The sequence below is a fragment of the Parachlamydia acanthamoebae genome, assembly GCF_000875975.1.
GTDB classification, from domain to species: Bacteria; Chlamydiota; Chlamydiia; order Chlamydiales; family Parachlamydiaceae; genus Parachlamydia; species Parachlamydia acanthamoebae.
Genome location: NZ_BAWW01000008.1, coordinates 346,029 through 386,714, shown reverse-complemented (window position 1 = coordinate 386,714; position 40,686 = coordinate 346,029). Strand labels below are relative to the sequence as shown.

Annotated in this window: 30 protein-coding genes and 1 tRNA gene (1 of these 31 cut by a window edge); 15 read left to right on the top strand and 16 right to left on the bottom strand. The window is 39.9% G+C overall.

The window, feature by feature from the left end; translation table 11 throughout:
* On the bottom strand, window positions 1-213 hold a 213-nt coding region (locus tag AOM43_RS05705; RefSeq protein WP_152618839.1), incomplete at its 3' end, for a hypothetical protein.
* Between the two features lie 239 nt (window positions 214-452).
* Between AOM43_RS05705 and AOM43_RS05700 the strand changes: the two genes are divergently transcribed.
* Window positions 453-2,111 carry an ABC transporter substrate-binding protein gene (locus tag AOM43_RS05700; protein WP_059359374.1) on the top strand — a complete coding sequence of 553 codons (1,659 nt, stop codon included), beginning with the start codon at window positions 453-455 and terminating at the stop codon, window positions 2,109-2,111.
* Between the two features lie 70 nt (window positions 2,112-2,181).
* On the top strand, window positions 2,182-3,099 hold the full coding sequence (locus AOM43_RS05695; protein WP_013925330.1) for an enoyl-[acyl-carrier-protein] reductase: 918 nt from the start codon (window positions 2,182-2,184) through the stop codon (window positions 3,097-3,099).
* On the opposite strand, the gene AOM43_RS05690 is transcribed toward AOM43_RS05695, so the two are convergent.
* The 7 genes from AOM43_RS05690 to AOM43_RS05660 form a co-directional block, all read right to left on the bottom strand.
* Window positions 3,096-3,986, bottom strand: coding sequence for a hypothetical protein (locus tag AOM43_RS05690; protein ID WP_006339973.1), 891 nt, complete (start codon window positions 3,984-3,986; stop codon window positions 3,096-3,098). The two genes, AOM43_RS05695 and AOM43_RS05690, sit on opposite strands and share 4 nt — an antisense overlap.
* A gap of 5 nt (window positions 3,987-3,991) precedes the next feature.
* The gene (locus AOM43_RS05685) at window positions 3,992-5,470 is read right to left on the bottom strand and encodes a hypothetical protein (protein ID WP_059359371.1); all 1,479 of its coding nucleotides are present in this window, start codon (window positions 5,468-5,470) and stop codon (window positions 3,992-3,994) included.
* A complete protein-coding gene (locus AOM43_RS05680) occupies window positions 5,463-6,173 on the bottom strand; it encodes an SDR family oxidoreductase (protein ID WP_006339975.1) in 711 nt (236 codons plus the stop codon). The genes AOM43_RS05685 and AOM43_RS05680 overlap by 8 nt, the downstream gene beginning before the upstream one ends.
* Before the next feature lies 1 nt (window position 6,174).
* A complete protein-coding gene (locus AOM43_RS05675) occupies window positions 6,175-6,975 on the bottom strand; it encodes a dihydroneopterin aldolase (RefSeq protein WP_006339982.1) in 801 nt (266 codons plus the stop codon).
* Window positions 6,976-6,997: 22 nt separating this feature from the next.
* Entirely contained in the window at window positions 6,998-7,834 is an 837-nt protein-coding gene (locus AOM43_RS05670; protein ID WP_013925328.1) for an HAD family hydrolase, read from the bottom strand.
* A 21-nt stretch (window positions 7,835-7,855) separates the two neighbouring features.
* Entirely contained in the window at window positions 7,856-10,405 is a 2,550-nt protein-coding gene (gene mutS / locus AOM43_RS05665; protein ID WP_013925327.1) for a DNA mismatch repair protein MutS, read from the bottom strand.
* A gap of 495 nt (window positions 10,406-10,900) precedes the next feature.
* A complete protein-coding gene (locus tag AOM43_RS05660; protein ID WP_013925326.1) occupies window positions 10,901-11,932 on the bottom strand; it encodes a Rossmann-fold NAD(P)-binding domain-containing protein in 1,032 nt (343 codons plus the stop codon).
* A 158-nt stretch (window positions 11,933-12,090) separates the two neighbouring features.
* Here AOM43_RS05660 and AOM43_RS05655 point away from each other — a divergent pair, with 158 nt between their 5' ends.
* A complete protein-coding gene (locus AOM43_RS05655) occupies window positions 12,091-13,059 on the top strand; it encodes a hypothetical protein (RefSeq protein WP_006339992.1) in 969 nt (322 codons plus the stop codon).
* Here AOM43_RS05655 and pseB read toward each other — a convergent pair.
* The gene (pseB, locus tag AOM43_RS05650; RefSeq protein WP_013925325.1) at window positions 13,049-14,071 is read right to left on the bottom strand and encodes a UDP-N-acetylglucosamine 4,6-dehydratase (inverting); all 1,023 of its coding nucleotides are present in this window, start codon (window positions 14,069-14,071) and stop codon (window positions 13,049-13,051) included. The genes AOM43_RS05655 and pseB overlap by 11 nt on opposite strands.
* A 96-nt stretch (window positions 14,072-14,167) precedes the next feature.
* Between pseB and AOM43_RS05645 the strand changes: the two genes are divergently transcribed.
* From AOM43_RS05645 to AOM43_RS05635, 3 genes are read left to right on the top strand one after another with little or no spacing between them, the layout of a single operon-like run.
* On the top strand, window positions 14,168-16,006 hold the full coding sequence (locus AOM43_RS05645) for a DNA topoisomerase IV subunit B (RefSeq protein ID WP_059359369.1): 1,839 nt from the start codon (window positions 14,168-14,170) through the stop codon (window positions 16,004-16,006).
* Window positions 16,007-16,009: 3 nt separating this feature from the next.
* Window positions 16,010-17,926, top strand: a complete 1,917-nt coding sequence (locus AOM43_RS05640) for a DNA topoisomerase IV subunit A (protein WP_013925323.1) — start codon at window positions 16,010-16,012, stop codon at window positions 17,924-17,926.
* A gap of 2 nt (window positions 17,927-17,928) precedes the next feature.
* Window positions 17,929-18,558: a regulatory protein RecX gene (locus AOM43_RS05635; protein ID WP_013925322.1), complete on the top strand. Its 630-nt coding sequence runs from the start codon at window positions 17,929-17,931 to the stop codon at window positions 18,556-18,558.
* 12 nt (window positions 18,559-18,570) lie between these two features.
* Here the strand turns inward: AOM43_RS05635 and AOM43_RS05630 are convergent, their stop codons facing one another.
* Together AOM43_RS05630 and uvrA are read right to left on the bottom strand one after the other, a co-directional pair.
* Window positions 18,571-20,112 carry a hypothetical protein gene (locus AOM43_RS05630; RefSeq protein ID WP_226987414.1) on the bottom strand — a complete coding sequence of 514 codons (1,542 nt, stop codon included), beginning with the start codon at window positions 20,110-20,112 and terminating at the stop codon, window positions 18,571-18,573.
* A 165-nt stretch (window positions 20,113-20,277) separates the two neighbouring features.
* The gene (gene uvrA, locus AOM43_RS05625) at window positions 20,278-25,986 is read right to left on the bottom strand and encodes an excinuclease ABC subunit UvrA (RefSeq protein ID WP_226987413.1); all 5,709 of its coding nucleotides are present in this window, start codon (window positions 25,984-25,986) and stop codon (window positions 20,278-20,280) included.
* 295 nt (window positions 25,987-26,281) lie between these two features.
* Between uvrA and AOM43_RS05620 the strand changes: the two genes are divergently transcribed.
* Window positions 26,282-28,162 carry a formylglycine-generating enzyme family protein gene (locus tag AOM43_RS05620; protein ID WP_006340000.1) on the top strand — a complete coding sequence of 627 codons (1,881 nt, stop codon included), beginning with the start codon at window positions 26,282-26,284 and terminating at the stop codon, window positions 28,160-28,162.
* On the opposite strand, the gene AOM43_RS05615 is transcribed toward AOM43_RS05620, so the two are convergent.
* Complete coding sequence (locus AOM43_RS05615; protein ID WP_059359365.1) at window positions 28,159-29,052, bottom strand: BPL-N domain-containing protein; 894 nt, start codon at window positions 29,050-29,052, stop codon at window positions 28,159-28,161. The two genes, AOM43_RS05620 and AOM43_RS05615, sit on opposite strands and share 4 nt — an antisense overlap.
* A 105-nt stretch (window positions 29,053-29,157) precedes the next feature.
* Here AOM43_RS05615 and AOM43_RS05610 point away from each other — a divergent pair, with 105 nt between their 5' ends.
* Window positions 29,158-29,535 carry a hypothetical protein gene (locus tag AOM43_RS05610; RefSeq protein ID WP_006340002.1) on the top strand — a complete coding sequence of 126 codons (378 nt, stop codon included), beginning with the start codon at window positions 29,158-29,160 and terminating at the stop codon, window positions 29,533-29,535.
* Here AOM43_RS05610 and AOM43_RS05605 read toward each other — a convergent pair.
* Window positions 29,532-29,984 (bottom strand): PqqD family protein, encoded by a 453-nt coding sequence (locus AOM43_RS05605; RefSeq protein WP_006340003.1) that lies wholly within the window; start codon window positions 29,982-29,984, stop codon window positions 29,532-29,534. The two genes, AOM43_RS05610 and AOM43_RS05605, sit on opposite strands and share 4 nt — an antisense overlap.
* A gap of 246 nt (window positions 29,985-30,230) precedes the next feature.
* Here AOM43_RS05605 and AOM43_RS05600 point away from each other — a divergent pair, with 246 nt between their 5' ends.
* Together AOM43_RS05600 and AOM43_RS05595 are read left to right on the top strand one after the other, a co-directional pair.
* Window positions 30,231-30,914 carry a hemerythrin domain-containing protein gene (locus AOM43_RS05600; protein WP_059359363.1) on the top strand — a complete coding sequence of 228 codons (684 nt, stop codon included), beginning with the start codon at window positions 30,231-30,233 and terminating at the stop codon, window positions 30,912-30,914.
* Window positions 30,915-30,987: 73 nt separating this feature from the next.
* The gene (locus AOM43_RS05595; RefSeq protein ID WP_013925317.1) at window positions 30,988-31,632 is read left to right on the top strand and encodes a class I SAM-dependent methyltransferase; all 645 of its coding nucleotides are present in this window, start codon (window positions 30,988-30,990) and stop codon (window positions 31,630-31,632) included.
* A 19-nt stretch (window positions 31,633-31,651) separates the two neighbouring features.
* On the opposite strand, the gene AOM43_RS05590 is transcribed toward AOM43_RS05595, so the two are convergent.
* Window positions 31,652-31,738, bottom strand: a tRNA-Ser gene (locus tag AOM43_RS05590).
* A gap of 103 nt (window positions 31,739-31,841) precedes the next feature.
* Window positions 31,842-33,293 carry a hypothetical protein gene (locus AOM43_RS05585; protein WP_226987412.1) on the bottom strand — a complete coding sequence of 484 codons (1,452 nt, stop codon included), beginning with the start codon at window positions 33,291-33,293 and terminating at the stop codon, window positions 31,842-31,844.
* Window positions 33,294-33,381: 88 nt separating this feature from the next.
* Here AOM43_RS05585 and AOM43_RS05580 point away from each other — a divergent pair, with 88 nt between their 5' ends.
* Window positions 33,382-34,572 (top strand): acetate/propionate family kinase, encoded by a 1,191-nt coding sequence (locus AOM43_RS05580; RefSeq protein ID WP_059359359.1) that lies wholly within the window; start codon window positions 33,382-33,384, stop codon window positions 34,570-34,572.
* On the opposite strand, the gene rlmD is transcribed toward AOM43_RS05580, so the two are convergent.
* Complete coding sequence (gene rlmD / locus AOM43_RS05575; RefSeq protein ID WP_059359357.1) at window positions 34,555-35,904, bottom strand: 23S rRNA (uracil(1939)-C(5))-methyltransferase RlmD; 1,350 nt, start codon at window positions 35,902-35,904, stop codon at window positions 34,555-34,557. The genes AOM43_RS05580 and rlmD overlap by 18 nt on opposite strands.
* Before the next feature lie 124 nt (window positions 35,905-36,028).
* Between rlmD and AOM43_RS05570 the strand changes: the two genes are divergently transcribed.
* The 4 genes in view from AOM43_RS05570 to AOM43_RS05555 are tightly spaced (at most 25 nt apart) and all read left to right on the top strand, a layout consistent with a single transcriptional unit that may run on beyond the window.
* Window positions 36,029-37,726 carry a glycosyltransferase family protein gene (locus AOM43_RS05570; protein ID WP_226987411.1) on the top strand — a complete coding sequence of 566 codons (1,698 nt, stop codon included), beginning with the start codon at window positions 36,029-36,031 and terminating at the stop codon, window positions 37,724-37,726.
* A 25-nt stretch (window positions 37,727-37,751) separates the two neighbouring features.
* Window positions 37,752-38,795: a chorismate-binding protein gene (locus tag AOM43_RS05565; RefSeq protein WP_006340018.1), complete on the top strand. Its 1,044-nt coding sequence runs from the start codon at window positions 37,752-37,754 to the stop codon at window positions 38,793-38,795.
* Entirely contained in the window at window positions 38,792-40,375 is a 1,584-nt protein-coding gene (gene menD / locus AOM43_RS05560; RefSeq protein ID WP_059359354.1) for a 2-succinyl-5-enolpyruvyl-6-hydroxy-3-cyclohexene-1-carboxylic-acid synthase, read from the top strand. Before AOM43_RS05565 ends, menD begins: the two co-directional genes overlap by 4 nt.
* A 6-nt stretch (window positions 40,376-40,381) precedes the next feature.
* Window positions 40,382-40,686: the 5' end (the start) of an alpha/beta fold hydrolase gene (locus AOM43_RS05555; protein WP_013925312.1), read on the top strand. Its footprint extends 421 nt past the window's final position; 305 of the gene's 726 nt are visible here — the first part of the coding sequence; it begins with the start codon at window positions 40,382-40,384; its stop codon lies beyond the right edge, outside the window.

Here is a 40,686-nt window from a genome sequence, read left to right as displayed (position 1 = left end):
AAAATCGCCTGTGACCACATTCACCATCCCCGCAACGATTCCACTCGGCAGGCCTAAAAGGTTGGCAAAAGAAATGCGGCCATCACTGTCATCCCTCGTTGAGCGGGGAATTTTAACCACTTCGTTTGAGGGTTCAGGCGTGAGATCTTCTTCTGCCATCAAGGGGTTAAGGAGCAAAATTAGGCTGGCTAGTAGATTTAGAAAAGATCTCATGTCACCCTCTTCAAAATAAAAATGAATAAAACAGAGGGTTTATATTAAATTTTAAAATTGGTGTCAATAAAAAATATTGTTTTGTAAATGCAACGTGAAAATGTCACCGCATTGTTGAAGCGCAAAAATCATGCGAGAGAGCGTATTCTCTTATTGCAAAGAAGTAGTCGATCGGCAATAATTTCACGCAAAATAAATCTTTCTTTTACATCTTTAGTAATTATTTGAGGGGGTGACTTATGGTCAAAAAAACATGGGTTCCATTCATTGCGATTTGTTTCTTGCTTGGATCATGGGAATTTTGCTGTCGCTTCTTTTCAGATCTTCTTTTTGTTCTTCCTCCTCCATCACGCATTTTGCTTTGCATCTGGCAAAAATCAGATCGCTTGCTTTTTCATACAGGCATCACTTTAAAAGAAATGGCCGGTGGATTTATTCTCGCCTTGCTCGTTGCATTTCCTTTGGCTTGGATGATGGCATTTTGGGAATCCATGCGCATGATTTTGCAACCTCTTTTCATTGTGATTCAATGTATTCCAATGTTTGCTCTTGCACCTTTGATGGTTATGTGGTTTGGCTGGTCCTATACAGCTATTGTATTACCCACAGCTCTGATGATTTTTTTCCCTTTAACCATGAACATTTATCAGGGACTATTGTCGACTCCACAACATTTAACCGATTATTTTAAAACGTTAAACGCTACTCCATGGCAATTTTTCTTTAAGCTGCAACTTCCTGCATCGCTGCCACATATCTTTGCTGGTTTTCGCATTTCAGCTGCGATTGCAGGGATAGCTGCAATTGCAGGGGAGTGGGCAGGGGGACAAAATGGTTTAGGCATGTTGATGCTTCAAAGTAGAAGAGAAACAGACTTAGAAATTACTTTTGGAGCCTTATTTTGCCTAACGTTCATTAGTTCAATTCTTTATCTAGGAATGGCAGCATTAGAGAAAGCTGTGAAAAATCGAAAGTCTTGGCGGTTACCCTTTAATAGCTTGGCAGCGACAGCTCTAGTTACAATTGTATTTGGATGTCAGCCTTCGCCAAAAATAAAAGAGACGAGACTTTTATTAGATTGGGTGCCTAATCCCAATCACGTCGCTCTTTATGTGGGCATTGAAAAAAACTTTTTCAAGCAAAGAGGAATCGATCTTCAAATTTTGAAGCTACATGATCCGAGCGATAGCGTGAGCTATTTGATGTCAGGACAAGCTGATCTCGCGGTCTATTACATGGTGGAGACTCTACAGGCTATCCAAAAGGGGGCTAAAATCGCGATGATTGGGGTGCTGATAGAAGAACCTCTGAATTCGTTGTTGTATCGCAAAGATGATGGAATCCGCACAATTGAAGATTTGAATGATAAAATTATCGGTTATAGCATGGATGGAAAAAGTTTTAAATCTTTGCAGACCTTGTTAAAGCAAAAAAAATTGACCCCTAAAGCTATGCATAACGTGAGTTTTGACTTGGTCAGTACGCTCGCAATCAAACGGGTCGATGCTGTGTATGATGCTTATTGGAACATCGAAGTGCCCCATCTGCGCTCATTGGGCATTGAAACGGAGTTTTTTAAAATGAGCGATTTGGGAATTCCACCTCACCAAGAACTCGTGATGATTGCGAAAGAGGATTCTATTCAGGCTTCCTCCGAATTTGTAAAGAAATTTCAAGCTGCTATGCAAGAGGCAATCACCTATTGTCAACAAAATCCAAAAGAAGCATTTGAAATGTATCTTAAAGCGAATCCAGATAAGGGCGATAAAGCGCGAGAGTGGGAACGAGAGGCATGGGAACTGACCTATCCGATCTTGGCTAAGTCTCAGCAGATTGATCAAGCAGCAGTAAATAACTACAGAGATTGGTTGCTTGAGCACGCTATCTTGCAGCGCTGATTGTGAGAGGATTAAATCCCTACCTTTGATATAATGGCTTTTTTAGTTTTTCAAACTTGAAGGAGAATTTATGCTTAAAATAGACCTCAAAGGAAAAAAAGCTTTTATAGCAGGAATTGGCGATGACCAAGGTTTTGGTTGGTCCATTGCAAAAACATTGGCGGAAGCCGGAGCAGAGATTATTGTCGGAACATGGACGCCCCTCATGAAGATTTTTCAAACGGGTTTAGAGAGTGGCAAATTTGATAAATCTCGCGTTTTGTCAGATGGCTCTTTGATGCAATTTGCAAAAATTTATCCTTTAGATGCTGCTTTTGACAAGATGGAAGATGTGCCTGAAGAGATAAAAGAAAATAAGCGTTATAAATCATGCGATGCTTTTACCATTCAAGATGTTGTTTTGCAAATCGGCCAAGATTTTGGAAAGATCGATTATTTTGTTCATTCCCTAGCGAATGGTCCTGAAGTACAAAAACCCCTTTTGGAAACATCCAGACAAGGATATCTCGCTTCTTTAAGTGCTTCAACATACTCCTTTATTAGCCTTTTAGCTCATTTAGGACCTATCATGAATGCAGGGGGGAGTACTCTTTCTCTGACATATATTGCTTCTGAAAAGGCTATTCCAGGATATGGTGGAGGAATGAGCTCAGCTAAAGCGGCTCTTGAAAGCGATACGCGTACATTAGCATGGGAAGCGGGACGCAAATGGAATATCCGCGTAAATACGATCTCTGCTGGGCCTTTGCGTAGTCGTGCTGCAAAAGCAATTGGTTTCGTCGAAAAAATGATCGAATATTCAGAAGCCAATGCACCTCTACAAAAAGATCTAACGCCGATTGAAGTGGGGAATGTGGCTGCATTTTTATTGTCTCCTTTGGCTTCTGCTATTACGGGAGAGACCATTCATGTAGACAATGGGATGCATGCAATGGGGATTGCCGTGGATAGTGTGGCATTGAACCAAACCTCCGAAGCCACTGTTTAACGAAATAAAAGTAGCCGTTGGACTCTTTGCGGAGCTAATTGAATGCTTTCGATGAGTTGAGAAAAGTAAGCTTGAGAGCTTTGAGGATGGGTGCATAAGTACCACTTTCGAGCATCTTGAGCTTGCTTTGTTGCCACCGCTTTCATCAAACTCTTTTCAACCATATCAGGGCTTGAAATGGTGAGATATGCATAGCGAGGATCGGTCCATAGGGGAATCAAATCAGGACCAATCTGAAGGTGAGGATCGATTGAAAGTGTGACTTCACAAGGAATTTCCCAATCCGCTAAAGCTGCCACTTGAGCGACAAAAGAAGAGCACTGATTTTTGGTAATGGCATAGTCCTGGTAGGGATATGTCTCGATAAAAGTGAGAATGGTGTGAAATTGTTCTTCCGTAAGATCTATTTTGGCTGCAAAAGTGGGTTGATGCCCTCCTGAGCCATTTTGGAAGAAACCATCATGCTGCATTTCCCACAAATAACGAACAGGATTTGGAGATCCTTTTTCTACAAGATCCATCATTCCATCAAAATATCTCGCTTGGGTTAAGCCCGTTTCACCGGTATGCCCTCCTTCGATTTCCACATATTCCCCGTCAATGATTCCTCGTAGACAAATCCACGCATGGCCGACGTCGCTATTTTTGCTTCCATCACTTGGATGCTTCGCCAAAGTTCGCAAAAAAGATCTATTATCGGTGTAATCTAAGTGGCGCGCATTGACAAGAATGACTAAGAAATAAGGGGACTCTCTAAAAAAGAGATCAGGTTTTGTAAACGTATTTAAATGGCTATAAAAATAGCCATATTCCTCAGAAACTGGTTTACAGCATGATGTTGTAAATATCACAAGAATGGAGAAAATCAGCAGATAAGATCTAGGCATGGCTCTTATTTCAGGATGTCAATCAGCACTTTAATACGGCATTTTTCGGATCTTTTAATCGTTCGGATAGCAATCTGTGAATCATAAGCCTCATAACGTTGAGCCCCTTTATTTAAAATTTGCGCTGGGCGATTACCCCTTAACAGGTGGCCAAAGAACGAGCCTTCGCCTTCCATCAATTGAAATTGGATGGAGAGGGAGAGGAGAGGACTTTTGAGCTGTAACGTATTCTCTATCTGAAAAGTTGTTGCCGGAACATTATCGACAAGAACCTTAAGGCCTTCATGCAAGTCGACAAAGAAGTTAATCTCTCCTTCAAGATCCCCGTTGTCTTCAGGAGGAGGGCCTTCAAGAATCAAGTCAAGTTCAACATGTTCTTTTTGTGCAATGCAGACAATATCAGCTAAAGATTTAGTTTCTTGGAAAACAAAACTATGCACATGTGAAGGGGCTCCCCATAGTAAGCGGAAGAGGTGATAGCCTTTATGTTGAGATGGATCCAAGGCTTTATCTTTTTCAAGAAAACAATAAGTGTAGTTTTCTTCTTTGACCATCATCCAATGCTGTTGATGAAATAACCCATTTTTTGTTAGGTGGGAAGTCGGAATAAAAACGTCTTCTGAAGGTTGAATAAGAGAGGCAAGTAGCTCGTAAGGATAACCGTCCGTTTGTCTTTGCGAAAAGTGCGTTTCAAAGTATCCCAAATAGAGATCGTATAAGCTACCTTGAGGTTGAAATCCCGCTTGGTAGACCCTTCTTGCAGGTCCTGTATAGCATGCAGTTGAAGAATGCCAAGTTTCTAAGATGTAATGCCAGAGAAAATCCCAAGGAGAGGATGCAATTTCTGGATAGACCATTTGCAGGCTAGCTAAGATTTCGCCGAGATAATGGGGGTCTCCCCATGCTTGCGTTATTCCTTTAAGTCTCAATGTTTCTAAAAGTTGATTACCGGCATCTTCTAAATGCGGTAAGTTAAGCCATTCACCCAGTGCAATCCAGGCTGCAGCACATTTTAAGGATAGGTGATAAGGGCCAGGCTTCTCTTCATGTGCAACTAAAGTGTAAAGAGCTAACGCCGTCGTGCTTTCAATTAATCGATTTTTTAAGTCTTGTCCGAGAATGGTGTGAAAGTCTTTTAAAATCCAATAGAAAATAGGTAGAAGATGAGCTCCGAGGTAGCGATCTTTACAGTTTGGGAATTCATGCAAGTAGATAGGGAAATTACCCGATTGATTTTGAAAGATGAGAATTCGATCGAGCAGTTCTTTTGCTTCTTTAATGTTTTCAATTGTTTTAGTACGCATCAAGGCCAAAATAAAGTAGCCGTTTTCCACAATGGGAATGGTTTGATGCATTGCTTCTTGAGCATGATAAAAATAATGCACGAATCCTGTTTGTGGACTCTGCAAGCTTCTTCCTTTTGCGACGGCTTGTTCGATTAAGTATCGCAGAGATTCTTCTTTTGTTTGAAATTGCTTAAACATGCAAACCGCCTGTAACTTCAATATTTTGACCCGTGATATAAGAATTTTCTTTTTTCATTAAGAAGGAGACAACCTCAGCAACTTCAGAAGGGAATCCATAGCGCTTCATCGGCAATTTTGAGTAATGTAAAGGATCGATAGAATTATCCAACTGCCCTGGTGAAACCATGTTTACTCTTACCAAATCTGGAGCGAGTTCTTTGGCTAAATTTTTTGTCAGCATCCAGAGGGATGTTTTAGTTAAATGATAAATAGAAGAGTAACTATTACTTGAAAAAGAAAGCGTGCCAGCAGTTCCAATATTGATAATGGCACCTTGGTGCTTTTTAATGCTTGGCATAAGTTCACGTGTGATTAAAAAAGGCACAGTTAAATTAGTGAGAAAGAGAGCATTCCATTCTTGTAGGGAGGTATCTAGAGCAGACTTAATCAAATAATTGCCGACATTATTGACCAAACCTTCCGTATCGAGAAAGCGCTGTTGATAGTTGGAAATAAACTCTTGAAGAGATTCAGTGGAAGAAAAATCACCCTGAATCACTTCAGCTTGTCCTCCGAGTCGCCTGCAGGTTTCGGCCGTTTGCAACGCTTCTTCATGGCTGGTCTTGTAATGAATGACAACAGCTCGTTTTTGTTGCGCTAATTTGCGACAAATCTCTGCACCTAACCTTTTGGCAGCTCCCGTGACAAGAATCCAGCCCATGTTATAACTCTGTTCGGCACAGTTTGAGTTCAACAGTCGTAAAATCTGCTGATCCTAGGGCTTCAGGCTTTTTGACCTTAATCCACGCCCAATTGATTGGATAATCTCGCAATAGCTTTTGAAGCACATCATGCGCATACTTTTCAATCAGCATGTACCCTTTTTCTTGAGCAAATTCGGAACAAATGTTGGCCAAGGCAACATAATCAACCGTATCTGTAATATCATCAGAATTGGAACATTTATTAAAATCAGCTTCCACTTTCAGATCTACATAGATAGATTGTGTATTGACGCGCTCGTGTGGAAGAATACCAATGATGCAAGGGATTTGATGATTTTCAAAGCCAATCAATCCATAGTGCGGCTTAGATTGCAAAGATCGCTCATATTGATTGAGTAGGAAATAAGCTTCTCGATTGAGAGGAAGTTTTTTGGCTTCTTCTAGAGAAACCCAGAGGTAATTTTCAGCTTCATAATTTAAAACAACATCGTCTTTTGAATAGCCTGGTGCTAAATCTGCTACGAAATCGTTCATGATGAAGTGTTTTTTTTCTTTAAACTCGGGGGAGTAGATCGATTCTTGCGTCGAAATAAAGCGAATATTCGTTACATCAAGCCCTGTTTCTTCTTTGACTTCTCGAATGAATGCGGCTTCTCTAGATTCACCTAATTCAACTTTCCCTCCAGGGGTTGTGTAGCAATCATTCCATTTGGAGGAATAAAGTAGTAAAACGTCTCCGTCGGAGGCGACGACAAGTCCACCGACAGTTGTAATGGGGTATGTCCATGTATCAAGCATGATGAGGCCCTCTTGTTTAAAGTTAAATCAAATTTAAAGCTTTTTGAAGTCCTTGAATAATTCCTTTTTCACGAGCAGGCGGAGCGATGATGGTGGCAGTTTGTAGTAAATGGTCGGGTGCAGTAACCATGATGATGCGAATGTCGGCTTCCTCTAGCATACTTATATCGTTGTTGTCATCTCCCGCTGCAATGACAGGTGTTTGAACTCGAAGTCTTTGTTTAAGGTCCCGCAAGGCGGATCCTTTGTTCACAGAAGCATGTGTGGCTTGCACAACATAATACCCATTTTGAAAAGGATCCTTAATTAAAGGCGCATGCAATCCAATTTCATTTTCGATCCGATAAGAAATTCTAGAGGCAGATTCAACCTGTCCAAAACATTTTAGCGATGGAAAGTTGGCAAGTGTGAGGTTGTCAAAGGATTCGACATCATACCAAATGGAATTGAAGGCATCCGATCGTGCTTTCAAGTATTCAAGTAATTCCTTAGAGAAACAGTGAGAGCGGTAATAACAACAATCTTGGTGTTCAAATCCCGCAAAAATGACAAAATCGCTCGGTTCATCCTTACAGATATTTTCCATCGCGGGGAAAACGTCTGTGCCGAGCGTATGTTTTGCAACAACTTCTTGTTGAGGCATTCTGAGGGTGATCGCCCCATTTTGTACCGCAAAATAATAGGGAAAGGAAAGCGGTTGCAAAATTTTGAACCCATCTGTAAAAGTTCTTCCCGTAATGAAAACCACATTCCAGCCATCCGAGACTAATTCAGATAGATAGGCAACCACTTCTGGAGGAATGACACCCCCAAAATCTGTCACTGTTCCATCAATATCTAATGCGATAAGTCCCGGCACTGTTATTCCTTCTGATTTAGATTATCCAAAAAAAGTCAGTTGAAAGGCATTGGAAATCGGTTTTTTCTTTGCTGGCTGTCTTTTTGGCTTAGACGGTTCAAAAACGCTTTTTTGGTTGGCATTTTCTTCGAGATGCACCAAAATTTCCTTTGCTCGCGTAATCACAGAGGGAGGGAGTCCCGCTAACCTGCCAACGTGAATGCCATAACTTTTGTCCGTACCACCTTTTATGATTTTGCGTAAAAAGATTATGTTATCTGCATTTTCTTGTACAGCCACATTGTAGTTGACAGCCCCAGGAATTTTCTCTTCTAGTTTTGTCAATTCCCAATAGTGGGTGGCAAATAATGTTTTAGCCATTTTCCCTTCCGTAATAAGAAGGTGTTCTGCTACGGACCAAGCGATTGAAATACCATCATAAGTGCTTGTCCCACGTCCAATTTCGTCTAAGATAACGAGAGAGCGTGAGGTCGCATTGTGTAGAATATTGGCTGTTTCTACCATTTCCACCATGAACGTGGATTGCCCTCTGGAAAGATCATCGCTGGCTCCAATACGAGTGAAAACCTTGTCAATTAGCCCAACATGTGCTTCTTTAGCAGGAATAAAAGATCCCATTTGAGCCATGATGGTGATCAAAGCCACCTGCCGAATATAAGTAGACTTTCCCGCCATGTTAGGGCCCGTAATGAGCAAGAGACGATTATCTGAACCATCGAGCAATGTGTCATTCGGAATAAATTTTTCTCCCGCATGTGCAGCTTCAATTACAGGGTGACGTCCATCCACAATTTTCAAATGGGCCGAATCATCGACTAGAGGGCGGATGTATTGGTTTGTACGTGCAGCTTCTCCTAGAGAACGCAAGCAATCGATTCGTGCTAAAGCCTGAGCCGTTGTGAGGACTTGCTTAGAAAATTGTCCAATTTGTTGTCGAAGCGTTTGGAAAAGCTCATTTTCAATCGCGCTGATCCGTTCTTCTGCATTCAAAACTTTGGCTTCATAATTTTTCAGTTCCGGAGTGATGAATCGTTCGGCATTGACCAATGTTTGTCGTCTTTGGAATGAGTCAGGCATTTTTTCTGCTTGCCCTTTGCTGACTTCGATATAATAGCCAAACATCCGATTAAAGCCGACTTTAAGGCTTTTTAATCCTGTTTCATCTCGAATCTGCGTTTGATAACGTGCGATCCAGGACTTACTGTCTCGGCTGATTTCCCGAAGTTCGTCAAGTTCTGGGTGGTAGCCATCCCGGAAGATTTTCCCTTCTGTGATTTTTACTGGAGGGTCATCTACCAAGGCATTAGCAATTAAGCGTGTCATTTCTGGTAGGAAATCGATCCGCTGAGCTTCTGTGGCTAATAACGCCGATTGGCTTGCTAAGGTGAGCAGAAGAGTTTTAATTTCGGGCAGAGGTTCCATAGAAAAACGTAAAGCAACCAGATCTCTCGGCGTTGCGTAACCCGAACTAATGCGCATCATTAAACGCTCTAAATCTCTGACCTGTTCAAGGACTGCACCAATTCGTTGCATGAGAGACGGTGTATCATAAAAAGCTTGCACGGCTTCTTGTCGCTGGTGAATCTCAGGGATAGAGAGAAGTGGTTGTTTAATCCACTGGCGCAAAAGACGAGCTCCCATGGGGGTATTGCTGTGATCTAACACGCCTAAAAGCGTATTTTTTCGACTTCCATGGTTTAATGGATCAATCAATTCAAGGTGGCGCAGCGTCATGCGATCTAAAGAAAGATATTGAGAAGTCGTGTAAGGTTGAATATCTGTGATATGTTCAATGGGTAAACTGAGTTCGCTTTGTAAATATTGAAGCAGGGCTCCAGCCGCATGCACACCCGGTACCATCCCTTTAAGACCAAATCCATCCAGAGAATGCACTTTGAAATGTTGAATCAAGAAATTATAAGTGACTTGGTGTTCGAAATGCCAATCGTCGTGTGTATTGACAAGGACTTGGTTGTTTTTGCGGATCTCCTCAAAAAAGAGGGGATGTTTATTGGCAAATTTTTGAGAAGTTAGGAATTCGGCAGGGTTAAGGCGGCAGACTTCATTGAGCAATTCTTGTTCGTGTTCAAATTCAATTACTCTGAATTCTGAAGTTGTCAAATCGAGAAAAGCTAAACCATATAAGGCGCCAACTTGGATAATGGATGCAAAGAAATTGTTTGTGTTTTCCGCTAAAAGAGAAGAGGTAATCACTGTGCCAGGTGTTACCACTCTGACAATTTCTCTCTTCACTAATCCTTTTGTTTCTTTAGCGGATTCCACCTGTTCGGCAATCGCGACTCGATATCCTTTGGAAACGAGTTTGTCGATATAAGCTTCGCTCGAGTGATGGGGGACACCACTCATAGGGATGCCTTGCCGACGAGTCAAGGTAAGATCCGCTTCTTTTGCTAAAAGGGCTGCGTCTTCGTAAAATGCTTCGTAGAAATCTCCCATTCGAAACAGCAAAATGGCTGAACCGGCTTGTTCTTTGCAGGTTTGCCATTGCACCATCATGGGTGAAACTTTTTGATCTTGAGTGTTTTGCGAAGATGTAACTGCTAAATCCATATCTAATAACCAGAGCTAATAAAATTCTTGTTTTGGGTATGCAGTATGGCTGAATGAAAAGGGAATGGCAAGAAAAAAGGTCGTGAATATTTTTTTTGATGTAAGTCGCTTTAATCCTTCTTCGCCGAAGAACTGTCGAGCTTCGAGAGAGAATTAAACTAAAATAATGATGCCAAATTTTAGTTTAATAAATATAGATGATGTTATGCAATTCGGCTTTTTTTAAATGTCATGATAGATCTGATAAGACTTTAAATTATTTTTGATGTTTTTTATGAAATTCCTGTAAGTATTTATAAGATTATGTTACTTACCGCTTGGTCATAATTTTCTTTTAATGTGTTAGTTGAGAAAGAGGAGATTGCAGCAGCGATTAAATTTGGGGAATGCTAGTCGATATTTATTTTTAAATATAATTGATTTCTAAGCAAATATTTCACTTCAGCATAAGTCTTACCGTGTGTTTTTGATTGAGTTCAAGATTTTATCAATGCTTCATGAGTTTACTGCTACAAGTCTGAGGCGATGCTGTTCCTTTTCCTGAAAAAGAGCAATTTGGCGTAAAGCCGTTGTTTCTAAAAATTGTTCTGCCGAAGCGAGAAGATGATGTATTTGCTTTTTTCGTCCTTTCAATATGCGGTTGATATGATCGATATTCAAAAGAGTAATACGGGGATCCCTAGCGAGTTTTGGTTCCACATTTCGAGGCACCGAAAGATCTATCACAAGCTTATGACTGATATTTTTTTTGTAGAGATCCTGCTGCGTTAATAAATGTTCAGGACATTTTGTGCCCAAGATAATCCAATCAAAATTGGACCATTTGGTAATTTCTTCCCAATTTAGAATATCAATTTGATGTTCTTTTGCGAGTGTTTGAGCGACGTCTAGTGAGCGATTGCATAAAGAAATATTTTGCACGTTTTTGTGCTTCAAATATTTTAAAATCTTTTGATTGATCTCGGAGGCTCCAATAAATAAAACTTTGGCTTGTTCGGGTTGTTGTAGTTTGGATTGGCCGATGTTAAACACCGCATGCTCTAAATCAGGAATTCCTCTTCCCAATGAATAGAGCGAACGAAAATCTTTTCCGATTTTAAGGGCTTTTTGAAAAAGATAATGGAGTTCAAAAGGGAGGTTTTCTATAGCACAGGCAGATTCATAAGCTTGTTTGACTTGGCCTTGAATTTCTGTTTCAGCCAAAATGGCGCTATCCAATCCTGTTGTTACTCTGACAAGATGTAAAAAACAATCTGCGTTAAAATAAGAATATAATTTCTGATCAAAATTTTCTTCCGTTTCTTCTAATTCTCCTTTCAGGACATTTAGGAGATATGAGTGTGTGGCAGCTAAATCTTCGGCAAAAAAATACACCTCAGTACGGTTGCAGGTGGAAAGAAGAACGAAAGAACCAAGGTCATATGAGGAGGGCAAAAAACCAAAGCGGCGATGGCATACTTTTGCTAATGATTCCCTTAATTTTAGGTCACCTAATTTATGATTAATTCCAACAACCCCGACACGCATATGAGAACCCCCGATCAATATCATTTATGTGCGATCTTCCAAAAGTAAAGTTTATAGATAAAACATCTTATTCTTGCTACTTCTTTGATCAAAATTGGCAATTTTTGAGGGAATGTGTACTGTGGAGTCAATGAAAATGGGGGCTAGATGCAGACATTATGGCAAAATCTAAGAAAAAAAAAGTTTCAAAACCACACATTATTGCTTTGAGAAAGATTTGGGATCAAAGCCTTCATAATGCTCTTACAGATCTGATTGATTTTCAAGGACGTTTTTTTTGTGTTTTTAGAGAATCTGATAGTCATGCGGCGGGAGTGGATGGAACGATTCGGATTCTGACAAGTGCAAATGGAGAACAGTGGATAACGGCTAGCATTTTGCAATTGAAAGGGATCGATCTACGTGACCCGCATTTTGGCTTAATGCCAGATGGACGTTTGTATCTAATTATGGGAGGATCCATTTACCAAGGGGAAAAATTAATTGCCTATCGTTCTTATGCAACTTTTTCTAAAGATGGCGTTCATTGGGATCCCATTCAGTCCACTGGAATAGAAGAGGAATGGATCTGGAGAGTGACCTGGCATAAAGGAATTGGTTATGGCATTTCTTATCACTTAACCGATTTAGAAGATTTAGATCAACCTTGGGAAGTCAAACTTTTCAAAACTCAGGATGGAATCCATTTTCAGTTAGTTTCTCAGTTAGATGTTTCAAGTTTTCCTTCAGAATCCACTTTACGCTTTCTTTCGAATGACACGATGGTCGCTTTGATGCGGCGAGATGGTAATGGATGGATCGGACACGCGTTACCTCCGTATAAGAAATGGAAATGGAAGGAAAGCGATTATCGCATTGGTGGGCCTAATTTTTTAGTCTTTCCAAATGATCAAATGTGGTCTGCAGCTAGATTAGTTAAAGAGATTGATAAAGAGACTAAAGAAAGAACGACAGTTCTAGCTAGCATGACTTTAAAAGACTTTCAGCCTATGTTGGTTTTCCCGAGCGGGGGAGACAATAGCTACCCCGGCATGGTTTTTCGAGAGGGAAAACTTTATGTGAGTTATTACTCATCCCACGAAGAAAAGTCTGCAATCTATTTTGCAGAAGTGAGCTTTACAAAATAGTTTTTAGTAAATCCTGGAGCTTATCTTTCGAAAGCCACTGTGTGTTCGTATTAGAAGCATAACAAAATTCATCCGGTAAGGCTTCATTTAGGCTGCCTTGCTGATATTTTGCAACGAGTGCAGGGTAATTTCGATAAATTTCAGGGATGATCGCATAGTGATTTTCAAACTCAAAAGTATGGCGGGCATCTTCTGTGCTGATCATCAGCTCATGCAATTTTTCACCCTCTCGAATCCCCGTGTGGGTAAGGGCTAATCCTGGAGCCATAGCTTCTGCTAATTCAATGATCTTCATGCTGGGGATTTTAGGGACGAAAATTTCCCCGCCATGCATTTTGGTAAAGCAGAATCGCACAAAAGAAACTGTTTCATCTAAAGTGATCCAAAAGCGGGTCATTCGAGGATCTGTCAAAGGGAGGGAGGTGCAACCCTCTTCGATCAGTTTTCTCCAGAAAGGAATCAAGCTTCCCCGACTTCCTAGTACATTGCCATAACGAACGACCGAAAATCTTGGTGCTCCTTTTGCACCCACATAGCTATTGCCTGCGACAAAAAGTTTGTCCGAGCATAACTTAGTGGCGCCATAAAGGTTAACGGGATTCACAGCTTTATCTGTGGATAGCGCAATCACTTTTTCAACATTGCAATCAATCGCCGCATCAATCACATTCATTGCCCCCAATACATTCGTATTGATAAACTCAGAAGGATTATATTCTGCCGCTGGGACCTGTTTTAGTGCAGCCGCATGAATCACAAAATGGACTTCGTTAAACGCCCTGCGCAAACGTTCCTTATCGCGGATATCGCCTAAAAAATAACGCATTTTAGGATGGGCAAAGAGGGGGCTCGATTGTTTCATCTCCCATTGTTTCCACTCATCTCGACTAAAAATGATCACTTTATTGCATAAATTTTCTTCTATAAGGTTTTTGGCAAAGGTGCGTCCAAAGCTACCTGTACCACCGGTGATGAGAACATTTTTATTCGCAAATAGAGAGCTTTGGCTCATGGATTCTCCTCGATAAATGAATCATATCTGGATTCTGAATTCCGTTTATTATATTCTGCACGTTTCTTTATTTTATATAGCAGTAGAGTTTGAATCATGGCAAAAAAATATGATGAAAGCAGTGTAAAAACTCTCGGAGCCTTAGAACATATCCGTTTGCGTTCCGGGATGTATATTGGACGTCTAGGTGACGGATCTCATCCGGACGATGGAATTTACATTATGGTAAAAGAAGTCATCGATAACAGCGTCGATGAATTCATTATGAAGCATGGGAATCGGATCATTATTGGTGTAGATCCTGAGCAAGGGTTAATTTCTGTACGGGACTTTGGGCGGGGAATTCCCCTTGGAAAAGTGATTGATTGCGTCAGTCAAATCAATACAGGCGCCAAGTATAATGACGATGTTTTCCAATTTTCCGTTGGTCTTAATGGTGTGGGAACAAAAGCTGTCAACGCTTTATCCAGTCACTTTTTAGTTCGAAGCCACCGAGAAGGCAAGTCTATGGAAGCCGTATTTTCTCAAGGGAAGCTTATCAGAGAGAAATCTCAAAAAACAAGCGAGCCCGATGGGACATATGTCGAATTTATCCCCGATAAAGAAATTTTCAAGAAATACCGATTTGAGCCCGAATATATTCAGAAACGGCTATGGCATTATGCCTATTTAAATACAGGGCTCATTTTAGAATATAATGGGCAGGATATTTATTCTGAAAACGGTCTACTCGATTTATTAAACGAAGAAGTCACCGAAGATCGTTTATACGAACCTCTATATTATCGTGGAAAGCTTCTGGAATTTGCTTTTTTACACACACAAAGCTATGGGGAAAGCTATTTCTCTTTCGTAAACGGGCAGTATACTTCCGATGGAGGAACCCACTTATCTGCTTTTAGAGAAGGGATTTTGAAAGGGGTGAATGAATACTCTAAAAAGAACTTCCAAGGTGTGGATTTACGAGAAGGGATTGTGGGAACGGTTGCAGTCAGGATCAAAGACCCTGTTTTTGAATCTCAGACAAAAAACAAGCTCGGCAACACAGAATTGAGAGGGCCACTTGTCCAAGAAGTCAAAGATGCTGTTGTCAACATGCTTTATAAAAATCCCTCGACGGCCAATAGCATCATTGAGCGGATCGTTTTTAACGAAAAATTGCGCAAAGAACTTGCAGCGGTAAAAAAAGAAGCCAAAGAAAAGCAAAAGAAAATTTCTTTTAAAATCCCAAAGCTGCGCGATTGCAAATACCATGCGCAGGATAAAGCGGACGTTGGGGAAAAAACGATGATTTTCTTGACAGAAGGGGACTCTGCAAGTGCTTCGATTGTGGCATCAAGAGATCCGCTAACGCAAGCTGTTTTTTCTTTACGAGGAAAGCCTTTAAATGTTCACGGAATGAAGATTGATCAGCTCTACAAAAATGAAGAAATGTTCAATCTAATGAGTGCTTTGAATATCGAGGATGATATTGAAAATCTCCGTTATCAAAAAGTGATTCTAGCTACAGATGCTGACGTGGATGGAATGCACATTCGCAATTTATTGATCACCTTTTTCTTGACCTATTTTGAAGGGCTTGTTTTAAATGGACATCTTTTTATTCTCGAAACGCCCTTGTTTAAGGTGCGTAATCGGGAAAAAACGCTTTATTGCTATTCTGAAGAAGAACGGGACAAGGCGATTAAACAGTTGAAAAAAGGGATTGAAGTCACACGTTTCAAAGGTCTTGGAGAGATTTCTCCAAACGAATTTAAGCAATTTATAGGAAAAGATATTCGTTTGATTCCAGTCACCATCAGTTTGTTTTCTGACATCAAGACAACCCTTGATTTTTATATGGGTAAAAATACACCTAAACGAAAACAGTTCATCATGGAAAATCTGATCAACGAATTAGAACCGACTCTGGAGGCTGCTCGCACAGCAGGATAATGTATGGAAGATGTTAAGCAATTAATGCAGATTCACTATCTTAAGTACGCATCTTACGTCATCTTAGATAGAGCAATCCCGCATGTTATCGATGGATTAAAACCTGTACAAAGACGTATCCTGCATACTCTATGGTCTATGGATGATGGGAAGCTACATAAAGTCGCCAATGTTGCTGGTCAGACGATGGCTTATCACCCCCACGGTGATGCTCCCATTACAGAAGCTCTTGTCAATATGGCCAACCGGGGTTATCTTCTAGACCAGCAAGGAAACTTTGGGAATATTTTTACAGGCGACCCAGCAGCCGCAGCGCGTTACATTGAAACACGCCTTGCTGCGCTTGCCAAGGAAACACTGTTTAATCCAGATCTGACCGCTTATGCACCATCTTACGATGGAAGGCACCAAGAGCCCATCGTTCTGCCCGCAAAAATCCCTCTTTTGCTTATGCAAGGCGCGACAGGAATTGCCGTGGGAATGTCCACCTCAATTCTCCCACATAATTTTGAGGAGCTCTTAGAAGCCGAAATCGCCATTTTAGAGGATCGTGAGTTTTCTGTTTTCCCAGATTTCCCCACCGGAGGAATCATGGATGCCTCTGATTATAATCAAGGGCGTGGCAAGGTTAAATTACGTGCAAAGATTGAAGTTCGTGATCCAAAAACATTAGTGATCACGGAAATCTGTTATGGCACGACCACTGAATCCTTGATCCGTTCCATCGATGAAGCGGCTAAGCGGGGAAAAATCAAAATCGATGCGATCAATGATTACACAGCAGAAAAAGTGGAAATTGAAATCAAGCTTCCGCGTGGACAATATGCCGAAGAATTGATTCAAGCGCTCTATGCCTATACCGAATGTGAAGTGGCCATTCATTCCCAAATTGTGGTGATCAAAGATGATCTGCCATGGGAGACAGATGTTGACTCTATTTTGAAATTACATGCTGAAAAATTACAAGAATATCTTCGTATTGAGTTAGAGCTTGAACGAGATAGATTTAAAGAAAAAATCTTTGCTAAAACACTCGAGCAAATTTTCATTGAGAATCGTCTTTATAAGAATATCGAGAATGCCACTTCCTATGAAAAAGTGCATGAAATCATCGAAAAAGGACTCATGCCCTTTCATGATCAGCTAACGCGCATTCCACATTATGATGATAGAGAAGGCTTGCTAAGCATTCCAATCAGAAGAATTTCTAAATTTGATTTAGAAAAAAATCTATCAGAAATTCATGCCATTGACAAACAATTGATTGAAGTTGAAAAGCATTTAAAGAACGTCAAGAAGTTTACAATCCATTACTTAAGGGGGCTTTTGACAAAATATGCAAAAGATTACCCGCGTCGCACGGAAATCACGTCGATTGAAGAAATTAATATGCGAGCAATTGCAACGCGGAAAATGACAGTGGGTTTTGATCCAAGTACTGGGTTTTTAGGGACTAAAGTAACAGGGAAGCTTTCATTTGAATGCACCAATTTTGATAAGGTGTTAATTCTTTTTGATGACGGAACATATACAGTCATTAATATTCCGGAAAAGCAATACCTTCAAACAGACCATAAAAAGGTTGTGTATGTGGGATGTGCAGATAAAAAAACGGTGATTAGTGTATTGGTTAAAGATCCGAAATCGCATTTTTGTTTTGCAAAACGTTTTATCATTTCCCAATTTATCTTAGATAAAATTTACCGCTATTTTGATGAAGACTTAGAATTGCAATTTATTTCGACACAACCTAATGTGAAGTTAGAGATACAATTTATTCCTAAATTGAAACAAAAAGTTTCTAAAATGGATTTTGATTTTAATGAAACTTTAGTGAAAGGCGTTAGTTCAAAAGGAATAAGAGTCGCAAATCGGGGAGTTAAAAAAATACTGGTGGGTAAAAATGAAGGGACAGCCTAGCCATGATGAAAATAACATGTTTTCCAAGTGCCAAAAAAAGCCATTTAATTGTTTCGATAGATGAAGAAGAATGGAAGTCTATTCATACCTCCATTTGGGGGCACAAACCCTCTCTTCCGCAAGAGTGTTTAGCGGCTTCCCTTTTTGAAGAACAATTTTATGAAATGGAATACCAGGCAACTAAACAGTATGTTTTGCGAAAATTGGCTGTCAGAAGTTACTTTACTCAAGAATTGCGACAATCTTTACTGAAAGTTCTAGTCAGTGATCACACCATTACACGCCTAATTGATGAGATGACTCAAAAAGGGTATCTAGATGATCAATCCCATGGCGAGCGTTGGATCAAGTCGCAAGCGGCTAAGAAATGGGGGCCCCACATCATTGCGCAGAAGCTGAAGGCTAAGGGGGTTGTAATTGAAGGCTTGCCTGATCTATTTGAATCTCTTTACGGTGCAGATGACCGTAAAAAACAAATTCAACTTTTATTAGATCGACAAGCCATTAAACGAAACCTTTCCGACTATTCTCAACGACAAAAGGCCATTGCATCATTAATTCGTAAAGGATTCAGTACAAGTGAAATCCTAAACGTGATGCAATCGGAATTTGTCGAACAATTTATGGAGTAATCCCCCTCTATCCTACGGAATTTGATCGGAACGTTGAGTATTTACACCAGTCAAAGGACTTACAATAATAGGTCGAAAAGCTGGATCTGCTCCCTTCTCAAGTAAGGTTTTAACGACAATTGATTTCCCATCTTTATTTAATTTTTTGTTAGCTTCAACTAATAATGTTGTTATGAGGATGTTTTTTTCATCTTGGATTTGAACAGGCAAATTAATGAGATTATAGTTTTTTAAATCTTGGATCATGCTTAAAATCTGAGCCGTGGGAATATTGTCAATTTCAGAAACAAGATCTTTCAAAACTAAATGGCCAATTTTTTCCTTAGAATCCTCAGGTCCGATTTCTCTATTTAAATCTACATTTCTATCAAACAGGCGAGAAATGATATCCCATTTCCTATCTCCTTGATCATGAATGGCTTTTTCAAGAAGCTCAAATTTTAAACCAGCTTCGCCATCCGCATGGTATTCACCAAATATGTCCACATTATTTGAGATTTGAGTGGGGGAAAAAGAAGCAAATTCATCAATAAAATCTCGGCAAAGTAAAGCTCCGATTGATTCTTTTGGTTCACCAATTTTCATATTTAAATCCGCACCTTTTTCGATTAAATAAGAAACGTATTTCCATTTCTTTTCATCATCATCCAAAGTCGTATAAATTGCTGTTAACAAAGTGTGGTTTTCAACAGAGCCATCTTTGGTTGTTAAGCTGAAAACATTATTGAGTTTGCCTTCTTCAGTGAGGTCATTTATATCTTTAAATATTCTTTCTTCTTCAGCTTCTGTTTTTGCATCATTTAATCTATCCAACATCAAATTGATTCTCTGTAATTCGGCATCGGTAGAAACATTTGCATTGGGTGGAAATCCCAATTCTGCGGCGATGAATTCTGCAACCTCTCGATAGTTTTTTCTAAGTGCTAATTCGTAAAGGGTAGATGCTTCACCATGTTCTACAGCTTTGCTATTGAGCTCGATACCTCGAGCGTGTAATTCTTGTACAATAGACAATGCTTTTGCTGGATCTGAAATATCCATAATCGCAGTTGAGATAAGGGGGAGCGCATCTTTATTATCGGGATTGAGAGAATCTTCTTTAAGCAATACCTCATTTAATTCTCTATCTGTAAGCAAATCAATAAGCTCTTTAATCTCATCAAACGAACGTCTATCAAGAGCCCCAAATCCTTTTTCCAATAGATCGTGTTTTAGAGATTCCTTTGGAAATACTTCAAAGAAAATTTGTTGGACACGATCCTTGTTTTCAGGCTTGATTTTTTTTAACCCAAGAATTTCTTTAAATTTATCTTGGACAATTTTCTTTCCTACCTCATCACTAGGGTGCTCGTCTACCATGTTTTTCATTGTAGAAGCAATTTTTGTAATTTTGCAGTCTTCGTAGGAATTTTTTCCTATCATTTTCTTCAATCTTCTAATAAATCTTCCGAGAAAACCAACTGATTTTAAAGTATTGCCATCTTTTTCTATGGCAATAAGATCTTTACCAAAGGATTTTGCTTGCAATACATTGATATTATTATTGTAAGTCATAAAATGCCTTATTTTATTAAATTAATAATTGCCTTACTCTTCATTATAAAAATTTCCTTAATAAAATGGAACGATGTCTATTTCGATAAATAGATTTTTATTTTGAGGTGTTTATTCTATATGCTAATAATGAACTGTAATTGTAAAGATCAAATGAAGGGGATATTAATTTAATGTATCTCGTAAATAAAAGCCCGTCCAAGAAGTTGGATGTGTGGCAATTTTTTCAGGAGTACCAACTCCCACAATTTCGCCACCTTTTTCTCCTGCTTCAGGCCCAAGATCGATGATGTAGTCACTATTCTTGATAAAATCCAAGTGGTGCTCGATAACAACCAAAGTATTACCTTTGTCGACAAGTTTGTGTAAGACTTTAAGTAATTTATCGATATCGTCACTATGAAGTCCCGTAGTGGGCTCATCTAGCAAATATAAAGTTTTGCCAGTGGAGCGTTTGGCGAGCTCGCGGCTTAATTTAATGCGCTGAGCCTCTCCGCCGGATAACGTGACCATTTCTTGCCCTAATTGCAGGTAGCCTAACCCCACAGAGATAAGGGTGTCTAAAATGCGGACAATTCGAGGGTGGTTTTCAAAGGCAACACGGGCTTCGTCTACTGTCATTTGTAGATATTGGCCCAAATTTTTCCCATTATAAGCAATTTCTAAGCTTATCGGGTTTAATCTAAGTCCTTTACATTCATCGCATATGACCTGAACTGCTGGAAGAAAATGCATTTCGACGCGTCGGTAGCCTAGACCCCAGCAAGCTGTGCACATTCCTTTGCGATGATTGTAGCTGAAGTGCTTAGGCTGCAATCCTTTAGATCTAGCCAAAGGAATCGAAGCAAAAAATTCCCGAATGCGCGTTAATACATCTACATACGTACAGACATCTGAGCGTACTGTATGACCAATGGGATTTTGATCGATCGAAATCATTTTATCAAAATTTTCGATTCCCGATACTTTAGCCCCTGGAAGTTCGACAGTGTCTGTTTTTAAAAGTCCTTTTTCGAAAGCTGGAACGAGAATTTGTCCTAATAAGGTGGACTTTCCTGATCCAGAAACTCCAGTTAAACAGGTAAACACGCCTTTAGGGATTTTCAATGAAAGATTTTTTAAATTATGTAGCGTCGCTTTTTCGATTGCAATACCGTCTTTCAAGACAGCTTTTCTCCGCTTTTTAGGAATCGGAATACTTTTAGCTCCTGATAAATAAGCGCCTGTCAAAGATTGCGGGTTATGTAGAATTTCCTGATAAGTTCCACGTGCAGTGATATGGCCGCCGTGCTCTCCAGATTGAGGTCCAAAATCGAGAATGTAGTCCGCTTTTTGGATAGAGCGAGGATCATGTTCCACCATCAGCATGGTATTTCCTAAATTTTTGAGATCTTGCAATGCCTGATTCAGGCGATCGCTGTCTCGAGGGTGTAAACCGATTGTTGGCTCATCCAACACGTACAAGACGCCCGTTAAGCCGCTACCTAGCTGTCGAGCTAGACGAATCCTTTGAGCTTCTCCACCGCTAAGTGTGGGTGCGCGTCTTTCTAATGCGAGATAATGTAAACCGACTTGGCAGAGAAAACGTAAGCGATTTAACAGCTGGGTTTTAACTTCGTCCAAAAGCTTAAATTCTTCTTGTTTAAGAACAAGTTTATCGATGAATTGGAATGTTTGTTCGATTGGTTGTTGGCAAACTTGGTGAATATTCAGGTTGTTGATGGTGACATGCCGTGCGAGAGGATTAACGCGAGACCCTCCGCAGGAAGGACATTCATATTCATCAAGGAGAGGAAGTACGCCACTCTTAAGCTCACCTTTTCCGTGTTTCCCAATTTTTGAAAGCACGTGATCAATCCCTGCCCAGCGGAAAGTCAATGGGGGAGTTCCTTTACGCATCAATGTATAAAGCTTTTCGGATCCATTCATTAAAAGTTGTAATTGTTCAGCTGGAAGTTGATTAAGGGGGCAATAGGGATCAATCTGTTCTTCAGATAAAAATTTATCTAGAAAGTTCAAGGTAGAATGGGTGGTGTTCTCACCCCATAACCAATACATGAGTCCTTCAATAGAACGATCCATCACTTCATTTTTTTGAGCTAAATTCGCTCCATATTGATAGCCTAAGCCCTGGCAATCTAAACACATTCCCTCAGGTGTGTTAAAAGCAAATGTATGGGGTGTAATTTCAGGATAAGATTTGCCCGTTTTTTCAACAGCAAAAGACAGGTTGAAAAGTTCATCGCCCTTTTCATGCATGACGACTAATTTTCCACTGCCTTTTTCGGAGGCATTTTCAATGGCTTCTAAAAGGCGTTGTCGAATCGTTGGTGAAACTTTGAGACGGTCAATGACAAGAAAAAGCTCGTTTTTGCGCTTTCGATCAAAGGGAATGGATTCAGGTTCAGCGTCTAATTCATAAAACTCCCCATTCAAACGAATGCGGACAAATCCCTGCCTATTTAAGCGTGTGATCACTTCCGCAAATTTTTCATTTTTACGGATTTCAATGGGAGCCAAAATTTGAATTTTTTCATCCAAAGGGTAATTCAAAATTCGATCAGCCACATGATCTTTACTAATCGCTTTGATGACTTCACCAGTTTCTGGACAATGAGGAATCCCTAGACGGGCAAAGAGGACGCGGAGATAGTCATAAATTTCAGTCATGGTTCCGACTGTACTACGAGGATTTCCAGCGTGCGATTTTTGTTCGATCGCAATCGCAGGAGAAAGGCCTTCGACATGTTGTACTTTAGGCTTAGGCATTTGCTTGACAAATTGGCGTGCATAAGGAGAAAGAGATTCAATGTACCTTCTTTGTCCTTCCGCGTAAATGGTATCAAAAGCCAGTGAGCTTTTTCCGGAGCCTGAAGGGCCTGTGCAAACGGTAAGTTTTTCCCTTGGAATAGTGACATTCACCAACTTTAAGTTGTTTTGTTCCGCTCCTTCTACTGTGATGGATTGGATAGCCTGTTTTGAAGGAGTCAGCTTCTTTTGCTTTTTCTTTTTTTGCTTGTTTGCTAAGACTTCCTGGGCCTTTTTTTCAAAGCAATGCTCAAGGGCTGTGCGAATGGCTGTTCCTGTGGGTGTTTCTTGCTTCGCAATTTTTTCAGGCGCTCCTGTCGCAACAACGCGACCTCCTTCTTCACCACCTTCGGGGCCGATATCGATGATCCAATCTGCCGTCTTAATCACATCTGTATTATGTTCAATCACTAAAACAGTATTTTCACGTTCGACAAGCTCATGTAAAACTTCGAGTAAGTGTTTGATATCATGAAAATGAAGCCCTGTTGTAGGTTCGTCGAAGATATAAAGTGTTTTTCCGGTAGATGGACGTACAAGTTCTTTGGCCAATTTAATGCGCTGAGCTTCACCGCCCGATAAGGTTGTAGAGGATTGGCCAAGTTTAATGTATTCCATTCCCACTTTTTGCAGCATTTCTAGCTTGTGTTTGATCGAAGGAATGTTTGTAAAAAAAGCGAGAGCTTGAGACACGTCCATCTCTAGGATGTCGTAGATGTTTTTTCCCTTGTAGAAAACAGATAATGTTTCGTGGTCAAATCGCTTTCCTTTGCATTGTTCACACTCGACCCAGGCATCATCAAGGAAATCCATGTCCACTTTGAGAAGGCCCATTCCACCACAGTTCAAACAGGAGCCTTCTCGCACATTAAAGCTAAAACGACCCGGTTTATATCCGCGCGCCTGACTTTCAGGCAGCATGCTAAAAAGATCCCGAATTTCATCGAACACTTTAATATAGGTCGCAGGATTTGAGCGTGGATTACGTCCAATAGGGGATTGATCAATTGCGATGACTTTATCAATTGCCTCTATGCCTTGAATCCCTTTGTGCGCACCGACACGATGGTCGCCTCCGTGCAAATGATTCGAGAGGGCTGGATAAAGAATGTCTGTAATGAGAGAGGATTTTCCAGATCCAGAAACACCGGTGACTGCGATGAAAACGCCCAGAGGAATTTTGACATCGATATTTTTTAAATTGTGGTGTGTTGCTCCTTGAATTTCAAGTGACTCTTTTTGTGGTTTACGCCTTTTTTTAGGAATGAAAATTTGTTTACGACCAGAAAGATAGGCGCCTGTTAAGGAAACGGGATTCGTTAAAAGGTCGGTTAAATCGCCATCGACAACTATTTCGCCCCCTAATACGCCAGGGCCAGGTCCAAAATCTAGAATATGATCAGCTTCCCAAATGGTTTCTTCGTCATGCTCCACAACGATCACCGTGTTACCCATATCTCGCAGATGTTTGAGGGTCGCAATTAATTTTTTATTGTCGCGGGGATGCAATCCAATCGAAGGTTCATCTAAAATGTAGGTAATTCCAAGTAATCCACATCCAATTTGAGAAGCAAGTCTAACACGTTGAGCCTCTCCTCCGGAAAGGGTGGGGGCCGTTCGATCTAAAGCCAAATAATGTAGACCGACTTCCATTAAAAAATGGAGTCTCTCTTGGATCTCTTTAAGCAATTCACTCGCAATTAAGTTTTCTTGTTTGGAAAGCTTGAGATTAGCAAAAAATTGGACGCATTGTGCAATTGTCATAGCAGAGAGCGCAGAGATTCTTTTACCATTGAGTTCAGTCGCTGCAGGATAAGGCTTTAAGCGTTCTCCGTGACACTCCGGACAAACTTGTTGATGCATGAGTTTTTGCATCTTCTTTTGATAGGTATCACTTTTTGCTTCTGTATAGCGAGTATGGGCTTCGTGTAGAACGCCTCTCCATTGGACACGGTCAATCCAAGTATAGCCAGTGACAGGGTGGACAAATTGCATTTTAGTCCACTTTTTTTCAGTCCCGTATAAAAAAACTTTTTTGGCACGTTCGCTTAATTTATTCCAAGGCGTATGCACGCTGAATCCAAACTGATCAGCCAGATTGTCATAAATATTGCCATACTTGACGGTCTGATAGGAGCTTCCGATCGAACAGCAGTCCTCGGCGATGCTTAAAGTTGGATCAATAATCAAATCTAAATCGTATTCAACGACCGTGCCGAGTCCACTGCATCTTGGGCACATCCCTGCGGGACTATTGAAAGAGAAATCGTGAGGTTCAAGTGAATGATAGGAAAGGCCTGATTTTGGAGAGAAGGCGTGCATTGAAAAAAATTGCTCATCTTCACCATTTGCTGTTAGGGCAATACATTCCCCTTGACTCAGGTTAAGAGCATGCGTCACAGATTCTGCAATACGAGAGTGATTATCGGGCTTAACTTCAATACGATCGACGACGATATCGATGTCGTGGGCGACGGAACCATCTAGGGTAATGGAGTCTTCCAAACTCACGATTTGTCCATCTACTCTCACGCGCATAAAGCCTTTGCGTAATAAATCTTGGAAATCTTCTTTAAATTCCGCTTTTTTCCCACGAGCAAAAGGGGCGAGAATAAGCAACTTAGACCCTTCGGGCATGGTTTGAATGGTTTTGATGATTCGCTCTTTACTCTGAGGGGAAACAATTTCTCCACTGACAGGGCAATGAGGAACGCCAATGCGGGCATAAAGGACTCTTAAGTAATCATAGACCTCGGTCATAGTGCCAACGGTAGAACGGGGATTGCGTCCGGCTGTTTTTTGCTCAATGGAGATTGTTGGAGAAATTCCTGACGCATGTTCCAGATCTGGCTTTGCCATATCGCCAAGCTGTCGTCTCGCGAAGGTGGAAAGCGATTCGATGTAGCGGCGTTGTCCTTCCACATACAAAGTGTCAAAAGCTAAAGATGACTTACCTGATCCAGAAACTCCGGTTAAGACAACCAGTTGGTTTGGATTGATGGTCAGATCGATAGATTTAAGGTTATGGACCTTAACTTTTTTTAAAATGATTTGGCGATTATTCACTTTATTTTTTATACGTGGGAATAGATTGATAATTTTATTTAATTTAAAGATTTTGGTAAAAACCCAAAATTCCACTATCGATTTTAATCGAGATGAGATAAATCAGCAAGTACTGTGAAAAAATTTCAACCTATTTTATGGATATAGAGAATATTTTACTCGCAAAAAAGCAAAAATTTTGTTTTTTTTGATTTTTTGGATTGCACTTTGCGAGCAGTTCTTGTAAAAGAATTTTTGAAACATTTTTTGATGGATAACCCAGCTCAATAACTAGACGTGATAGAAGGAACATAATATGCAAAAAATGATGATAACCGCTTGTTTGGTTGCCAGCGTCGCCATGAATTTAGATGGAGGGATGCCTTTGCAAACAAACGCCCATTTTTCTGCAAAAGAATGGACCGATATTCAAAAGCTCACGTCAGATGTCGATCAGATTGTTTTGCTGGATGGTACACACGTATCCGGGACCATTGAAAAAATCCCCAAATTGAGCTATCCCTTTGGAACCATTAGCTTTGCTCCTTCAGATGTTGTGGCGCTCGTCTTTTTGCAAGATCAAGGGCAAACCAAAATGGAACTTGTGACACAAGAAGGCTTACACTTTAAGGGAGAGGTTTCTAAAGATTATTTTATTTTATCTCCCGATCACGAGCCACAAAAAGTGATTTTTCCTTACAAAGTGCATTGGGTTGTCTTCAAAGATCAAAAACGAGATCCAAAAAAACCCAAAGAAAAGCTTTATTGTCTGAAGCTACAAAATGGGGATGTGTTAACAGTCGCGTTAGGGAATCATCCGATCTCTGTCACAAACGAGCAGGGAGAAATGACTCTAAAATCGGATGTCATTGAAAGTCTCTATTTCGACGGCAAATTGCACGGAACACTGTCAGATGCAACAGGAGAACAAAAAGAGCTACCCTATTCCTCTGTCAAGGAGCCTGTATTCGTCGCAAAATTAGGAAACACCTCGCGGCTTATCCGACTTCCTTGGAATGAAATTGATTCATTAAAGGTCAGTCAACCTATCGGAGAAAACAAAGAGGCTGATTTTGATCTTTTAACAAATCGGCTTCCAGGCGTTCAAATCAATGTACAGCCTTCCTTGCAAAAAGTGCAACACGCGGAAGAAAAAGTCGCTAAAACAGAACCTGAAAAGAATGAGCCTCCTGAAATTGCTTTTATTTTTCTAGGTGATGACTCCAAAAGTAAGCAACGAGACGATATGCTTTTGGAAGAAGATAACGGAATAGGTGTTAATATCACTGCAGAAGCCTTTGATATTGATGAATCTAAATTAGAAGCTGGCGAAGCGGCAGATTCTGACATTGAATTTGTGTCTAAATCAAATCAATCCACTTGGAAAGTTTCGTTCCCCGAAAATTATCAGCCCATAGCATTTAATCCTGTTAAAAGTACAACTCACACTTCATTTGGAGATCCCCTTGTGAGAAATTTAGAGATCAATCCCGATATTCAACAACCTAACTACTTTGAGAATAATGATCTCGAAGAGTTAGCAGCTGATCCTGATATTTTTGATACCTTTTTATCTGCTGAAGAATTTGAAGAGGCGTTAACTCATACAGCGGAATTTTCTGAATTCAAATCTCCAGCAACAGGCAAGCAAGTGCATAGCGGGGTAAATGTTCACGTTGAAAAAGCTCGTCCCGTAGAAAAAGAAGCGATGGTCTTTGTTTCTGCACGGATTCATCAAGCCCCCGACTATTACATTGATCGGGATCGCGTGACGAATAAAGAATATAAAAAGTTTATGGAGGCGACAAATTACCCCGCTCCTTCTCACTGGGAGGATGGTGAAATCCCTGTAGGGAAAGAGCATGAGCCTGTTGTGAATGTGTCTTACAAAGACGCATTAGTTTATGCGGTTTGGGTAGGAAAACGATTGCCTTCGGAAGCAGAGTGGATGCGCGCTGCACGCAATCACATGCTAAATCTTTCCGAGGATGATTCAATCAAGGAATGGACGTCAACGGCCTATACGCGGGGATTCGAAAATCAAGAAAAAAAGCTTGCCGTTGTCCATGCAAAACATCATTCTGCGAGAAAATATGACATTGTGCGTGTGTGTGCAGGAAGCCCAGCTGCGCCGTTATCAGCAGATACTTGCTGTCCCTCTACAGGATTTCGTTGTGCCTCGCATGTGCATGATTAGTCACGTACCTGAACATGGAGCTCTCTCAAAAGCGATTTAAAAACAAATTTTTGCTCATTCTCATGCGCTTTAAATATTTCTATGGTTTTTTCCATTTCTTCGGATTCCCAATCATCTAGTTTTTTTTGCATGTCTGCAGGCAAGTGCTCATTCAGAAGGATTTGATCAGTTTCTTGCTTAAATTTCTTATACTCTTCTTCGACATGTTCTCCTCGAATTTCTGGATGATTTCCGATAAGCGCCACATTCCATCTTTCACCAAATTTACAGACAAGTGCTGCTGGGACTTTGTGCTCATACTCAAGCATGACTTTTGCATGTTGAGTGTTAAAAGGCATTTGAAAACCGATGGCGTGATTGGAAAAAATAGAAAAAGGATTTTTTATGTGTGAATTTTCTGATCCGATCCATCTAACTAAAGCCGCGCGGTATTGAAGAGGGGAGGCAGGATCGTGGTTCGGTTGATTAAAGAGAGGGCCAAAACAGTTTCCTTCAAAAAAACCGAAGAGTTTATTCGAAGGGATTTCAAAGTCAATATGAAGAGGCATTTTTAATTCAGTGTGCAGAAAAAATTTTGTCCCCGCTATTCCAGCGCCAGCGCATGATCCAAAGTATTTTCCATCCGTGACAAATTGTTGGATGCGTCGAACATTTTCCGGTGTTAAACCCTGTTGAATTTTAGTTAGTGTTCCCCCCGGAAACACAAGGGTGCTATGATTGCGGTTTGACCAAGGCAAATGTGTTATATGTTCCAGAGTTTTTACTTGATATTGAGACTCAACAACAGATTCAAACTCATCGTATAGATTTTGAGAGCAATCTCTATCTATTCCTGGTCCTGTGTAAATGAAAATTTCTGAAGAGTCGAGCGGTCGATTTGGAATACTCATGGAATTTATCCTGTTGGCCTAATTTTTCTAATATTTCTTTAAAAAAACGTTCATTTTATAATAAAACAGATAGGAAGTATTTCTTACTGAAGAAAGGAGGGCTACATGTCTCATTTCTCCTCAAATTTTTTGTCATTTTTATGCTTTTTTAGTCTTTTTATCATTTATTTCCCATTAGACTCTGATTCTAAAAGCTATCTCCCCGATTACTCCACGTGCATACGCAGCTATGACGCTGGACAGCAACTCAATAGTCAACAATCGATCCGTTTCTTTAATGGCTGTGGGGAAGATTTATATATCAATGTATGCATTTTAGATGAATCAGGAGAAACTAAACTTTATAGCAGCGGCAGAACAGTTCCTAGTTATGGAAATTACACCATCTCAACATTCCCTTTTTCCTCTCCCAAAAAGGTTGTTTTAAGTGCGGCTCCTTTTTCACCCGCTGTTCCAAGTTTATGCCAACCAAAAGCGACTTAAAAAGATGAAAATGCCAAATTCAGCATTGTTTGAGCTTCGCTTTCAAAAAGAGGGTCGAGAAGCAAAAGTTCTTGCATTTCTGTGTATTTGTTCAGGCATGGTGATACAAATGGGCTTTTGATAGATAGTGGTTGAGAGTAGGGGTGGTAGAAGTTAAATGTGAGTTCAATTTCTTTTTGCTGAACAATGAGTTTTTCCTCCTGAAGTTGCAGGACGAATGCAATAATTTCTTTCTCAGTCGTCTCGGGAACCTCTTCGTAATGGGTATAGATATCTTCCAGAATCTGTTGGGTAGGATATCCGTTCATGAGTCCATTCCATATAAAAGTTCCCACATAATCGAGACTATAATATGTACCTGTTTCAAGATGAACGATCACAATTTCTTCAGCTAAAATTTGATAAGTCACAAATGGTTTATTTAGCTTAAATCGCCGAGATAAATGCATAAAGAAATCCTCTTCATTCTTCCGATCACAAGTTTCACTATCATAAATTTCAAAAATAACAATAAATTCATTTGTCTTGTGCTAGGGTTGTAAATGTTACAGATTTTTTTTTCAATCCTTTTAAATTGGATTGAGAGAGCAGAAAATTTTATGCGATGAGAAAAGAGATAAAAAACTATTTATAACCTTATTGACACCTTATTCTTGGTTCTTTAGATAATTATTCTAAATAATCAGAGGTGTGAGATGAAAATTTTATCAGCGTTCATAGGCATTTTAGTGTTTAGTTCAACCCTTCTTTTTGCTGACTCAATTGGTGAACAAAAAGAAACATTGACCAGTGAAGAGATCTCTCCAAATGAAGATTTAATGAGAGAACATGGTGTTTTGAACCGACTTTTATTAATCTACCAAGAAATCGCGCGGCGCATCGATAATCATGAGGCCTTCCCTGTACAAATTCTGGCAAAAACTGCAAAAATCGTGAGGGATTTTTTAGAGGATTACCATGAGAAGCTGGAAGAAGAGTATGTTTTTCCTCAATTTGTAAAAGCAAATCAACACATAGAATTAGTCAGGGTTCTAAAAGATCAGCATCAAGTTGGAAGACAGCTGACCGATTACATTCTTTCACATACTTCAGAAGCTGATTTAAAGGATGAAATCCAAAAAATGATCTTAGCCGATTATCTACGTTTATATGTGAGAATGTTTCGCCCTCACGAAGCACGTGAAGATACTATTTTATTTCCTGCTTTTCAGAAGCTCTTATCAAAAGAAGAATACATGAAACTAGGAGATAAATTTGAAGATAAAGAGCATGAGCTATTCGGATCCGAGGGCTTTGAAGGCATCGTAGATCAGGTCGCGAAGATTGAACAACAATTGGGGGTATATAATCTTGCTGAATTTACCCCTCAGCTAAAATAAAAATGTTGATGAATATTTTTTGATCACGAATTCTAACTCCTATATGATTATGACAACTCTCTAGAAGGACCTTATGAATAACGTGTGGAAAGAATTGCATTCTAATTACCAAGAACAAGATTGGATTGAAAAGCCCTCCCTATTTGCAGAAACAGCCATTCAATACTTTCCGAAAGAAGGACGTCTACTTGAATTGGGTGCGGGGCATGGACAAGATAGCTTTTATTTTGCTAACGAAGGCTATGAAGTAACCAGTACGGATATTGAAATAACTTCTCTCTCTATCAATTTAGCGAATCTATTCGCAGAAATAAGAAAAAAAATCAAGATTATGCAGCTCGATTTGAAAGAGAAATTACCGTTTCAATCCAGCTCTTACGATGTGGTTTATGCCCATTTGTCTTTACACTACTTTGATCTAAAAACGACTTTAGCTATTCTAAGCGAGATAGAGCGCATATTAAAGCCCGGGGGAGTTTTTGCTTTTTTAACCAATTCGGTTAATGATCCAGAATACAAAACGGGTAAGCTTTTGGAAGAAGACTTCTTTCAGATGGATAAGGTCACGAAAAGGTATTTGAGTATTGAATCGGCAAGACAATTAACTCGAAATTTCCAAATCGGTCTTTTAGACAACCTTGGGCAAACATACAAAGACCAAGCAAAAGGTGTTAATCATTTGATTCGATTTGTTGGAAATAAATTGGAAGCGTTATGAGCTTTAAATGGCAACGGATCGGAAGAGGAGGGATTTGAACCCCCGGTACTATCGCTAGTACATCTGTTTTCGAAACAGACGCAATCGGCCACTCTGCCACTCTTCCAAGAAACAACAAGTTTGCCATAACTTGATGAGAGAAATCAAGATGTTTCCTATGAGCGCTCTACATGCCACCCATTCGCCTAAAATGATATGACAAGATTTTTTTATTTAAGTTCATTTGCCTTGTCTTCAACTATTTTTTTTACTTGTTCCTGCGCCTCATCGAGAGTCATCTCTTCCCGAACAAATTGGTTGCGAATCTCATCGATTCTTGCAGCAAAATGAGGATACTGCAAACGATATAAATGATAATTAGCAATTCCTTGAATGGTGGAATTAAATGAACGATTTTCTCGAATATAACAACCTAATTCTTTTGCTTCTTCAATGATTTTAGAAGAAAATTCAGGGAATTGTGCAAATGCATTAAACGCATTAAATTTGGTTGAAAGGTATTCATAAAGTTCGGAATCCTCGCCCAGTTTTTCTTCTACGAGCCGAAGTAAATTAGCGGCTAAACGCGCTTTGTGGGGATTTGTCTCATAAAACGGAATTTTTCCATAAGAAAGAGCGGTTGCTAGAGAATTATCTCCGGTGCAACCAATTAAAGGCGCACTTAGTTGTGTTAAAATTTTAAAGTCTTTATTAGTCAAAGCTCCAACGTCAATGATTCTGATTTGAAGTCCATTATCTTTGATGGGGATCGATGTCTCTTTGATCTGATCTCCTTTATAGGCAATGACTTTAATGCAACCAACATTTTGTCTGACAAGATTTGCTTTCTCATTTTCTAGAAAGTTGGCAATGTTATGCAAATGACCTTTGCATGGAAAGCAGATGTCAATGGATTTTTGTTTCTCTTGAAGCTTAGTAAATGCAACCGCATCGAGAATAAATTTTACGGCCTTATTTAAGGTGCTCATATAACAGAAAAAAAGATCATTTAACGAAAGATATGTTTCTATCTCTTCTTGGCTGGGTTGTGCATTTCCGAATAACAACATTTTCAGTTGGGTATTTTCAAGCATTTCCCAAGTAAAAACTTTTGGATTACAAGTAAATATTCCGTGGCTTTCGGTACCTAAACCCATGACAACAGAATTTTTCCACTGGTTATAGCTACCAGCATGTCCAGGCGTGGAAGGATCTTCGTCATATTCATGGATATTGATCCCTTTTTGTTTTTCTACAGTCGCAAGATTATTTAATTCCCAAGGGATACTGATTGGACCTGAAATCCACAGCGCAGCTTTTTGGATTTTTTGTAAGGTTTCTTCCTGAAAAGGTTCAGCTTGATAGGAAATTTGATAAGAGCACCGGTCGATTTTTGGTGCAGGCAATAAGCCTTCATGAACAGTAGGGCTGTTTGCGATTAAGTGAATATGGCGTTCAGGGAATTTTTTATGCAAATGCTTGATCATAGAGAGCATGTGAAAGTAATCCCCTTTGCCATCGGGAAGCACGTAACCTGATACAATGATTTCTCCTTGACCTGGGAGAGACGCGTATTTCTTAAAAATGTCATATAAAGTTCTGTCGAATTTATTATAACTATTCGTTTGTTCAGAATTATTATAATAGGATGCAGTATTTATACTTAGATATGGTGTATACATAATTTCTTATTTTTAGTTATTTATATTTAAAAATAATAATTCATTTGTTATTTATTAATAAAGATATAATAAGATTTTGTGAGAGAAAATGTACATTCTTGTTTTAAATGTCGGATCTAGTAGTATTAAAGCTGCTCTATTTAAAAAAGGAGACGGTCGTCTAGATACATTATGGAATGCAACATTAGCTAGAAGAAAAGAGAACATTTTTGTTCGTAAAATGACTCAAAAAGGGATCTCACATGAGGAGTTGATTGAGATATCTTCACTTTACGAAGGGCTTAAGCCTCTTTTAGAAAGCCTTTGGTTAGGGGAGACACCTCTTCTACATAGTCCAACAGAAATTGCCAGAGTTGGTCATCGCATTGTGCATGGAGGGGAAAAACTTCTGAAGCCGACTGTTATAACCGAAGAGGTCAAAAACGAGATAAAGTCTCTTTGTTCGATCGCTCCTTTGCATAATCCCCCTGGCCTACAAGGAATTGAAACGGCTCAAAAACTCTTTCCTGACAGTATGCATATTGCTGTTTTTGACACCTCTTTTCATCAAACGATGAGTGAAGAGGTCTATACTTACCCTGGTCCTTATGAATGGAGAGAACAGGGGATTCGTCGATATGGCTTTCACGGAATTAGCTATGAATATTGTACTGCTAAAGCCATCGAAATGTTGCATCAATATCCCACCGAAAAAATGATTTGCTGTCATCTGGGCAATGGTTGCTCGGCTGCCGCGATCTATCAAGGACGTAGCTTGACCACTTCCATGGGTTTTACACCTCTTGAAGGTTTAATGATGGGAAGCCGAACGGGTTCCATTGATCCAGCCATTCTTTTGTATTTGTTGCGTGACAATAAGACTTCGGTGGATTCTCTTAACCATTTACTTAATTATGGCTCAGGACTGAAGGGGATAAGTGGGGAGAGTGGAGATATGCAATGGATTATCCAACAAATGGAAGCGGGTAACCCGCGAGCAAAACTGGCCTTTGAGATGTTTATTTATCATCTAAAATTTTATATAGGAGCTTTTGCTGCTGCTCTTGGGGGTTTGGATGTGTTGATCTTTACGGCGGGGATAGGAGAAAATGCCGCTTTAGTTCGAGAAGAAACGTGTAAAGGTCTTAGCTTTTTGGGGATCCATTTGGATCAATATGCAAACCGCAATTGCATTCCAAATCAAGATGTGGCAGATGCGCATTCTCCCACACGCATTCTAGTCATCCATACACAAGAAGAATTCGCTATTGCGCAAGCTTGTTTAGTGATGCAAAGTTAATTTTACAACAGTTTCGACATGAGCTGTTTGTGGGAACATATCAAAAGGCGTGACCTGCTCGATTTGATAGCCGTGCTGAACAAGAATTTTAAGATCCCTAGCCAATGTTGCGGGATCACAAGACATATAAAGAATGGTTTCTGGTTTAACGATCTTTAAACGGTTCAATAAAGACTCCTCGCATCCTTTCCTTGGCGGATTTAAAAAGACAACATCGATATCTTTAAGCGATTGGATTTTAGACTCAGCATGATCACAATAAAAAACGGCATTCGAAATTTGATTAAGTTGAGCATTGGCATTCGCATCTTCGATTGCTTGTGGAACACATTCAATTCCTATACATTCTTTAGCCTGTCCGGCCGCAATTAAGGTCATTGTTCCAACGCCGCAAAAGGCATCCAAGAAAGTTTTGGTTTTATCCAGATCAGCAAGGGATAGCACATGTTGATAAATCGATTCTGCTTGGGCCGGATTGACTTGAAAAAAGGCGGAAGGAGAGATATGAAAATGATGATCACAAATCATCTCTCGAATATAAGACTTCCCTGCTAAAGTGTGCCAATCTGTTCCCAAAATGACATTGTCTCGCTTTCGGTTAATGTTTTGAATGACTCCTTTAACTTCGGGGCAGGCTTGCATGATTTGTTGAGCTAAAGCTTGAAGAGATGTGCATTTCTCTTGAGAAGTCACAAGGATCACCAAACTTTCTGATGTTTGAAGAGCACTTTTAATCAATAAGTGTCTCAAAACTCCTTTGCCTGTTCGTTCGTCGTAAGGCGCGATATCAGATTGTTTTAGAAGTTTTAAGACGGATTGGTAAACATTTTCCCCTTGTTCACAGTGGATTAAACAATGATCGACGGGGATGATTATATGAGAATTGCGTGCATATAGTCCGACTGTGAGTCCATCAGGTTTCATCATGACTGGCAATTGAATTTTATTGCGATATTCCAACTCTTGTGGTGAAGAAACACAGGGATCGATGGAAATATTTTTTAGGTGGCCAATTCTCTCTAAAGCATTGAGGACAATTTGTCTCTTCATTTCAAGCTGTTTAGGGTAACCTAAATGCATCAATTGACAACCGCCACAATGACGAAAGATTGGGCAAGGAGGTGTGGCACGATCAGGTGAAGGTGTAAGGATTTTTAATAATTTCCCTCGACCATAATTTTTCTTTAATTCAGTAATTTGAATGCTCACCGTTTCATCAGGCAAGGCCCCTTCCACAAAGAAAGTTAATCCTTCATAAGAGCCAACGCCCTCGCCAAAAGAACCAAGGGAGCGAATAAAAAGATCGATTTGTTGATGAAGTTGCAAATTCATATGACCTAAAAGTATAAAATTCAATTAATTATAGCACTGATCAATGATCTTTAGCAAGAGTTGGTTTTGTTTAAACCTGGATTAAAGGTAGTCTATAATGGGAAAACGTTGGGGAGATATCACAATGAAAAAAAAACTTGGTTTATGGATGCTTTTTTATCTTTCCACTGCAGCTGCAGAGCAGTCTGTTTTAGAACATGTGCAAAGTTTGTATACAATTCAAGATGACTGTTTGATCAATGTTGAAGGGAACGTTTTTGAGAAAATTCCTTTTAAAAGTTCCCTGCATGAGCAATTGTCTTATAAATTAAAGGATGCAGATTGGGCAGATGTCATTTATATGGCTTATGAAACACACATAGCTTCTTTTTTAACCGACGTTGAATCTTTCGAGCGTGCTCTGCTGAAGATTTGTCAGCAATTAGGTACACCTTATGGTGAAAAAGCTTTATTAAAAGCTCTCGATGAAGAGCATTTTGTGTTGCATCGTTCTCTAAAAATTGGTGTGCAGAATTTTTTAAAGGCGTTTTCAATTCCGTCATTGGAATACTCCGAGAAAAAAAGGCCTTTAAAAATTGCGATTATTACAACGACCTCTACAGGAGGGAATTTATCGGTCGCCCAGGCCGTTAGAGGCTATCTGGATCTATTTCCAGATCTTTATGAAGCAGTTATGATTGATTATGAAACGTTTGCTGAAACATTCGATCCGATTAAAATTGCCACGGGAAAGTATACGACAGATGGGGTTTTTAGATTGATGCAGCAGTACAATGATGTAGATGCACGCTTACTTGAACAAAGTCTGATGTGCCAAGAAGTGGCGAAATACATTCCGCATCAAACAGGTGCTGCCTTGAAGAAAAAGTTACGAGAGCTTCAGCCCGATTTAATCATTTCTACACGCAATTATTATCCCGATGATTTTAATCTGCTTTCCTTAAATATCCCTTTTAGAATGTTGTATTGCGATCACGATCTATGTCTTTTTCATCAGAAGTATCTAGGTAAAATAGACTCTGAGAGGGTCAAGTTTTGGCTGCCTTCATTTTCTCCTCGATTTTTTAAGACTTTTTTTGAGTCTATGGAGAAGAGAAATTTCAAAGGTGATTGGACAGCAACGATCCATAGAATAGCCGAATTGACGCGATCTTCATTTGACGAAATCGATAAAACTTTTGAAGTCATTGGCTACCCTGTGCGCCTAGAATTTCAAAAAATTGAAGATTTAGAACAAATCAAAAACAAATGGGATTTAAGCACAGGAGAGAAAGGTATTTTGATTGAAATGGGTGCCAACGGAGTCGGAATATTGGAGCATATTTTTCACCTTTTGAAAAATGAACCTTCAGATGGTATTCCGAAAAAATATTTTTTTATTTGCGGGAGAAATGAAGGATTAAAAAGTAAGCTTCAATTAGAAAATTTTTTGCCTAGACATGCCATTTTAGGGTATCTTTCTGCAAGCGAAAAAAATGAGCTCATGCATATATGCTCGTTGATGCTTTCAAAACCAGGAGGCGCGACTGTTGCCGAGCTCATCAAAGTGCAATTGCCGATGCTTATCATGCATATCCAAAAGTTCTGTGAAGAAGGAAATAAGCAGCGGCTTTTCGAAGCGGGTTTAGCCTATGTATATGATCCTGATCAACCCTTAAGTAAGCAAATTGAACGGATTCTCGAGAAAAGCCCTTGTGTAAGTGAGGAGGGTTATCTTGATTGGCAAGAAAAATTATCAGAAAAGTTGAAAGTATTTATGAGGGTCACAATTGAGCAAAAAAATTGCGAAAAAGAGCGAATCGCATGTAATCTGACAAACTAATTAACAGTGTTGAAGAGAGAGTGGAATGGGATTTGATCAATGTGACGCCTTTTTAAAGAACGGAACCATCATGAGTAACGAGAATGGTAATTTTTTGCTTGGCTATGGGGCGCGTACCTGGCTAAGCTCACCTTGTTCCTCTTCGCCTTGTTTTTATTTTCCTGACTTTTTTTTAGAACTCGCATCTCCCTGGTTTAAGCATGCCTATTGGGAGGAGAGATCCTATGAGGAATTGAAAGAGTTTTTAGAACCCATTGAGTCGACTATCTCTGAGTGGCAGAATCGGGATCAAACCTATTTTATGAATGGTTTTGAGGATCTAAAAAATAAATTTCAACAGGGCAAAATGGAAAAGGCTGTTCCCTATGCTTTTGAATTCTCAAATTCGACGATGACGCGTGAAAAGTTGCAGAGATCATTGAATCGTTTATTGCACTATTCTCACGCTCAACCGGTGAATGTGTACGGATTTTGGGATCAACATTCCGGAATTTTAGGCGCAACGCCTGAGGTCCTATTCAAAATGCAGCGACAAGAAAAAAATATGCTTTATACGCATGCTTGTGCGGGTACAAGAGGGCGTTCAGATATAGATAACTTATTTGATTGCAAGGAATTGCATGAACATGATGTTGTTGTCCAAGGGATTGTTGAATCTTTGTCTTCTCTAGGAAAGATTCATATTGGAGAATTAAAAGCTTTACACCTGCCTTTTTTATCGCATTTAATCACTCCGATCGAAGTTGAATTGGATGTTTCAGAAGATTTTGAGAAAATTGTGCGCAGACTGCATCCTACTCCTGCCTTGGGTGGTTTTCCAAAAAACGAAAGCTTAGAGTGGATAAAAAATTACAAAACAACTGTGGAAAGGGGCCGCTTTGGGGCTCCAGCAGGGTATATTTACGCAAACGTGGCAAACTGTTTTGTTTCCATTCGCAATGTTCAATGGAACGCAGAACAGATGATGATAGGAGCTGGTTGCGGGGTGGTTGCAGAGAGCCAAATGCGTAACGAATGGAATGAGATCAATTTAAAAATGCAATCAATTAAGGAAATGCTTGGAATATGAGCAAAATTCTAGCTTTAAGTGTCCTTGAAGAGGCGATTAAAAAAGGGGTGCGAGAATTTTGTGTTTGTGCAGGTTCTCGAAATGCGGATTTCGTCAAAATATTAAACCAAGCAATTGGTGTACAGGTTTACTCATGGTTTGAAGAAAGATCTGCCGGGTATTTTGCTTTAGGAAGAAGCAAGCAAACCGGACGTCCTGTCGGCGTGATTACAACTTCAGGTACTGCTGCGGGGGAATTGTTACCAGCTATGATGGAAGGATATTACTCGGGTTTGCCTTTACTGGCTATTACAGCTGACCGGCCACGTCGATTAAGAGGGACTGGAGCTCCTCAAACAGTTGAACAAGTGGGGCTATATGGTCCTTATGCCGTATTTTCTGAAGATCTTGCAGACGGAGAAAGATGCCATCTTAAAAGGTGGGATTTAAGGGCACCGGCACATGTCAATATTTGCTTTGAAGATCCGAGTGGAACAGCTTCCGAAGAAGCTGAGGTGGTGGACTTTCGTCATTATGAAGAAGAGCTTTTGCAAGCTTCATACCTACCTGAAAATCCTTTGAATAGGGCTTTATTAGATCAATTTTTTATGGTGTCTAAAAAACCTCTAGTTGTGGTGAGCGCTTTAAAGACAGTAGATCAAGACGTTGTCGCCGATTTTCTAGTGCAATTGGGGGCCCCTTGCTACTTAGAAGGAATCTCTGGATTACGAGAAAATCCCAAGTTACAGCATCTTCGTATTACACGGACGGAAAGATTATGGAAATACGCAGAAAAAGCGGATTATGAAATTGATGGAATTTTGCGCATTGGAGGGATTCCGACAATTCGATTGTGGCGTGATCTAGAAGATCAAAAACAACATGTGCATGTTTGTTCTATCAGTGAATTGCCATTTTCGGGCCTTAACCGTGGTGTGCATATTCAAACATCTTTAAAATCTTTTTTCGCAAACTATGATGTCTTAGTTTCTTTTGATCGAGCAGCTCGAAATTGGATTGATGCAGATCGGCAATATCAATTGGCTTTTCAAGCCCTGTGTGCAGAAGAACCGTGTGCAGAGCCTGCGATGATTGCCTCTTTTTCTCGCTTACTGCCGCGTCATTCCAGAATGTACCTTGGAAATAGTTTGCCTATTCGTGAATGGGATATGGCGGCTATCAATGAATACCGTGATATTCGTGTAGAGGCGAATAGGGGCGTAAGCGGAATTGAAGGGCAGATTTCAACATTTTTGGGATGGTGCATCCCAAATACACCTCAATTTGCTTTGCTAGGAGACTTGACCACGTTGTACGATTTGGCGGGTCCTTGGATTTTACATCAATTGCAAAATGTTTCTGCTCAAATCATTGTGATTAATAATCATGGGGGTAAAATCTTTTCACGTATGTATAAAGAAGATATTTTTTTAAATGGGCATCAACTTTCTTTCCAACATTTTGCTTCATTTTGGAATATACCTTACATGCTTTGGGAGGAAATTCCCACTCAATTAGATCCTCAGGGCCATGCCTTGATTGAATTGCGTCCAGATCATGATGCGACAACTCGATTTTGGAAAAAACTGGAAACCCTGTGAGAATACATGACGATTTCACTTTATGCTTTGCACGGTTTTTTGGGGCTTCCTTCTGACTGGGATACCTTTAAGTCTTTAAAGCAAGCAACCCACTTGCACCGAGTAAATCTTTTTGATCACGCTTTTTACGTAAAAGGAAAAGGATTTAAAAGTTGGGCAGAATCGTTTAATGCGCATATTCGGGAGAAATATCAAACTTCGGAACGCGTTCTTCTGGGATACTCTTTGGGTTCTCGCTTAGCCATGCATGCTCTCTTAGCATCTCCGACCCTGTGGTCGGCAGCTATTTTAGTCGCAGGCAATTTAGGTTT

Bases quoted from the DNA above. Each gene is read 5' to 3' on its own strand.
- AOM43_RS05700 (WP_059359374.1), top strand. From the start codon at position 453: ATGGTCAAAAAAACATGGGTTCCATTCATTGCGATTTGTTTCTTGCTT.
- AOM43_RS05695 (WP_013925330.1), top strand. From the start codon at position 2,182: ATGCTTAAAATAGACCTCAAAGGAAAAAAAGCTTTTATAGCAGGAATT.
- AOM43_RS05690 (WP_006339973.1), bottom strand. From the start codon at position 3,986: ATGCCTAGATCTTATCTGCTGATTTTCTCCATTCTTGTGATATTTACA.
- AOM43_RS05685 (WP_059359371.1), bottom strand. From the start codon at position 5,470: ATGTTTAAGCAATTTCAAACAAAAGAAGAATCTCTGCGATACTTAATC.
- AOM43_RS05680 (WP_006339975.1), bottom strand. From the start codon at position 6,173: ATGGGCTGGATTCTTGTCACGGGAGCTGCCAAAAGGTTAGGTGCAGAG.
- AOM43_RS05675 (WP_006339982.1), bottom strand. From the start codon at position 6,975: ATGCTTGATACATGGACATACCCCATTACAACTGTCGGTGGACTTGTC.
- mutS (WP_013925327.1), bottom strand. From the start codon at position 10,405: ATGGATTTAGCAGTTACATCTTCGCAAAACACTCAAGATCAAAAAGTT.
- AOM43_RS05660 (WP_013925326.1), bottom strand. From the start codon at position 11,932: ATGCGTGTCGGGGTTGTTGGAATTAATCATAAATTAGGTGACCTAAAA.
- AOM43_RS05655 (WP_006339992.1), top strand. From the start codon at position 12,091: ATGGCAAAATCTAAGAAAAAAAAAGTTTCAAAACCACACATTATTGCT.
- pseB (WP_013925325.1), bottom strand. From the start codon at position 14,071: ATGAGCCAAAGCTCTCTATTTGCGAATAAAAATGTTCTCATCACCGGT.
- AOM43_RS05645 (WP_059359369.1), top strand. From the start codon at position 14,168: ATGGCAAAAAAATATGATGAAAGCAGTGTAAAAACTCTCGGAGCCTTA.
- AOM43_RS05640 (WP_013925323.1), top strand. From the start codon at position 16,010: ATGGAAGATGTTAAGCAATTAATGCAGATTCACTATCTTAAGTACGCA.
- AOM43_RS05635 (WP_013925322.1), top strand. From the start codon at position 17,929: ATGATGAAAATAACATGTTTTCCAAGTGCCAAAAAAAGCCATTTAATT.
- AOM43_RS05630 (WP_226987414.1), bottom strand. From the start codon at position 20,112: ATGACTTACAATAATAATATCAATGTATTGCAAGCAAAATCCTTTGGT.
- AOM43_RS05620 (WP_006340000.1), top strand. From the start codon at position 26,282: ATGCAAAAAATGATGATAACCGCTTGTTTGGTTGCCAGCGTCGCCATG.
- AOM43_RS05615 (WP_059359365.1), bottom strand. From the start codon at position 29,052: ATGAGTATTCCAAATCGACCGCTCGACTCTTCAGAAATTTTCATTTAC.
- AOM43_RS05610 (WP_006340002.1), top strand. From the start codon at position 29,158: ATGTCTCATTTCTCCTCAAATTTTTTGTCATTTTTATGCTTTTTTAGT.
- AOM43_RS05605 (WP_006340003.1), bottom strand. From the start codon at position 29,984: ATGCATTTATCTCGGCGATTTAAGCTAAATAAACCATTTGTGACTTAT.
- AOM43_RS05600 (WP_059359363.1), top strand. From the start codon at position 30,231: ATGAAAATTTTATCAGCGTTCATAGGCATTTTAGTGTTTAGTTCAACC.
- AOM43_RS05595 (WP_013925317.1), top strand. From the start codon at position 30,988: ATGAATAACGTGTGGAAAGAATTGCATTCTAATTACCAAGAACAAGAT.
- AOM43_RS05585 (WP_226987412.1), bottom strand. From the start codon at position 33,293: ATGTATACACCATATCTAAGTATAAATACTGCATCCTATTATAATAAT.
- AOM43_RS05580 (WP_059359359.1), top strand. From the start codon at position 33,382: ATGTACATTCTTGTTTTAAATGTCGGATCTAGTAGTATTAAAGCTGCT.
- rlmD (WP_059359357.1), bottom strand. From the start codon at position 35,904: ATGAATTTGCAACTTCATCAACAAATCGATCTTTTTATTCGCTCCCTT.
- AOM43_RS05570 (WP_226987411.1), top strand. From the start codon at position 36,029: ATGAAAAAAAAACTTGGTTTATGGATGCTTTTTTATCTTTCCACTGCA.
- AOM43_RS05565 (WP_006340018.1), top strand. From the start codon at position 37,752: ATGGGATTTGATCAATGTGACGCCTTTTTAAAGAACGGAACCATCATG.
- menD (WP_059359354.1), top strand. From the start codon at position 38,792: ATGAGCAAAATTCTAGCTTTAAGTGTCCTTGAAGAGGCGATTAAAAAA.